General features: G+C 53.7%; 43 protein-coding genes (1 of these 43 running past the window's edge). 24 read left to right on the top strand and 19 right to left on the bottom strand.

The annotated features are described in order from the left end of the window. From GSQ82_RS04480 to GSQ82_RS04495, 4 genes are all read left to right on the top strand, one after another. A protein-coding gene (locus tag GSQ82_RS04480) for a glycosyltransferase (RefSeq protein WP_158790807.1) crosses the window boundary here: on the top strand, nucleotides 1-1210 show its 3' portion. The gene continues 47 nt to the left of window position 1, outside the view; only the last 1210 of its 1257 coding nucleotides appear in the window; the start codon falls outside the window, past its left edge; it ends in the stop codon at nucleotides 1208-1210. 812 nt (nucleotides 1211-2022) lie between these two features. Next, entirely contained in the window at nucleotides 2023-3828 is a 1806-nt protein-coding gene (locus GSQ82_RS04485) for a lipopolysaccharide assembly protein LapB (protein ID WP_158790808.1), read from the top strand. Next, entirely contained in the window at nucleotides 3825-4313 is a 489-nt protein-coding gene (locus tag GSQ82_RS04490) for a protein-disulfide reductase DsbD domain-containing protein (RefSeq protein WP_158790809.1), read from the top strand. The genes GSQ82_RS04485 and GSQ82_RS04490 overlap by 4 nt, the downstream gene beginning before the upstream one ends. Nucleotides 4314-4440: 127 nt before the next feature. Next, nucleotides 4441-5490, top strand: coding sequence for a methyltransferase (locus GSQ82_RS04495; RefSeq protein WP_216847015.1), 1050 nt, complete (start codon nucleotides 4441-4443; stop codon nucleotides 5488-5490). Between the two features lie 906 nt (nucleotides 5491-6396). Here the strand turns inward: GSQ82_RS04495 and GSQ82_RS04505 are convergent. Beyond that, entirely contained in the window at nucleotides 6397-7449 is a 1053-nt protein-coding gene (locus GSQ82_RS04505) for an AraC family transcriptional regulator (RefSeq protein WP_158790811.1), read from the bottom strand. A 1005-nt stretch (nucleotides 7450-8454) separates the two neighbouring features. Here GSQ82_RS04505 and GSQ82_RS04510 point away from each other — a divergent pair. From GSQ82_RS04510 to GSQ82_RS04525, 4 genes are all read left to right on the top strand, one after another. Further along, nucleotides 8455-10119, top strand: coding sequence for a GMC family oxidoreductase (locus GSQ82_RS04510; RefSeq protein WP_158790812.1), 1665 nt, complete (start codon nucleotides 8455-8457; stop codon nucleotides 10117-10119). A 78-nt stretch (nucleotides 10120-10197) separates the two neighbouring features. Next, nucleotides 10198-11634: an aldehyde dehydrogenase family protein gene (locus GSQ82_RS04515; protein ID WP_254061459.1), complete on the top strand. Its 1437-nt coding sequence runs from the start codon at nucleotides 10198-10200 to the stop codon at nucleotides 11632-11634. 130 nt (nucleotides 11635-11764) lie between these two features. Then, on the top strand, nucleotides 11765-13276 hold the full coding sequence (locus GSQ82_RS04520) for an amidohydrolase family protein (protein ID WP_158790814.1): 1512 nt from the start codon (nucleotides 11765-11767) through the stop codon (nucleotides 13274-13276). A 159-nt stretch (nucleotides 13277-13435) separates the two neighbouring features. Next, nucleotides 13436-13750, top strand: coding sequence for a helix-turn-helix domain-containing protein (locus tag GSQ82_RS04525; RefSeq protein WP_158790815.1), 315 nt, complete (start codon nucleotides 13436-13438; stop codon nucleotides 13748-13750). A gap of 367 nt (nucleotides 13751-14117) precedes the next feature. Here the strand turns inward: GSQ82_RS04525 and GSQ82_RS04530 are convergent, their stop codons facing one another. From GSQ82_RS04530 to GSQ82_RS04560, 7 genes are all read right to left on the bottom strand, one after another. After that, entirely contained in the window at nucleotides 14118-15641 is a 1524-nt protein-coding gene (locus tag GSQ82_RS04530; protein ID WP_254061420.1) for a hypothetical protein, read from the bottom strand. A 365-nt stretch (nucleotides 15642-16006) separates the two neighbouring features. After that, entirely contained in the window at nucleotides 16007-17434 is a 1428-nt protein-coding gene (locus GSQ82_RS04535; RefSeq protein ID WP_158790817.1) for a TolC family protein, read from the bottom strand. 4 nt (nucleotides 17435-17438) lie between these two features. Continuing rightward, nucleotides 17439-19031 carry an MFS transporter gene (locus GSQ82_RS04540; protein WP_254061421.1) on the bottom strand — a complete coding sequence of 531 codons (1593 nt, stop codon included), beginning with the start codon at nucleotides 19029-19031 and terminating at the stop codon, nucleotides 17439-17441. 31 nt (nucleotides 19032-19062) lie between these two features. Continuing rightward, nucleotides 19063-20193, bottom strand: coding sequence for an HlyD family secretion protein (locus GSQ82_RS04545; protein ID WP_158790819.1), 1131 nt, complete (start codon nucleotides 20191-20193; stop codon nucleotides 19063-19065). A 175-nt stretch (nucleotides 20194-20368) separates the two neighbouring features. After that, entirely contained in the window at nucleotides 20369-20749 is a 381-nt protein-coding gene (locus GSQ82_RS04550) for a response regulator (RefSeq protein ID WP_158790820.1), read from the bottom strand. A gap of 62 nt (nucleotides 20750-20811) precedes the next feature. Beyond that, nucleotides 20812-21450 (bottom strand): response regulator transcription factor, encoded by a 639-nt coding sequence (locus GSQ82_RS04555; RefSeq protein ID WP_158790821.1) that lies wholly within the window; start codon nucleotides 21448-21450, stop codon nucleotides 20812-20814. Continuing rightward, the gene (locus GSQ82_RS04560) at nucleotides 21451-24831 is read right to left on the bottom strand and encodes a PAS domain-containing protein (protein ID WP_158790822.1); all 3381 of its coding nucleotides are present in this window, start codon (nucleotides 24829-24831) and stop codon (nucleotides 21451-21453) included. Between the two features lie 392 nt (nucleotides 24832-25223). Between GSQ82_RS04560 and GSQ82_RS04565 the strand changes: the two genes are divergently transcribed. The 5 genes from GSQ82_RS04565 to alsS all read left to right on the top strand — a co-directional run bounded on the left by GSQ82_RS04565 (nucleotide 25224) and on the right by alsS (nucleotide 33089). Next, nucleotides 25224-28175 carry an FAD-binding and (Fe-S)-binding domain-containing protein gene (locus tag GSQ82_RS04565; RefSeq protein WP_158790823.1) on the top strand — a complete coding sequence of 984 codons (2952 nt, stop codon included), beginning with the start codon at nucleotides 25224-25226 and terminating at the stop codon, nucleotides 28173-28175. Between the two features lie 16 nt (nucleotides 28176-28191). After that, nucleotides 28192-29520, top strand: a complete 1329-nt coding sequence (locus GSQ82_RS04570) for a cytochrome ubiquinol oxidase subunit I (RefSeq protein ID WP_158790824.1) — start codon at nucleotides 28192-28194, stop codon at nucleotides 29518-29520. After that, entirely contained in the window at nucleotides 29517-30542 is a 1026-nt protein-coding gene (locus tag GSQ82_RS04575) for a cytochrome d ubiquinol oxidase subunit II (RefSeq protein WP_158790825.1), read from the top strand. The genes GSQ82_RS04570 and GSQ82_RS04575 overlap by 4 nt, the downstream gene beginning before the upstream one ends. A 148-nt stretch (nucleotides 30543-30690) precedes the next feature. Next, on the top strand, nucleotides 30691-31410 hold the full coding sequence (gene budA, locus GSQ82_RS04580) for an acetolactate decarboxylase (RefSeq protein WP_254061422.1): 720 nt from the start codon (nucleotides 30691-30693) through the stop codon (nucleotides 31408-31410). Next, on the top strand, nucleotides 31410-33089 hold the full coding sequence (alsS, locus tag GSQ82_RS04585) for an acetolactate synthase AlsS (protein ID WP_158790827.1): 1680 nt from the start codon (nucleotides 31410-31412) through the stop codon (nucleotides 33087-33089). The genes budA and alsS overlap by 1 nt, the downstream gene beginning before the upstream one ends. Nucleotides 33090-33251: 162 nt before the next feature. Here alsS and GSQ82_RS04590 read toward each other — a convergent pair whose 3' ends face one another. Continuing rightward, nucleotides 33252-33680 (bottom strand): cupin domain-containing protein, encoded by a 429-nt coding sequence (locus GSQ82_RS04590; RefSeq protein WP_158790828.1) that lies wholly within the window; start codon nucleotides 33678-33680, stop codon nucleotides 33252-33254. Between the two features lie 398 nt (nucleotides 33681-34078). Between GSQ82_RS04590 and GSQ82_RS04595 the strand changes: the two genes are divergently transcribed. The 3 genes from GSQ82_RS04595 to GSQ82_RS04605 all read left to right on the top strand — a co-directional run bounded on the left by GSQ82_RS04595 (nucleotide 34079) and on the right by GSQ82_RS04605 (nucleotide 38755). Further along, the gene (locus GSQ82_RS04595) at nucleotides 34079-34672 is read left to right on the top strand and encodes a TetR/AcrR family transcriptional regulator (protein ID WP_158790829.1); all 594 of its coding nucleotides are present in this window, start codon (nucleotides 34079-34081) and stop codon (nucleotides 34670-34672) included. Between the two features lie 180 nt (nucleotides 34673-34852). Beyond that, nucleotides 34853-35587: an SDR family oxidoreductase gene (locus GSQ82_RS04600; RefSeq protein WP_158791301.1), complete on the top strand. Its 735-nt coding sequence runs from the start codon at nucleotides 34853-34855 to the stop codon at nucleotides 35585-35587. Between the two features lie 2547 nt (nucleotides 35588-38134). Beyond that, nucleotides 38135-38755 carry a LuxR C-terminal-related transcriptional regulator gene (locus tag GSQ82_RS04605; RefSeq protein ID WP_158790830.1) on the top strand — a complete coding sequence of 207 codons (621 nt, stop codon included), beginning with the start codon at nucleotides 38135-38137 and terminating at the stop codon, nucleotides 38753-38755. A gap of 38 nt (nucleotides 38756-38793) precedes the next feature. Here GSQ82_RS04605 and GSQ82_RS04610 read toward each other — a convergent pair whose 3' ends face one another. Then, nucleotides 38794-39063, bottom strand: coding sequence for a helix-turn-helix domain-containing protein (locus tag GSQ82_RS04610; protein ID WP_158790831.1), 270 nt, complete (start codon nucleotides 39061-39063; stop codon nucleotides 38794-38796). Nucleotides 39064-39425: 362 nt separating this feature from the next. Here GSQ82_RS04610 and GSQ82_RS04615 point away from each other — a divergent pair, with 362 nt between their 5' ends. Further along, nucleotides 39426-40091 carry a response regulator transcription factor gene (locus GSQ82_RS04615; RefSeq protein WP_158790832.1) on the top strand — a complete coding sequence of 222 codons (666 nt, stop codon included), beginning with the start codon at nucleotides 39426-39428 and terminating at the stop codon, nucleotides 40089-40091. A gap of 240 nt (nucleotides 40092-40331) precedes the next feature. Here GSQ82_RS04615 and GSQ82_RS04620 read toward each other — a convergent pair whose 3' ends face one another. Beyond that, nucleotides 40332-40478: a hypothetical protein gene (locus GSQ82_RS04620; protein WP_158790833.1), complete on the bottom strand. Its 147-nt coding sequence runs from the start codon at nucleotides 40476-40478 to the stop codon at nucleotides 40332-40334. 45 nt (nucleotides 40479-40523) lie between these two features. On the opposite strand from GSQ82_RS04620, the gene GSQ82_RS04625 reads away from it, so the two are divergent. Next, complete coding sequence (locus GSQ82_RS04625) at nucleotides 40524-41066, top strand: RNA polymerase sigma factor (RefSeq protein WP_158790834.1); 543 nt, start codon at nucleotides 40524-40526, stop codon at nucleotides 41064-41066. Nucleotides 41067-41085: 19 nt separating this feature from the next. On the opposite strand, the gene GSQ82_RS04630 is transcribed toward GSQ82_RS04625, so the two are convergent. Then, nucleotides 41086-41292, bottom strand: a complete 207-nt coding sequence (locus GSQ82_RS04630; protein ID WP_158790835.1) for a hypothetical protein — start codon at nucleotides 41290-41292, stop codon at nucleotides 41086-41088. Between the two features lie 570 nt (nucleotides 41293-41862). Here GSQ82_RS04630 and GSQ82_RS04635 point away from each other — a divergent pair. The 6 genes from GSQ82_RS04635 to GSQ82_RS04655 all read left to right on the top strand — a co-directional run bounded on the left by GSQ82_RS04635 (nucleotide 41863) and on the right by GSQ82_RS04655 (nucleotide 49942). Continuing rightward, nucleotides 41863-42555 (top strand): hypothetical protein, encoded by a 693-nt coding sequence (locus tag GSQ82_RS04635; RefSeq protein WP_158790836.1) that lies wholly within the window; start codon nucleotides 41863-41865, stop codon nucleotides 42553-42555. Nucleotides 42556-42828: 273 nt separating this feature from the next. After that, the gene (locus GSQ82_RS04640) at nucleotides 42829-43272 is read left to right on the top strand and encodes a TlpA disulfide reductase family protein (RefSeq protein WP_158790837.1); all 444 of its coding nucleotides are present in this window, start codon (nucleotides 42829-42831) and stop codon (nucleotides 43270-43272) included. Between the two features lie 33 nt (nucleotides 43273-43305). Further along, complete coding sequence (locus GSQ82_RS24935; RefSeq protein ID WP_254061424.1) at nucleotides 43306-43821, top strand: metallophosphoesterase; 516 nt, start codon at nucleotides 43306-43308, stop codon at nucleotides 43819-43821. Beyond that, on the top strand, nucleotides 43818-44354 hold the full coding sequence (locus GSQ82_RS24940; RefSeq protein ID WP_254061425.1) for a metallophosphoesterase: 537 nt from the start codon (nucleotides 43818-43820) through the stop codon (nucleotides 44352-44354). The genes GSQ82_RS24935 and GSQ82_RS24940 overlap by 4 nt, the downstream gene beginning before the upstream one ends. Before the next feature lie 218 nt (nucleotides 44355-44572). Further along, nucleotides 44573-46666 (top strand): sialidase family protein, encoded by a 2094-nt coding sequence (locus tag GSQ82_RS04650; protein ID WP_158790838.1) that lies wholly within the window; start codon nucleotides 44573-44575, stop codon nucleotides 46664-46666. A gap of 90 nt (nucleotides 46667-46756) precedes the next feature. Next, nucleotides 46757-49942 (top strand): TonB-dependent receptor, encoded by a 3186-nt coding sequence (locus tag GSQ82_RS04655; RefSeq protein WP_216847016.1) that lies wholly within the window; start codon nucleotides 46757-46759, stop codon nucleotides 49940-49942. Between the two features lie 77 nt (nucleotides 49943-50019). Here GSQ82_RS04655 and GSQ82_RS04660 read toward each other — a convergent pair whose 3' ends face one another. The 7 genes from GSQ82_RS04660 to GSQ82_RS04690 form a co-directional block, all read right to left on the bottom strand. Next, nucleotides 50020-50169, bottom strand: a complete 150-nt coding sequence (locus tag GSQ82_RS04660) for a hypothetical protein (RefSeq protein WP_158790840.1) — start codon at nucleotides 50167-50169, stop codon at nucleotides 50020-50022. Between the two features lie 85 nt (nucleotides 50170-50254). Continuing rightward, nucleotides 50255-50398: a hypothetical protein gene (locus GSQ82_RS04665; protein ID WP_158790841.1), complete on the bottom strand. Its 144-nt coding sequence runs from the start codon at nucleotides 50396-50398 to the stop codon at nucleotides 50255-50257. A 163-nt stretch (nucleotides 50399-50561) separates the two neighbouring features. Then, nucleotides 50562-52526 (bottom strand): asparagine synthetase B, encoded by a 1965-nt coding sequence (locus GSQ82_RS04670; RefSeq protein ID WP_158790842.1) that lies wholly within the window; start codon nucleotides 52524-52526, stop codon nucleotides 50562-50564. 9 nt (nucleotides 52527-52535) lie between these two features. After that, the gene (locus GSQ82_RS25570) at nucleotides 52536-52910 is read right to left on the bottom strand and encodes a lasso peptide biosynthesis B2 protein (RefSeq protein WP_158790843.1); all 375 of its coding nucleotides are present in this window, start codon (nucleotides 52908-52910) and stop codon (nucleotides 52536-52538) included. Next, nucleotides 52903-54966, bottom strand: coding sequence for a prolyl oligopeptidase family serine peptidase (locus GSQ82_RS04680; RefSeq protein WP_158790844.1), 2064 nt, complete (start codon nucleotides 54964-54966; stop codon nucleotides 52903-52905). Before GSQ82_RS04680 ends, GSQ82_RS25570 begins: the two co-directional genes overlap by 8 nt. Continuing rightward, nucleotides 54963-56357 carry a phosphotransferase gene (locus tag GSQ82_RS04685; RefSeq protein ID WP_158790845.1) on the bottom strand — a complete coding sequence of 465 codons (1395 nt, stop codon included), beginning with the start codon at nucleotides 56355-56357 and terminating at the stop codon, nucleotides 54963-54965. Before GSQ82_RS04685 ends, GSQ82_RS04680 begins: the two co-directional genes overlap by 4 nt. A gap of 16 nt (nucleotides 56358-56373) precedes the next feature. Next, the gene (locus GSQ82_RS04690; protein WP_158790846.1) at nucleotides 56374-57543 is read right to left on the bottom strand and encodes a hypothetical protein; all 1170 of its coding nucleotides are present in this window, start codon (nucleotides 57541-57543) and stop codon (nucleotides 56374-56376) included. Nucleotides 57544-57671: the final 128 nt, after the last annotated feature.

Below are 57671 nucleotides of genomic sequence, written 5' to 3' on the forward strand. Positions count from 1 at the left end.
CATGACAGCTCTAGCACGGAAACTTCGATCTCGCGGCCACGAAGTAACCATGCTCGCTATACCCGACGCAGTAGAGGCCATTCAAGCGACAGGTCTCGAATGTCTTCCTTTCTCGGAGAAAGATTTTCCGGTGGGATGGTCAATAGGCTTGTTTCGTACACTCAGTCAGCTCCAAGGGGAGGATGCTGTTAGGTATAGTTTCGAGACTTTAAGTCAATATCTAAGCAGTGCGCTCAAGCATTTACCCGCGACCATCGCGAAGGCGGGCGTAGATGCCATAGTTCTGGACACCACACAGTACTATCTTGGTCTGCTGCCCATGCAACTCCAGATACCATATGTACACGTGTCTCCTGGGCTCCCCTTGGATCTATCGGGAGCCACGCCACCTCGCTTCTTTGGCTGGCCTTTTGAGGCCACCGCTGCAGCGATTAAAAAAAATCGCATTGGAGTATCGAGAGTTCTTCAATTCCTGGAGCCTTGCATCGATGTGGCGAAAGCGTATTCGAAGCGCATGGGCATGGATATTGATTGGAAAGATCCTGATCCCACTATTTCGAAGTTGGCTTGGATTGCGCAAATGCCCAGGGAGTTCGATTTCCCTGGTGACCATTGGCCACCTCAATTTCACTATACTGGTCCATTTCATGATGGCGAAGGCCGCGAGGAAGTCCCGTTCTCGTGGGAAAATCTTACGGGGGAGCCACTCATTTATGCTTCCATGGGAACCCTGCAGAACGGCCATAAGCAAGTTTTTCAGGTGATTGTCGACGCAGCTGAAAAGCTATCCGGATTTCAACTCGTTCTTTCCATCGGCAATAATCTTAACACTGACGAGATAAGAACCTCGCTCTCCAAGACGATCGTCGTTAACAAGGCACCTCAGCTTCAACTCTTACAGCGGGCCTGGCTCTGTGTAACGCATGCCGGAATGAATACCGCGTTGGAAGCTCTCACGCAGGGCGTACCCATGGTAGCGCTACCGGTCACAAATGATCAGCCCGCCGTCGCAGCGAGGATTATCTATCATCACGTCGGGGAAGTTCTTTCTCTGAGCAATCTAACCGCTTCCGATCTCAATGCCACGATGAACCTCGTAATGAGCGATCCCTCTTATAGACAGAACTCAAGGTTTTTCCAGAAGGCGATCGCTGAATCACGGGGATTGGAGAAAGCGTCCCAGATTATTGAAACATCATTTGGTTACTGATCCGTTATATCCCTGTGCGCATGGTCCAAGTTTTCAGCGCTCAAGGAGATTTTATGGCCACGCCAGCATTCGTTCCGCCATACACGCGTTCTCGGTATGTAGTAAGAGCCTCCTGGCATGTCTGGTGCGGCGCACCCGCCGTGACCTCGGCATCGATAGGACCAAGTCGCAGGCGGCGGGGATGTACTTGATCTGTCACTTTGGGCCGCCTCCGATTGCTTGCGATCGTCGATACCCCAAGGTAATCCATATCAGCGCACGATTTGCCCGGGGATAGGCGACCGCGACAAGAGACAGATGATATCGCGGGGCAAGGAAGTATCAAGCCAAGATGGGTAGTCGCGAAAGATCTATGTATAGGCGCGCGAGGTATCGTCCTTTCATTGGTGTCACGATGCAGGAGACATCATGGCGATGCAGGCAATAAACATAGTCCATTTGGACAACTAACCATTCATCAAAAGTCATAAAGTTGGCTTAGGATCCATGGGTGAGCACTTTTGCAAGGAAAATAAGAAAAGAATAATGAAAAACCTTTTATCGGCTCGACGCCCCTCGCGTACGACATGCTTGGAATCGAATGTCCATCGCTATTGAAGTCTCCTCGTTCCGTTTTCGCCTCGTCAGAAACTACAAAGATCCAAGATGAAGACAGTAATCGCCACTCCCTAATCCCGAAACACATTAATGCGATCGCGATCCGAACTCCAGCTCAAAGAGGCTAATTACAACTTGCCATTTCCTCATATGCGTACTCGCATACAAGATTTTGAAAACCCATCACCCTCCAGTTCAAAAGGACCCCAACGTCTATGCTTCATCGGATCGACGCGAAATTAACAACGACATTTTGCCTGGCTGCTCTGATTGCTGTACCCGTTAGCCATTCCCAGGACAGGTCCAAGATTCAACTCCCCGCAGACCAGCGAGCACTCGCGGCAGCTCGTGCCATTCCTGACCAGGAGCAACGCCTCGCTGCCATGATGCAAGCCATCGAAGCAAATCCGAGGAGCCCAAGTGCCTTTTTTGCACGAAAGTATGTCTTCGACACCCTCGTTCAGTACTTCCCGGATAGGACTTCAGTGATTGAGACTCAGACGCGCCTCATCCTTAAAAATGATGATGGATATCTGCCTATACCCTTTCTCGAAGTCTACATGGCGAGCCGACTGGCCGAGGCGAAAGGAATCGGCATCAACCTTCCCCTCGCCGAGGAGATGGCTAAAGACGCCATCGCCAGCTACAGTAACGAAGACGACTTCATCAAAGACGCCGTCGAGAACGCAAGAAAAATTAACGAGCCGTCACCCATCACATCTTTGCTTCACTCTGACTTCGCGGCAGATCGGGCAGGCGCTTTGTCGACCCTTGCTCAGATATATATCGATCAGCACCTGCTCAAGTCGGCAGCCGTTCAAATCTACGAAGCTTATAGCCTCGCTCCTACGATGAGCGAAGTGAACGTCGTTTACGCAGAACTGGCTCTGAAGCAACATAAAAACAGAGAAGCCCTCAAATATTTCGAACGTGCTGAACTTAGCGGCGAAGTGAAGTCTCCGTGGCACGAAAAGATGATGGAGCTATACCGCAACTCTCATGGAGGCAGCGATCAGAACTTCGTTGCTGACATGGACGTGCGATACAAGCAGCTCTTTCCTGAACCTTTTACTCCGCACCCGCATAAGCCGCTTGATACTCACCGCACCGCATTACTCGAGCTTTTCACCGGCTCAGCTTGCAAGCCATGCGTCGCCGCCGATCTTGCTCTCGATGCTCTGCTTGAAACCTATTCTCGTAACGACCTTGTTGTTCTCGCCTTCGACCTGCACATTCCCGACCCTGATCCTTTAGCCAACTCCGACTCTGTCGCTCGCGCGACGTACTACGGCATTCACCACACACCTTCATTCGTGCTAAACGGAAGGCCGTTTTTGGACGAGGGAGGCTCACGCGACTATACCGAAAAGTCATACAACAACGCCGTTAAACGAATCGACGCCGAATCGGTCAAGCCTAGTGGCCTAGGATTACAGCTCACCGCAAATCGCAGTTCCGACGGCATCATTCATGCCAATGCCACCCTATCGGTCGATGACCCGGAGCAGTTGCGGCAAAGCTTGGCGCCAGAGGCGGCGGTTGAACCCGCCGGTGATGAATCACCCACAGCACCTGGGCCACAACGACCCACAACAGTAACGTCCAACACGGAGCCGCATCTAGTAACTAGGATGGCTTTGGTCGAGGATGAAGTTCGCTATAGCGGTGAAAGCGGCATCCGCTTTCACCGGATGGTGGTCCGAGCTCTTGCTCACTCCTCAAGCGAATCGATCGCACCAGGAAAGACGTGGGAGGTTGTCTTCGATCCTTCTACAATTAGCAGGGAACTCAAAGACTACCTCGACAACTTCGAAGAGAAAAACGATACTTTCGGCAAAGTGAAGTTTCTCTCCAAAGAGGCAACTCTCGACCGCAATCATCTAGCTATCGCTGCCTGGGTCGAGGACGCTACGACCCATCGCGTTCTACAAGCAGCGTTCAGCTCTCTTACTCCTGTAGCCAATCCACAATCACGGTCCCTCGAAGTTCACTCGCCCCAGAAGACTGGAGCGACAAGATGACAAAGACATCAGCTAGCTGCGTCCTTTCCGCAGCGTTGGCTCTACTCGTACCCGCAACTGCCCGCGCGGCAAAGCCAATCGTCGCTTGGCACATTAAGAATCCACCCGCTAAAGCACTCAAACCGGGAGACAGGTTCAACTTGGTGCTCTCAGGTCAAATTGAAGCAGGCTGGCATCTCTATGCGCTGGAAGAGCCTCCCGAAGCTGCAGTGGCTACGATTATCGGACTCACTGAAGGCGACCCCGCCGATCTGCTTCACGTAGAAGAAGGCAAACCCAAAATTTCTCTCGATCCTCTCTTCAACGTGCATACCGGCTTCTTCACAGACACTACGGATTTCACCCTAAACCTTAAGCTTGCGAAGAACGCTCCTATCGGCTCAGCGCTGCTTCATGTTTTGGTGCGTTATCAGTCTTGCAATGACCACCTCTGCCTCCCATCCCACACCGACACGATCGAAGTTCAACTCGCCACTGTCAAGTAACCCCGCGTCCGAGGTCTCGATATGAATGTAAGGAAACAGGATCCGTTCATTGCAAACACCCTCCGATCCGAGGGGCTCAGTAGATGGAATAGACCGGCGATAGACCCAAGAAAGGGATAACGCAATCATGGACAATATGGATGACCTCTGTCCCGATACCTCCAGCATCTTTGATGAACGGAACGAGTTCTCCCGAATGTTCCGTATGATCATGGGATTCAGTGGGTCTCAGATTGTTCACGCTGCGGCGACATTCTCGCTGGCAGAACACCTGGCGGAAGGGGTAGTAACAGCGGCTGAGATCGCCGAACTTGAATCCACAAACGTCGACGCAATGTTTCGATTGATGCGAGCGTGTGCGTCGCTTGGTTTGTTGAGATATGACGGGAAGGGGAGATTTGCTACTACCGATTTGCTCAATACCCTACATAGGGACGATCCGCATACCTTACGTGGTGCAGCGTTGTCTCAGCCAGCTCCTCTTCACTGGATGTCGTGGGGGCATCTAAGCAATGCGATCAGAACCGGAGAGCCTCAGGCAACTTCCGCACTGGGATGTCCCCCGTGGGAGTATCTCGCTAAGATGCCCGCAGAATCCGATGCATTTACGATGTCGATGCACCGCTTCTCCGCCGAAGTATCTTACGATGCGGCGATACTCTTAGACACACAGATGGTCGACTTGGCTGTTGACATTGGCGGAGCGAGCGGAACGTTGCTGCACGCGCTCATGAGGAAAAATCGGACTCTGCGAGGAGTCGTCTATGATCTTCCCCACGTGGCATCAATTGCGAGCGAGGCGGCCTATGCACTTGGGCTGAGCGACCGACTCTCGGTGGAGGCGGGTGACTTCTTCGCGTCTGTTCCGACTGGCGACCTCTACCTGCTGAAGTCGGTTCTCCACGATTGGAATGACGATGCGTGTGTCTCGATCCTAAGTTGCTGTAGACGCGCCATCAACCCCGAAGGACGTTTGGTTGTTGTCGACATGTTGGTTGATGAGATCGGCGCGCGAGGCATCGCCCCTATCATTGATCTCACTATGCTTGTATTGCTCGGCGGTAGACAGCGAAGCCTGGATGAATACAAAGTCTTGTTTTCGGCGGCAGGTTTTCGCTTTGTCAGAGCGACGCCTACGACAACACCCTCGACCCTGATCGAAGCTATTCCCATCTGACGGGAGCGCGGGCCGAAGTAGCGTGAATCTCCGGCAATCGGGCTGAATGATGGAAGACGCGCTCGAATCTCTTCACCACACTGATTGGAGAGAAATAATATCCCGTACGGCTGGCTCATTTGATTTTCGGCAGAGACAATAGAGCGCCGCTCTTTTCTTGTCATGACAATTGTTTCGGCGCTTGTAGCCATCGCCGGATTCAGCAGGACCTACTACCAGCACGGCTATTCGGTAGGCCGGAGCTATCCAATCTCCTTGTCGTGCATGGATTTGTATTTGAGCTCCGGATGTTATAGTTCATCGCTCAGAGCTGTTGTCGTCTACGAGCACGATCCTTAGTTCGCCGTCGAACTGCTGCGAGAGCAGTGATCTCAAAGTGCGTAAGATATGCTCGGCCTCATCCCGAGCCGGATCACAGCAGTAACCCTGAGAGGACGGGTAGAGTGTGCGGCTCCTAGGACTGGTCCGGACCTCCAGAAAGCCCCATGCCCAACCAGTAGCCACGCCCAGATTACGACGCTGAGCAGAACAGCAAGAAAGATCATAAGCCATCATCCAATCATCGATCGAGATATCAGGGTGCCACAGTGGATGTGACGTGGTGGGGTAGTCTCAATCCCGGGGCAATCTGACCTACTGAACCTGGCCGGTTCTAAGTGTGGGACTCACGGCAGGGTTTGTTTCACCAGAAGATGGCTTCTTTCGCCAAATTTCTCTGGGTCGAAGCTCTTGCCGAACCGCTCTCGCATCTCGCGGAAGCGCATCCAGTTCCAGTCATGGGTCCTACATGAGACTGGAGTTGCCTGGCGATCTTGTCTGACATGCTCAGCCCACGGTAAACGTGCTGATAATGTATTGTCGTAAACCTCCCGGATCACTCGTCTTTATGAAAATGTTTAGGGCCACCTATGAAAGGGGCATGTTTCCGAAATGTTGTCCTCTGTGACGGCCTGACAGATTACCGCGGTTCTGGCTTTGTAGTTCTCTAGATCGTTGGCGATAACCGCCAGGTGTCGTGCCGTAGCGATCGCGAAACCTTCGGCTGAAATGTGCTGCACTCGAAAAACCGCACTGCCAGGCGATCTCTTCTATCTGCATCGCCGCCGCCCTTGGTGAGGCGAGTAGTCGCGCGCTTTTCTCGAGGCGCAACGTCCACAAATAATTCATCATCGACTCCTCATCGCTCCGGAATAAATGGTTAAGATAACTGATAGAGAGTCTTGTGGCGGAAGCAATGGACGCTGCGTCCATTCCGGCTTCACTGAGCCGGCTCTTGATAATACCTTTGACACGCGACAGGGTGAGATCGCCGCCTCGACACCTGTTGCCCCCACCGCGCGAATCGAGAACGATATCCATCATGTCGACGATCTGGTTGCTGACGCGGTAGCTCAAGTCCTGGTCGATCTCTCGAGACGCTCGTATCGCCCATAGCAATTGGTCTCGAATCATCGAAAGGTTTGGAAGATACAGGTTTGGCTTTATCCAAGTATGCAGGTCACACTTGATACCACGTGATCTGAGTGCGCTCTTCGGTAATATGAGAACAGCGAACTTCGCATCTTTTATGGTCTCTTTTATCGTTTCTTTGAAGCTAGAGGAAGATGGATCCAGCACCAGCATGTCACCGGGTCCCAGAGTGACTGAGTCGCGCGGGCCTTGAAGCTCTGCTTGGCCATCCAGTAAAAGCTTGATAAGAATGGAGTCCTGCCACTGCGGCATCAAACGTCGTCGGTCCAGGATCAACGTCTGCTCTGAGACACGCGCTTTAATCGCACACAGGTCGCCGATCCGCCAATCAGCCCTAACGCCTCGAAAGCGATCTTTTGATCGAAATGTGCTATCCAACCCGTATTTGGCAGAGAGAAGCTCTCTCCATTGGGATGATGTGTAAGATTGTCCAAACTCCTCGGATTGAACCTTCGCCTGGAGGACATCGTGTTGGCTGGCACCGCTCATTGTCGATCTCAGAATAATCCGCCCGTTGTTCTGCTCAGAAGTACAGGCCTACTTGTCGTTGGTCGCTTCATTATCAAGAAGAGAATGATCTGGCTTTTTGGGCTGGCTACCCAGCGCAACCCTCTCTGGATTTTAGGCTTGAGCGACAAAATATGCCGTCATAAACGCGCCATGTAAAGCCGCACCGCAAGTTTGGGGACTGACCAAGATGCTTGCGGCCACATAGAGCACTTAGGCAAGCGATGTAATCGTTTCAGGCAACCCTGATCGCATTAGGCAAAGTAGGCTCAAACGTAATACCCCTGCGGCTCCTGCGGGTCGCGAGAAAGTCCGGTAATTCGGGCTTCAACAAGTGCGTCAATTCGCTTCGGAAAGAGATGCATGGAATTTCTAGCAAAACAGCGTGTTCCGTTGACTTATGAACACACAAAGGCTGACATGCCCGCTAATACCCTAGTCCTTGGGTGCGGCTGCGATCATGGGTCGCTGGCGACGCTGCCGAATCTTTTTAGTGAAAATTATCGGGTTGTGTCTGTGGATCTTCTCGGACGCGGTCTGAGTGATGCGCCGCGGGCAGGATTTCAGCATGTCAGCCTATGCGGACCATCTGGGCTGGCTCTGTACAGAGCTTGCCCTTTCTAGTCATGTGATGGTGGGCCACGGCATGTGGAGGTCTCCGCATATTATCCATTGCTCCTGTCATCGGTCATGGTGATCGACTTCTGCATGTTTCCACCGAAGTCGGCGTTGGATAGTTTTCTGCCTCTCTCCTATTGAAGTTTCGGTCTGATAAAAGCGACGATCGCCCGGTTTATCAGCGTTTGTTGCGGTACAGGTGGGATGAAGGGGTGATGGGTTGGTCGTTCTGCTTGGTTTGAGGGTGTGTGCCCCTTGTTTTGTAAGCCCCATGGGAAACCTAGGCAGTCAGCACCGCCGGGATGAGAGCGATGAATCTTTCATGCGACCTATCTCTGAAACCGGACGGTCTGGCGGAACAGTGAACTTATGACAAAGACGATTTACAGAGCAATCCATGGATCAAACGAGAATCAAGAGGCTTCCGGGCGTGGCGTTGGCAGTGAGTTTGACTTGCAAGTGTCGCTGAATCAAGCATGCCTTTCTGCTCATCTCAAAGCGGACTACGACTTCATAGTCTGCGGGTCTGGATCCTCTGGCTCCGTTGTAGCTCGCAGGCTCGCTGAAAATCCAGACGTCAACGTATTGTTACTCGAGGCAGGCGGCGATGATGCGGTGCCCTCTATAGCGGATCCTGCCCTCTGGGTGCAGAACATCGGAAGCGAGCGCGACTGGGGCTTTCAATCCGAACCGAACCCCCACCTCAAAGGCCGCGCTCTGTCCTTGTCCATGGGAAAGGTGCTTGGAGGGGGCTCTAGTATCAATGTGATGATGTGGTCTCATGGTCATAAGGCCGATTGGGAATACTTCGCATCGGAAGCAGGAGATCCCGGATGGAACTATGAATCTGTAAAGCGCCTCTATCGTCGAATCGAAGACTGGCATGGCCCTGAGGACGCGGAGTATCGCGGTACCGGAGGGCCGGTGTTCGTGCAACCTGCTCCTAATTCGAACGCAACCCAACCAGTCTTGGTTGAAGGCGCCGCCTCAGTTGGATTTCCAATCTTCGAGAGTTCGAATGGACGCATGATGGAAGCAGAGGCTGGTGTATCCACGACGGACGTCATCATACGCGACGGCAAGCGACAATCTGTGTTCCGCTCCTACGTTTACCCTTACATGGACCGCCCGAATCTGACCGTACTTACAAAAGCTTGCGTAGTAAGGGTGACGATCGTTGGTAATCGGGCAACAGGAGTTGAAGTCCTGCATAACGGTATGAGACGCCTATTTGGTGCCAGTCGAGAGATCATACTATCTCTGGGCGCGATCAATACCCCCAAGCTTCTCATGCAATCCGGGATTGGTGACGAGGCTGAGCTGAAGCAATTTGGAATCCCGATAGTCCAGCATCTTTCCGGCGTCGGAAAGAACTTCCAAGATCACTTCCTTATCTTTGGCTGCATCTGGGAATATCGACGACAAGAGACGCTCCCGAATGCCGCTCGTGCGGTTCTTTTCTCGAAGAGCGATCCTCATATGGCCGCTCCAGACCTGCAGATCATTCAAAGCAACGGAGGCGGGATCAAGGCAGAGATGTCAAGGCGTGGCCTCTCCGACGATTCCTGGTGGTCGCTCGCGCCGGGAGTTGTGCGGACCCATAGCCGTGGTGAAATCCATTTGACTGGGCCGAGCCCACTTGATCCAGTCAGGATCGAGAGCAATGCTTTATCCCATGTCGATGATTTGAAGGCGGCTGTTGCGTCCGTAGAGCTTTGCCGCGAGATCGCGAACTCTGCTGCTCTTCGCCCCTTCGTAAAGCGGGAACTGGTGCCTGGACCTACGACGCTAGATCAGCTAAAAGACTTCATCCGGGAGGGCGCCGTCACCTATTGGCACCAAACTTGTACCGCAAAGATGGGGCGAGATGACATGTCAGTAGTTGATGGAAACCTAAAAGTCTACGGGGTTGAGAATCTTCGCATTGCTGATGGATCGATAATGCCTCGAGTGACGACAGGCAACACGATGGGGCCTTGTGTCGTTATCGGCGAACGCGCCGCAGAGGTTCTGAGACGAGAACACAATTGCTAGAGAGGGGAAATATCTACAATGACAAGGCAAACACCTTCAACGCAGATTTTAATGGCCCCTTTGGTCTGGGACGGGAAGATGTTTGTAGGCGGGTGGAGAGGAAGCCGAGTCGGTGTATCAGATGTTACCGATAAAGCATCGGGCGAGATACTTGCGACCGTAGCTCTTGCCACTTCTCTGGACGTCAGCGAAGCGTGTCAAGTGGCGGTCCGCTCGGGGGCCGGTTGGGCGTCGGTTAGCGCGGAGCAGCGTGCCGCGCTCCTCCGCAGAGCCATTCAGCTTTTGGAAACACATAAAGATGAGGTCATCTACTGGCTGGTCCGCGAATCGGGATCGACCAAAGCCAAAGCAAACGAAGAACTGCTAGGTGCAAAAGCACACCTGGCTCATTCAGCCGATGTTGCGACCAAACCTTCAAGGCAGATATTGAAGGATGATGCAGAGATGTTGAGCTACTGCGAGCGCGTTCCACTCGGAGTGGTGGGGGTTATCGGACCTTTCAACTATCCTCTTATCCTTTCGCTTCGGTTTGTCGCGGCTGCGCTTGCCATGGGGAACGCTGTGGTCCTCAAGCCCAGCCTTAATACAGCGGTATCCGGCGGTATTTTGATCGCCAGGCTCTTCGAGGAGGCTGGTCTTCCTAAAGGCGTCTTACAGGTTATTCCCGGTGAAGCTGAGGTCGGCTCCGCACTAGTCGAAGATCCCAACGTCACAATGATCGCTTTCACAGGTTCTACATCTGTTGGCAAGAAGATTGGGGCTAAGGCTGGAGCAGCATTGAAACGCATGACGCTAGAGCTCGGTGGGAAGAGCCCGTTTGTTGTGCTCGGTGATGCTGATCTGGACCTTGCTGCACGTGCTGGAGCGTTCAGTACGTTCTTTCATCAGGGCCAAGTGTGTATGGCGCCTGGTCTGCACATCGTGCATCAATCCATTTTCAATGCCTACTCAGAACGCGTCGCGGAGCTCGCTAAGGCAATCAGAGTCGGCGACCCATACAGGGAGAACGTTGGTTTGGGCCCAATCATCAATGAGAAGCAGCGTGATCGAGTTCATTCGATCATCGAAGAAGCAGTCGCAGCCGGCGCTCAGATTCTCGAGGGTGGGACATTTCGCCGCCTCTTTTACCGTCCTACGGTTCTCATAAACGTTCCACATCATACCAGAGCCTTTACGGAAGAGATATTTGGCCCCGTTGCTGTGATTGTTCCCTTCGACGATGAGCTTGATGCCCTACGGTTGGCAAACGGCACTGGATATGGATTAGCGGCCAGCGTTTTCGGGGAGCTTGAACACGCCAAAAGATTTGGCAAGCAAATCCAGACGGGGATGCTTCATATTAACGATCGTTCGACAATTGCGAATGCGAAGGCTCCGGTTGGGGGAACGAAAGCATCCGGAAACGTCAGCCGGGTTGGACACGACGCAAACATTGAAGATTTCACAACTTGGCTTTGGGTAACGGAAACGCGACGCCTTATTGGTTATGAGATCAATCCTAACCTCGACAAGTAGTGACAAAGGATTCTTTGGATCCTAAGCCGCAGGCAATAGGCGGCTAAAGCGCGAATCGTTCTAACTTGGAGCTGGGCAGACCACAGTCGATATCGTTCGCTCCCTCAACCTCAGAATAACTATTGGATATATGCTCAAACATAAATACTTACTTGGTTTTTCCTTATATGGCGCACTGCTCTCGGCACACGTGTGCTTCCCCCAGCAACAAGATCCGTCGCCGCCTCTTTTTCCTGAGTCGAAAGATCGCATAAATGGCCCCTTGCGCGCGGATACCATGGTGCGAGAGCACGGTCCCAAAATCGCATTGGAGCACGTTACCGTATTCGATGGTAGTGGATCACCGCCAAAGCTCGACCAAACTGTGATCATCGATCACGAAAAAATAGTCGCAGTTGGACCGAGCCGATACGTGACTCCGTCGAGTGACACCAAGGTTCTCGACGAAACGGGGAAGACTCTGCTCCCCGGCTTGATAGGTATGCACGAACATTTGTTTTACCCCACCGCAGGAGGCTTTCGCGGGCAGATCGGAATGTACTCCGAACAAGGCAATTCAGGCCCCATGCTGTACCTTGCGGTCGGAATTACCACCGCTCGCACTGCGGGCTCGATCAATCCATATCTGGATCTCAATCTTCGAAAAGCGATCGAATCGGGGCGCGAGGCTGGGCCGGACCTCGACGTCACCGGCCCGTATCTTGAGGGACCGCCTGCGATACAGATTCCCGTACACGAATTGACTGGGCCGGAAGACGCGCGAAGGACAGTGGACTATTGGCATGAGGAAGGTGCTACCTCCTTCAAGACCTATTTGCATATCACTCCTGCAGAGCTCCAGGCATCGATTGACGCGGCGCACAGGTATGGTTCAAAGATTACAGGCCACCTCTGTTCAATTGGTTTCACCGAAGCCGCGGAGATGGGAATTGATAATTTAGAGCATGGAATCATTATCGATACAGAGTTCTATTCGAAGAAGCAGCCGGGTATCTGCCCGGAGGCAGACGCATGGACGCGTGAAATGGAGCAATCTCTTGAGATAAAGGATCCGCGCGTTCAGAAGATGATCCAGACTCTTATAGAGCATCATGTAGCCGTTACTTCTACGTTGGACATCTTCGAAATGGGCATTTCAGGCGAACCTCCAATCGATACGCTTAAGACAACTCACGACGCCATGGCGGCCGCATCCTGGGATACCTATATGAAGTATCGGGACGTTCAGGTAAACCGTAAAGACAATCCGCATACCGAACGGCTTCTGCGCAAAGAAATGGAGTTCGAACGAGAGTTCGTCCAGCGAGGAGGACTGTTGATGGCTGGTTGTGATCCTACAGGTTTTGGTGGTATCCTGCCCGGTTTCGGGGACCAACGTGAAATGGAACTATTGGTTCAAGCGGGTTTCTCCCCTTCGGAAGCAGTCCGCATATATACCAGCAACGCTGCCAAGTTTCTCGGGCGGCAAAATACGATCGGGAAGATCGCAATTGGAATGCAGGCAGACCTCGTGCTGCTGGATGGAGATTTTGAACACGATGCTTCTGTGATACGGAAGCCTGAGTTGGTTTTCAAGAAAGGCCTAGGTTACGATTCGAGTCGACTGTTTGCGGCAGTCAGGGGAGAGGCTGGCCTGAGATAGTGACAAGTACAGATCAGGTGCTGCTCATGTAACAGAAACATGTGATTGTCAGTTCAGGGAGGTGTCCATAGGATAAGTGCTTCAAGTCAGGAAAGGATTGTTGAGTCAGCGTCACTGATGAAGATATCCTCCCCGAGCATTGAGCATCTGAGCGCTGCTATGTCCGCCTTGATTGATCGCATCGACGCAAAGCCATCAATGCAGCTAAGTCTTGACAAGCTTGCAAACTTAGCTGGTTGCAGCAAACGTCATTTCCTGCGCCGTTTCCATGCCGAAACGGGGACATCTCCTCACCAATATATTTTGAACAAAAGACTTGAATCCGCATATGCTCAAATTTTGGATTCTTCGGATCCATTAACGGAAATTGCTTTACGGTGTGGCTTCTCCAGCGACAGCCATATGGCGTCTCTATTTCGAAGGCGCTTTCACATCTCGCCCGGTGAATTACGTAGGCGCAATGATCTCAGATAGGCTACATCTAGGGCTACTACTTACGATCCAATTTGTAATTCGGCTCGGAGTTGAGTCTCGCGGTAGTTTGCAATCACCCATGAGCCCACTCTTTCTGGAGGTCAACCCTTCGCAGGGAGAACTTGAATCTGCGCCACACTATCAGTTGGGCGGTTCTCGAAGCCGCGATTGCGCTTGCCACCGCGATGAAGTCGCATAGCGGTTCCCTCGCTGGATTTGGTTTTGACTCCCTTATTGAGGTCGTGTCCGGCGCTGCGGTGATGTGGAGGATATCGCACGAGATGGATCATCACCGCAACCATTTTGGTAGTGCGCGATCGCAACTGGCTCAGGCACTACGACAAATTCATAACAGACGATCAGGCAATTATGCGTCGTGCTTACTCGCACTCATCTGCAGAAAAGCACGCGCATAGGCCACCTCTGGCCTCTTGGTATGCACACCGTCGTTCGTTACCTTCAGGAGCTGTTTGTAATAACCCGCAGCCTCAGTCGGCTGACCTGCAGCCTCAGCCGCGCGTCCTGCATTGTAAAGCCCGTTGAAACGGTTCGGGCTGAGCTTCAACGCAATGCGGTACTGCACCAGAGCATCAGCCGGACGATTGTCAATCATCAACATATCGGCGTACATCTCGCGCGCCGGTATATCCACCTCGGCCTGTCCAACCCGATCCTGAATATCCGCCGCTGCGCTGATCTCCCGCAACGCCTGCTCATCGTTCTTATGCGCAAAACTCTGCCAGGCCTTGATCGTCCCTTGCGTCGTGGCGATCTCCGCGCCAATAGGACTCCCCTCCTTCGCAGTAGCATTCGCAATCAACCCAGCTGCTTCAGCCGCCTTATCGGCAGTCGCTGCATCGCGCAGATGTCCAGCAGCAATGGCTTGGAGCCAGTCACGCATGTACTTCGTCGAGACGATAGAGTTCGCAGGCTCCGCAATGTCCAGCACAGACTTCCAGTCATGCATCTCCAGCCCATAGATACCGGGAAACTCGACCTCGACATAGCTGATGAATGGAGCCATGCCATCGTTGGCAAGATCGGGCTGCGCACGCAGATGCGCCGCCATAGGCTCCGTATAATCCAGCACTCGCTTGGTGTTGGCATCATCCGCCTGTTGCAGATAGGCATATAGCAGGAACTCGTACGCATGCAACTCATGCGTCACGCCACTCTGGTGATTCTTCGCAGCTTGCTCCGAAGCGAGCACCGAAGCCTCATCAGAATCGATGTCCTCCTGCCACATACCAAGCCGCGCAAAGATGTGTCCCGGCATATGCAGCGCATGGGCCGAAGAGGGCGCAATCGCAGCATACTTCTCTGCTGCAGGCAGACCCTCACGGGCAAGCTGCGGAGAGTCGCACGTATGGATGATGTAGTGCGCAAACCCAGGATGATCCGGATGCGCCGCAAACCCAGGCTCGAGCACTGCAAGCGCCTTACGTGCATCGCCCACCGGATCCTGCGTTCCAATGCTCGCCGCAAGCGCAAGCCCATAGAACGCCGTCGCCTCCACATCATCTGGATAAGCTGTATGCAAAGCGTTCATTGCGTCGTCATACACATGCAACGCCTTTTCATTCTGTGCAGCATCAGCATGCAGATACCCGCTCAACGCTGCAATATATCTGCGCTCGCGGTCAGTCTTCGCATTCAAAGCCGTAGCTTTATTGATCTCAACAATTCCAGCCTTGCGCCGTTCATCGGGCATTCCATCCCAGAATGGACGCCACTCCGTCATCGCTAGTCCCCACTGCGCCATGGCGCACTGCGGATCGGCAGCAGCAACAGCCTGAAACTGCTTCTGTGCCTCTTCATACCAGAACGAGTGCATCAGCGCGATCCCGCGCTCGAAAGGAGCTTCAACCGTAGCCGCGCAGGAAATAGGCATATGCACCGACCCAAAATTTTCCATGGCCGGGTTCGCGTCGCCACCATCTACGCCGTGATGATGATGTTGTGCAAAGAGACTTAAAGACGAAACAAGAAGGGAGAAAATACAAAGCGTACGAGAAAACTTCATGATTTAACCATGGCAGATTGCCACCCTTTCAGCAACTCACATGAGACCAGAATGCCGAGCAATCAATGCTCAAGGAGACGCGGCAGAATCTAGCTACATCGCCCAACTTATGCGAGCACTTGAACCCTGATATGGACTCTAATCTCCTGAATTAAAGGCATCCTTTGTAAAGATAACGATGAATCAGTATTGATGCAGTGATACATCTCGAACGCCGGAGCGCCTGAGCCTAATCAGGGACGTTGCCCCAGCATCTGCTGAATGTTGTTCTGCGCAAGGAACAGGCCCAGTCTGGCTTCCAGAAGAGATGCCTTTGTGTCGTACACAGCGGCATCCTGTTTTGCGGCAGTCGATTCAAGATCGGCGTTTTGGGTTACACGTTGAGCGCTTACCCGGGCCGCTTCGATTCGCGCTTTGAGAGCTTCGTTCACAACCCCTATAAGCTGCTGTAGCTGTTCGGTCTTGTCATAGGCCGCAGAGATCTCTATCGCAGAGTTGGCTTCGGTCTGCAGCAGCTGAGTCTCTGCCATCTGAAGCTCGATCCTGGCTTGTTTGAGCTTTGCCTCTCGAGCGCCGCCATCGAAGAGGTCGTAGCTGAACACGCCGCCGAATGTGCCGAAGTTGTGTACGAGAAATGGAACACCGCTTTGGTAGCTGTATCTCGCGAGTCCGCTGATGTCCGGAATATACGCATCGCGCGCAGCCGCCACACCAGCCTTCGCCTTCTCTACTGTCTGTCTGGCCGCGAGCACTTTGGGATTGCCTGCTGTCACGGCGGCAATCGCTTCGGATCGAGACGGGAGGGTTGGGGGTGCTCCCAGAGAATCACTGTCGAGAATCAGACGAGTGCCGAGCGGCAGTCCGAGCACATCGTCGAACTGGAGCGTCGCATCGTCGATCGCGAGTTGTTGCGTGAGCACGGATTGTTGCTGATCGAGATAGGCTGCGTGCGCCTGCAAGGCTGCGACATCCAGAGATCTGCCTTCTGCCACTGCACGAGTATTTTCCGATTCGTTTACGGATGCTGCCGATGCAGCTCGTTTTGTGGCCTCCAGGTGCGCCTGCGCTGTGAGGATATTGAAGTACATCTGGTGGACGAGCAGAGAGATCGAATTTTCCGCATCGGTTTCATCGATCTGTGCGCTTCGGACGTCTGCGGTCGCGGCTTTGTCACCGGCGTGAATCCTGAACATCTGAGTGAGGGGCTGAACCAGCCCTGTGCCACTGGTGTATGTATTCACCGCTCCCTGACCGATCCGCAGAGAGCTGCTGGGGATGAGTCCGGTTGCAGCGGGGTTTCCGAAGGCACCGGCGGGAATGTCTATGCCTTCAAGCTCGGTGACGTGCAGAACCGTTGACTCGTTTTTGATGTGGGGGTAGTAGTTTGCTCGCGCGACCGTCCGCTTCGTTTCGTTGTCTTCCACAGAGAGACGGGCGAGTTTGAGGCGACGATTGTTTTGCATCGCCAGCTCAACCGCTCTGGAAAGAGTAAGCGATCGCGTGGGTCGTCCATTGTCCGTCGATGCCTGGCTGTCTGCCTGCGCGGCCGCATGATGAACGGTGAAGAAGGAAGCAATCAATAGAGCGAGGATCAGATATCTACGTGGCGGACTGCCGGAGATCCTGTGTTCCACTTTTATCTGTTCGTATGCTTTCCTCATAGCACTATGTCCTCTGAGCCTTTAAGGCAGCGATCATTTGTTTGTATTGGGTCTTTGCCGGTTCCATCGAGGCGATCACAATCAGGCAGGCAATGGATGCACAGCCAAGCAGAAGGAAACAGTCCGTGACCGCTAAGGTGAACGCCTGCTTTCGCACGGTCAGGGCAAGCAGGGTCGATGCGCGGCCCATAGCGACATCCGAAGTGGTTGCCTGGGCCTGCATGCCGGCCGTGAGAGCAGAGATGCGTTCATTCGTAGCGAGCGAACCCGATTGAACGTTGAGACCCAGGATATTCGAGTGATACTCCTCACGGATTTGAAGGAAGTGCCCCATGAAGGCCGCACCAATTTCGCCGCCAAAGAGGCGAATCGTCTGGAAGAACCCAGAGAACGTGAGCAGATCGATGCCGCGGCTCATTGCTCCCGAGTTCAGTATGTCCAGAACAATCGAACCGACCAGCCCGTTGAACGCGATGCCTTCTCCCAACGCCAGGACCAGTTGGCTGGCCATAAAGTTTGTTCCCGACCAGTCGGACGAGAGGTTGGCATTCATCAGACATCCCAGTCCCATCAGGCCGAAACCTGCCGCGAGGATGATGCGATTGTCGACTCGGCCCAGCAGATAAACCGCGAGCAGACCGGCGAGAACCTGCGGAATGGCCAGCCACAACAGGACAGGACCGACTTCAACGTTGCTGTAGCCCTGAACGCTTGTCAGATAACTCGGAATAACGACCACGGCGGAGAGCAGAAGAAACCGAAAGAAGATAAGAACGAATGCCAGCAGTATGGGAGTGCTGCGCCGGAGAAAGGGAAAGTTGATCAGTGGATTGGGCTGCGTGAAATGCCGAACCGCCGAACAAATGACAAGGAACGTGCCACTGACTACCAGCGCAACGAAAGTGCCGGAGCGCCACCAATCCAGTCGCTGTCCCTGATCGAGGGCGCCATAGAGCATTGCCGCTCCGGCGCTGGCATACAGGAACCCGCGCCAGGACGGTTTCGGCTGACCAGGCTTTGGCTGAGGCAAAGGTTGTGGCGGAATGCCGAGGTAAACGAAGAGCATCATCAGCGGAGACAGCAATGCGTCTGTCCAGAAGATCCATCGCCATGAAAGTGCATGGATGAGCCAGCCTTCATACGAATGGGCGATATGCGTCGATACAACGATGTCTACCGCATATACGGAGATTCCATAGAGCGCGTAGCGCTGCGGTATGTTGCGAAGGATAAAGGACAGGCTTAGCGGATAGAACGTACCCGCCGTCAGTCCGCCCGCCACCAGAAGAGCGATGAGCATGGAGAAGTGAGTGGCGAAAGGCATGACAAGACAAAATATCGAAAAGCTTCCCGCACAGGCCAACAGCACTCGACGTGGGCCGAGCAGACCGCCCAGATAGACAGAGAATGGTCCGACGAACATCATCCCCATGTTGTAAGAAGTTCCTATCCATGAGGCCTCATCGAAATCAAGATGCAGTGCGCCGCGCAGATCGGCTATGCCTACGCTGAGCAACCGACCCAGAAAGGTTGCAAGCGCAGCGCCGAGCAACACTCCTGCAATTCCAAATGCAGGATGGTAGGTTCGCGCGTGCACGTTTTCTTGTGGCAACTCTGGCATCGAAGGATTACCTCGCAGTGAAGTTGCCGGATGGGCGAATCGCAACCTCTGCGGAGAATCCTGGACGCAACACTGCGACATCAGAAGCCTGATCGAGAACGATTTTGACCGGGATGCGTTGCACAACTTTGGTGTAGTTGCCCGTTGCATTATCCGGCGGCAGCAGAGCAAACTGCGAACCGCTTGCCGGCGCTATCTCAAGAACATGACCATGGAAAGATGAGGATGGAAGAGCATCGATATGTACATCGGCGCTGTCTCCCTGGCGCACGCGTCCGAGTTGAGTCTCCCTGTAATTGGCCTGAATCCAGATTCCGCTTTGCACCAGATTGACCACCTGAACGCCGGCTCCGACAAGTTGCCCAGGATGGACGCGAAACTCTCCAACCGAACCGTCGGCGGGAGCGAAGATTTTGGTGTAGCTCAGGTTGACCTGGGCTACGACGATCGCGGCTTTTTTCGCATCAATCTGAGCGAGCAGGCCTGCGTCTTTGGAGTTCAATGCCAATCGCTGCTGCTTCGCACCAGCCAGCGCGGCCTGAGCGCCGCTTGCAGCGGCCTGAGCCTTTGCCAGATCGGCCTGATGTGCCAGCAGGCCAGCCACAACGCTCAGCTTTGCAGCCTCTGCCGTCTCGAACTGCTGTTTTGTGGCTGCTCTATTGCTCAGCAGTGCCTGCTGACGCGTGAATTCGGATTCGGCCTGACTCACATTGGCTTGTGTCGCACTAATTCCTGCGTCTGCCGCAGCTACCGCAGCCTGCGCCTGCTCTATGCCTGACTCGGCAGCGGTTATGCTCGCATCGGCCGCTCGCTTTGCATCCTGATTTCCGGCGTATTCTGCCTTCGCGCCCTCGAGTGCTGCTTCCGCCTCTTTGAGCATCGCCTGATAGTCCGCATCATCGAGTTCCACCAGCAGTTGCCCTGCCTTTACGGCTTGGTAATCCCCTACCGTAACGCGTCGTACCGTCCCGCTGATGCGTGTACTCAGAGGGGTTTGATTTGCGCGCACATAGGCATCATCGGTCCTCTGCACTGCTGCTCCGGACTCATTGCTGGTCCAATGGCCCCGAATGATAAGAAAAAGTCCCACAGCTATACCGAGGACAACGATTGGGACAATGACCGCACGTTTTGTCATGCTCAGAGCATCTCTCCATCGGGCGGTATGGCTAAGTTCCCGACTCAGAATGTCAATGGTAAGCACAGCATGCAGAGCTGGCTATCATATGTTTCTATTAGAAGCTGTACTGTGGGTGCTCCTGGCTCAACGGTCCTTCCGAATGTCGGGCAGAGTCTAGAGATCCACAATTGGTCTAACTGAGTTCCAATAGAGCAGCCGAGACGGCGGACAATAGCTTTTTTCCGTCAAACGGCTTCTTGAAAAAATAGCGGGGCACCGGTTCCGCTGGAGATCGGGCATTCATCAGTTCCTCACGACCCGTGATGAGGATGACAGGCAGATCCGGGCGATCGAGGTGCGCAATCCTTAAGAGGCCAAAGCCGTCAATTCCAGGCATGCTGATATCGGAGATCAGGCAGTCTACCTTAGAGAGAACCCCGGATTCCAGAAAGGCCTCCCCTGATGGAAACAGGCGGACGAAATGGCCGGCCGATTCGAGCAGGCTCTCCAGAGACTCGAGAATCCGATAATCATCATCCACGACCGCTATGGTTCGTTTAATTTCATCAGTCATTTCGGTTCGCTTTACGGATAGATTCAATGGTACGGAGTTTGCACCCTATGTCTATAACGGTTTTATAAGGGGGTCGATTCAGAGGACGGAATGGCGATCTCTAACTTCCCGGCCATCCTCACCAACTCTGCCAATGAATTCGCCGCCATCTTCCGCATGATTTGGCCGCGATGAATCTGTAAGGTGGTCTCGCTTATGCCAAGTTGCGATGCGGCTTGTTTGTTGAGAAGACCAGCCACAACCAAAGGCAGCACATCTCGCTCGCGCGGAGTCAGATGAGAGAAGCGTTCCTTCAAGCGATTTACCTGGTCTCGATCCAGACGAGACCTCGTGTCCCGTGCTAGCGCCTCCTCGACCGCCCTCAACAGCTGTTCCCGTCCGAATGGTTTCGGAAGGAAATCAACTGCCCCCGCCTTCATCGCCCGCACTGTTGATGGAATGTCGCCGTATCCGGTGATAAAGACGATCGGAGGATGGACTCGATCAGCTATTTGTCTTTGAAGATCCAAGCCATTGACATCAGGTAGTCGTACATCGAGAATCAGGCAGGTCGGAAGATCTGGCTTGGGAAACTCGATATATTCTGTCGCCGATCCGAACACCATCACACGAAAATCTAATGACGAGAGCAGTTCCAACAGTGCCTCGCCTACACGAGGGTCGTCATCCACAACAAACACCATATGGTCTTTTGCATTCATTCAAGCCTTCTCCGCCAGAACAGGAAGTCTAAAACTGAAGGTCGCTCCCTGATCCTTGTTTCGAGTGACCCAAATACTGCCCCCATGTGCTTCGATGATCGAACGGCATATGGACAGGCCCATCCCCATCCCCTTTTCTTTTGTTGTGAAAAATGGTTCGAAGACTCTCTCCACATCCACGAGCCCGCTTCCATAATCGCAAACTTCAATCAGTATTGAGTTCAGGTCGTCGCTTCTGGAACGTAGAATGAGTTGCTTTGTACCATAGGCCACCCCGTCCATAGCTTCAATCCCATTGTTTACCAGATTGATCATCAGTTGCTGCATCTGGACGCGATCGGCCAGAGTCATGGGTACCTCTAGACTCAGTTCCATTCGAACGTTGACCCGTTTTCTCTGAACTTCGTTCGACACTAAACGGAGCACTTCGTGGATCACTTCGTTCATGTCGAGCGGTGCTTTATTTGCGATCTCCTGCTTGAAAAGCGCTCGGATCCGCTGGATCACTGCCGCAGACGCATTTCCATCCCGGACAATTCTCTGCACGGCCAGTCTTGCGCGTTCCAAATTCGGCGGGTCGATCGATAGCCACATCTCGCAAGCTTCGCCGTTCGCCACGACAGCCGCAAGAGGCTGATTGATCTCGTGGGCAATAGAAGCCGACAATTCGGCCACGGTCGCGATTTGGGTTGCACGTGTCAGTCTTGCCTGAGTGGCGCGTAACATCTCCGCCATCCTCCTGCTCTCATCTATCTCGATATTGAGACCGTACCATTGCGTGATTCGGTTCTCTCTGTCGCGCAGGGGCTCAGCGAGTGTTTGAATCCAACGATAGACGCCGTCAGCACGTCGCATTCGATGTGTGATTTCAAGGGGCTCTCCCGTTTCGAGGACGTGACGCCACGACCCTATTGTCGTTTCGACGTCGTCGGGATGGACCAGGGTGACCCACTTAAACTCCAGAAGTTCTTCCAATGTTCTGCCCGTGTAATTGCAAAAGCGCTGATTTGCGTAGACCACTTTCCCGTCGCCGGGCATTGCACACCATACGAAAGCGGGAATTGTCTCGATTATCAATCGAAGCTGGTGTTCACTTCCTCGCAACGCCTCTTCTACCTTCCAGCGTTCGGTAATGTCCATCGCAGTCCCGATAAATTCGATAAGATCTCCCGACTCGCTAAACATAGGGTGGCCAACGACATGGATGTGTTTGAGTATTCCGCACGGAAGAATAATCCGGTAGGTCACTTCGTAGCCTGATTTTTCCCTTATGGCTCGATCTATTTTCTCCTGCCATTTGGCCTGATCCGCCGGGTGAATACGCTGAAGCCTGTCTTCCCAGGTCGGCATGCCTCTTTCAGGATCGAAGCCAAAGATACGCAAACATTCCTTGGAGAGATAGGTAGGATTCTTTCCCGGGACGCTCCAGCCGAAACTTCCTGTATGTGTGAGTCTCTGTCCCTCCAGCAGATAGCTTTCGCTCCGACGCAGTGCTTCGTGTGCTCGCCTTGTCTCGGTAATGTCGGTCACGGCTCCAAGAAATTTCGAGGTGCCTGCCTCATCTCTTTCAGTATGTGCCACAAGGCGGAGATGCTTCACAGATTCATCTGGCAATAACAACCGATATTCGAGGTCGCAATCCTCTATATCGCGCATTGCCCGATCGACGTACGCTTGGAATCGGGCCTTGTCCCCGGGATGTACCCGGTGCAGGATATGTTGAATGGTTGGCCTGATGTTACGGTCATACGCGAAGATCCGAAAGGTCTCGTCTGACCAAATCATCTCCCCCGTGGAAATCTTGCACCCAAAACTTCCGGTCTGGCTCAAACGTTGGGCCGTAAGCAGATAAGCTTCGCTTCGCTTCAAACTCTCTTCGCTTGCACGCAAGGCGTCCTCCATGCGTCTGCGGTCTTCCACGTCAGTATTAATTCCGATCCATTTGACGATGCTGCCTTCGCTGCCTCGCACGGGACTTCCACGGAAAAGAAACCTGCGATATTCGCCATCGTAACGACGGATGCGGCATTCTGACTCGAAGAAGTCGCCAATCTTCAGGGCTCTCTGCACGTCTTCCATCATGCGGGGTATATCGTCAGGGTGAATCGTGACCAGAAAGCCCCAACCGATTGCCTCGTCAATGGATAGCCCCGAGTACTCGAGCCATTGCCGGTTGAAGAAGTCAGCCGAGCCATCTGGCCCCGAAGTCCAGCTCAAGCCAGGGGTCGTATCAATCACAAGCCGCAATTGGTTAGCTACCTCAATCTCTTTTTGCCGTAATTCCTCCTCTGTTCGTTTGCGGTCCTCGATATCCGTGCTTGATGCGTACCACTTGACGACGCTGCCACCCTTGTTACAAAGGGGAGCAACCTGGAAGAGGAACCGACGATACAACCCATCAAAGCGTCGTACCCTCGCTTCGAACTCGCCGGGCTTACAGGATCCGATAATCAGATTCCATTTATCGGTAAATAAAGGGAGATCCTCTGGATGGATCGTAGAAATCAGGTTCCATGCCCACGTTCTCGGATCGACATGCATGGTTGAGCCTTGAAGTTCTCGATCCAGTGCACTTTCCAAAGAGAGCCCTAAATAGTCCAGCCAACGCTGATTAAGGTAATCTACCGAACCATCCGGTCGGGCGCTGTGGATGAATGCGGGAGTCGTGTCCACGACCAAACGAAGCCGTTCATCCTCTCTCTTTAGTTCCTCAATATCGGTTGCGGTACAGAGCCAACGCGAGATTTCGCCATCCGCGCCAATTAATGGCTTGTAACGGAAGAGAAACCACCGGTATTCTCCGTCTTTGCCAAGAGCGCGCCTTTCAATCTCGAAAGGTAGACCCGCGGATAGATTGCGTTGCCGTTCACCTCTTGCCTTCGCGATGTCATCTGGATGAATATCTAGACGAATTCGCTCGACTGTCTCAATATTTTTCATCTGGTCCAGGGTGCGTCCAGTGTAGTCAAGCACCATCTGGTTTGCTTCGAGGAGGCGGCCGCCGGGATCCAGGACAAGAACGTGGTGAGGAATGAAGTCGATGAGCTCGCGAAGCTCTTTTGCGTGACCCCTAATCTTTTCTTCCCTTGATCGGATGAGATAGCGAATGGCGAACGCTGCGGCTATGAACGCGACAAATCGGGGATAGGCAGTTGAGGCAATTGAGAAGTGGTGTCGCGGCGTAAGAAAAAAGAAGTCGAACGCAAGCACTGAGAGTCCGGCTCCCACAAGGCTCGGATAATGGCCGCCATATAGAGAGCTGACCATGACTCCAAGGAGTAGGCAAGTAGCCTCTGCGCCAGAGATCCAGCCCACGAAGACGGCGATCGAGCATGCCGCAATCACTAGGCCATAACGATAAACATTAGAGTAGGACTTCATTTGTCGGTTCCTGCTTCGGTAGCTCAACGCCTAATAGAAACATGTGATATGCAGTTCCGGAGTGCGTCCGTAAGATTACAACTCGAGCATGGTTATAACCATTTTCCCTCGATTCTTCGGCTCCTCGCAGGCCTTCGATTGGCCTGAGAGGACAAATGTCGTGCATGAGTGTGACGCAAAACGTCCTGATTTCACACCGCGCACAAGGCATTGTTACAGCAAGGACCTCCAAGAGATCCACGAGACTCACGCATGGTTGTCATTGCCGCCCGTCTCAGGATTGTCTCCTTTGCCAAATTGTGAGAATCGGACAAGTCGCTGAAGTTTATCCCGGCACACACGAGAGTTAAGTCGCAACAGAGCAGGCCTACAACCATCCATGGAGAACCCCAATGCTGACGCTATTAGAACCAGATGCAGCAAAAATCACCCCCACTGAGCATGCTCCAACCCACGATCGTGCCCCAGAAGAGTTGGCGCTGGGTACCCCACTGTGGCTGCGTGATGACCTTGTTGAAATCCTGGGCGACGCACAGGTGCATTCGCGAGTCATCGATCTCGTCAAGTACGCGACTGATGCGAGTCCCTACCGGATGTTCCCAAAGGTGGTGGTAACGCCGCGAACCGTCGAAGAGATCGCCAGGATCTTCGCTTACGCGCAGGAGAAGAAGCTTCCCGTAACCATTCGCTCTGCCGGTTCGAGCCTCAGTGGCCAGTCGCAAGGCGACGGCATTCTGATCGATGGTCGAAAGCATTGGGCCGGGATGACGGTCGAGGACGGCGGCAAGCGTCTTAGAGTGCGGCCAGGAACGGTCATGTTCCGAGCAAACCTCGCATTACATCCCTACGGCTACCGACTAGGACCCGACCCGGCAAGTTCTGGCGTGGCGACCGTGGGAGGTGTAATTGCAAACAACGCCAGCGGAATGTGTTGCGGAACCGTCGAGAATTCTTACAAGACACTCGAATCGGTGTCGTTTCTGCTTCCCTCGGGCACACATATTAATACTGCGGATCCAGACGCTGAAAATCAGTTCAGTGTTGCGGAACCCGATCTGGCCGCTGGGCTGATGGAGATCAGGGAAGAGATCCACAAAGACACGAAGCTCGTTGAACGGCTCAAGAAGAAGTACAGCATCAAGAACACGACGGGCTACCATATGGGGGCCTTCCTTGATGAATCGACGCCGCTCGGAATCTTCCGCAAGCTGCTCGTGGGCTCGGAAGGCACATTGGCCTTCATCTCAGAAGGTGTCTTCGAGACGGTGCCTGACGATAAGTACCGACTGACAGCTTTCCTCGTCTTCCCCGACATGCACTCCGCATGTGCTGCCGTAGCTCCCTTTATTGCTCATGGTGCAGCTGCCGCAGAACTCTCCGATCGTGGATGTTTACACGCTGTAGAGGGTAAGCCTGGCGTACCTGACCGCTGGAAGACTTTGCCAAGTGAAGCAACCGCGCTGCTGGTGGAGTTTCGCGAACCAACTCCCGAGAAGCTCAGAGAGGCAGGCGCTGCGGCTCAATCGGTACTCGAAGGACTTCAGTTGCTTGAAAAGGCGGAGTTCACTCAAGACCCACATCTTGCGGCGCAATACTGGACCATCCGCAGCGGACTACTACCATCTATTGGTGGGGCTCGCCCCAGCGGTACATCGTTGATCCTCGAAGACGTTTGCTTTCCTCCGGACAAGCTTGCGGACGGTGCGCTCGATTTGCAAAAGCTTTTCCCTAAGCATGGTTATGATGGAGTGGTCTTTGGCCACGCTTCTGCAGGCAATCTCCACTTTCTGATTACACCCTCATTGAATACGGAAGCGGATGTCGAGCGGTTCGACGGATTTCTGCAGGATGTAGTGAAGCTCGTCGTTGACAAGTACGACGGCTCACTGAAGGCCGAGCACGGAACAGGCCGTAACATCGCTCCCTTCGTTGAGCACGAGTGGGGTCTGAAGCTCACCGACATGATGTGGCGGCTGAAGCGTCTTGCCGATCCAAATCTCATGCTGGCTCCGGACGTAATGCTGACCAGGGATACGAAAGCGCATCTTCGTCATCTGCACACGGTGCCCACGGTCGAGCAGGAGGTCGATCGCTGTATTGAATGTGGCTACTGCGAATCCGTGTGTCCGAGCCGTCACATCACCACAACGCCGCGGCAGCGCATTGTTATAAGACGCGAGATGCTGCGCCAACCGACTGGTTCTATCGTCACCGAGGCACTCCTAAAGCAGTACGAGTACGACGCGATCGAGACCTGCGCCGGCGATGGCAGTTGCGCGCTGGCCTGCCCGGTAGGCATCAACACTGGCATGTTGATGAAGCGATTCCGTCATGAGGAACACAACACCACTCAGGAGCACGTCGCCGAGAAGATTGCGGAGAACTGGGGCGCTGCCGAGATAGGAGCACGAGCGGCTCTCACGCTGAATCATATTGCTACCAGTATGTATGGTGGATCTCTCGTAGCCGAGAGCGCTCTGAAGGTAGTCCGCTCGGTTGTGAGCAAGGACCTTGTGCCGGGATGGCTTCCGGTGATCCCGCCGGCTGCCACTCCCAAGGTTCCAGATACATCGCGTGAGGCCGCAGCCGCAGTCTATTTCCACGCATGTGTCAACCGGATGTTTGGGAACTCAGAGGAATCGAAGGGGCCAGGCATCGCCGATGCGATGGTCGCGGTGTCGGCTCGAGCAGGAATGCCGCTCTGGATCCCTGACGACCTATCTGGAACCTGTTGCGCAACAGTCTGGCACTCCAAGGGCTACGCCGATGGCAATAAATACATGGCCAACAAGATCGTCGAGAAGATGTGGGAGTGGAGCAATGGCGGAAAGATTCCGGTCGTCTGCGATGCCAGTTCCTGCACATTCGGAATCACGACCGAGATTCTCGGTTATCTGACGCTGCAGAATTCGGAACGACACAAGCAGTTGAAACTGATTGACTCCGTGGGATGGGCGTATGACTACCTCTTGCCGAAGCTCAAGGTAGAACGTCAGATCGAGTCTGCTGTGATCCATCCAGTCTGTGCCATTCATCATCTTGGATTGGTCGAGAAGATGCAGTTGCTCGGCGAGGCTCTGGCAAAGAAGGCCGTAACGCCGATCTACGCTACCTGCTGCGCCTTCGCTGGTGACCGGGGCTTTCTACATCCAGAGTTGACTCAGTCCGCTACTTCGGAAGAGGTGAACGAGATCGGAGATCAGGAGTTTGAAAAGTACCTGTGCAGCAACCGGACGTGCGAGTTGGGCATGAATCTCGCAACTGGGAAGGACTATCAATCGGTGATCTTCCTGCTTGAGGAACTGACACGACCCCAAGCGCAAGACGCCCCATCCGTCGCGTAAGGGAGAGACGTTGCAAATGGATAACTTTCTTGCAGCTCGCTCTCAGATGGGGATGTCCCTTGCCTTCCACATCGTCTTCGCGGTGATTGGTGTCTCGCTGCCATTGATGATGACCATCGCCGAATGGCGGTGGAGATCGACAGGCGATCCGGCCTATCTCCTGCTTGCAAAACGCTGGGCGAAGGGGACAACCATCCTCTTCGCCGTCGGCGCGATCTCAGGGACTGTTTTGTCATTCGAGCTTGGTTTGCTTTGGCCGAGGTTCATGCAGTATGCCGGAGCTGTGATCGGAATGCCATTTTCTCTGGAAGGATTCGCGTTCTTCACGGAAGCCATCTTCCTCGGCATTTATTTATATGGGTGGAACCGTGTGCCCGGTTGGTTCCATCTCTTCTCAGGCATCATCGTGTCTTTGAGTGGATTGCTGTCCGCCATCTTCGTTACGCTAGTCAACGGGTGGATGAACACACCGACTGGCTTCGACATCGTCGATGGCAAGTTCCAGAACATCCACCCCTTCGCCGCAATGCTAAACCCGGCGGGCATTCCGGAGGCGGTACACATGGTACTTGCCGCCTACACTGCCGCGGGATTTGCGACGGCTGGAATCCATAGCTGGCTTCTGTTGCGTCGAGGCAGAAATCGCTTCGATGAAGTCGCCATCGGAATTGCACTGTGTGTCGGTGGAGCAGCTGTTTTGATTCAGGGTGTAAGTGGGGATGCTCTCGCCCGTATGGTTGCAGTGAAGCAGCCAATGAAGCTGGCGAGCCTCGAGGGACAGTTCAAAACAGAAGTGGGGGCTCCGCTAAGCATCGGCGGTCTTCCTTTTCCAGACGAGCGGGTAACGAAGTACGCCATCAAAATACCGCATGGTCTGAGCCTTCTCGCCTTCCACACTCCGAACGCTCTGATCAAGGGACTCGATCAGGAACCTTCGAAGGACTGGCCGAATGTGCGAATGGTGCATATCTGTTTTCAGATCATGGTGGGCTGCGGAAGCCTGTTATCGTTCTTCGCCCTCATCGCAGCTGGGCTCTCCTGGAAACGTGGCCCTTTGAGTAAACAGAAGTTGTTTCTCAAGGCAGCTGTCCTGGTTAGTCCGCTTGGGTTCGTCGCCCTGGAGGCCGGATGGATGGTGACTGAGTTGGGCCGTCAGCCCTGGATTGTCTACCATCTGATGCGCACAAGAGATGCAGTGACTACCATGCCGAACATCACAATTACGTTTCTGATGATGACCTTCGTCTATCTTGTTCTTGGAATCATCGTCGTCTGGTTGCTGAGCAAGCATGTGATCGCACCAGCCGAGAGAAAGCAACTTGACGGCCCCGGGGTGCTGGTATGAATCCAGCAATGATTCTGGCAGGCATCATGCTTGGCGCACTCGTGATCTACTCTCTGCTCGCCGGGGCCGACTATGGCGCGGGCTTCTGGGACCTTATGTGTTCCGGACCCCGCCAGGAGAAACAGCGGGAGCTGATCGCGCAAGCGATTGAACCGGTATGGGAGACAAACCATGTGTGGCTCATTCTGGTGGTTGTTCTCATGTTTGCAGGCTTCGCGCCCGCGTTCGGTGCAATCAGCATAGCCCTTGGTGTCCCAGTCTTTCTCATCCTTCTGGGCGTCGTACTGCGAGGCTCATCCTATGTCTTCCGTACCTATTTCGCAGGAAGCATCAGGACGCAGCTCTACTGGGGTAAGGTTTTTTCGGTATCGAGCAGCATGACGCCGCTCTTTCTCGGAATCGTGATCGGGGCTATCTCAAGCGATACGGTCGTCGTGAGAGATGGCATCAGCGAAAATGGCTTTCTCGGAACGTGGTTTCATCCATTCTCGGTAATTGTCGGCGTTCTCTCGCTCTCGCTGTTCGCCTATCTGTCGGCGTGTTATCTAACCGTAGAAACCGATGACCCTGCACTTCAGGATGATTTCAGAAGCCGGGCTCTCTTCTCCGGTTTTATCTCTCTTATGGCAGCGTTTGCGACATACGTTGTCGCAGGTGACAACGCGCGGGAGATACGGGATGGTCTTTCGGGCGCTCCCTATGTGTTGTTGGTCGAATCCTGCGCTGCGATCGCAGCATTCGTCGCATTTCAGGCACTTTGGTCGAGACACTATCTTCGTGCCAGAATCGCAGCCGCGGCCCAGGTCGGTCTGATCATCATCGGATGGGGCGCAGCGCAGTATCCGTACCTCGTTAGGCCAGGCTTGACTATCTTCAATAGTTCAGCACCTTCCAACGTCCTTGTAGAGATTGAGATCGCGTGTGCCTTTGGAGGAGCTATTCTGTTTCCCTCGCTGTTCCTTCTTTATCGAATATTCAAGGCACATCGCAAAGCTGTCCTTGCCGACACCACACCTGTTTAGGCTTATCCCCGGAGAACTGCCCATGCCCATGCTCGATTGTGAAATACCACAGCAGCTCGAAATCGCTCTGAAAGAACGCTCCAGGACGACCGGCGAATCGATCGCTCGGATTGTTACATCAGCCCTTTCCCGGGCTCTGGAGATACCGGTGCATACGCTGTTTCAGGTCTCCACATCAGGAGCTCTTGTTCAAGGCATCTACGAAAGGGCCGTTTCCAGCTCCTTTCTGCTCAACTACGGCGATTTTGGGCTCGGCACCTTCGACAATCTCGACGGAGAGATGGTCGTGTTGGATGGAAGCATCTATCAGGTGCGCAGCGATGGCACGGTTAGCAAGATTGTCGATGACACAGGAACACCCTTCGCCGTGGTTGTACATTTTCTTGCCGACCAGGACCAAACCATCGAGAACGCTCCGACCTTCGAGGAACTCACAAAGCTCTGTGATCAGTATCGGGACTCCGAAAATCTCTTCTATGCCTTCCGCATTGATGGCCACTTCGAGCAGGTTCGCACTCGCGCCATGAAAGCCACGCTGGACGGACTTCCTCTGGCGAAGGCTGCCGCTATCCAACCGGAATTTGACTTCAGGGACATCGACGGAACCCTCGTCGGACTGTGGTCCCCGCAGTTCTCGAGCGCGCTCAACGTTGCAGGCTACCACTTCCATTTCCTCTCTGAGGACCGAACCAAGGGAGGACATCTGCTTCAGTGCAATGGAAGAGACCTGCGGATACGAGTAGAGAGGCTCAACGACTTCCACCTCTCTCTTCCAGAGTCAGAAGAGTTTCTGCGAGCCGACCTGACAAAAGATACTGCGAAAGAACTTGCCTACGCGGAACAAGCTCACAAAAAGGAAAATCTCTAATGTCCAGTGAACAGAAGCCAAACGATCAGCTTACGGGCGCGGATATTGTCGTCAAGACGCTCGAACAGCAGGACGTGAAATGGGTCTTCGGGGTGCCGGGGGCCAAGATCGACAAGGTCTTTAACACCCTGGTTGACTCTTCCATTCAAACCGTCGTCTGCCGTCACGAACAGAACGCCGCCTTCATCGCGGGAGGTATCGGAAGAATGACCGGCAAAGCCGGTGTGGCAATCGCGACCTCTGGTCCTGGTGTCTCCAATCTAGTCACCGGATTGGCCACGGCAAATACCGAAGGTGACCCGGTGATTGCGCTTGGTGGCGCCGTACCGCTCGCCGACAGATTGAAGAAAATTCATCAGTCGATGGACTCGGTGAATCTCATGCGGGCCGTGACGAAGTACAGCGCAGAGGTTGACTCATCGGAATCGGTCTCAGAGGTAATGGCAGCCGCATTTCGAAGCGCTGAGTCCGACCGGCCGGGAGCGGCCTTTGTGAGTCTGCCCATGGACATCATGGTCGCACCCGCGAAGTGCGAAGTTCTGACCTTGCCGACACACTCCACCCCCGGCCCCGCAGACTCCGAAGCAGTCAAAGAAGCTGCACGTCTGATCAATCAAGCGAAAAGGCCGGTGGTATTGCTTGGTCTGCTGGCGAGTAAGCCGGAGAACGCAGCCGCAGTTCATGCACTGATAGAGATTGGAAAACTGGCGGTGGTAGGGACATTTCAAGCCGCCGGTGCGGTCTCGGCGAATCTTTTCGGCAACTTCGGTGGGAGAGTTGGCCAAATCAACAATCAACCAGCGGATGAGATTCTTGCCTCGGGAGATTTAGTAGTCACGATAGGATACGATCCTGTCGAGTACTGGCCTTCCATCTGGAACAAAGGCAACAAGCGCCCCATTGTGCATCTGGACTCTCTTCCGGCAGACATAGACAACTCTTACAGCCCGACAGTCGAGTTGATTGGAGACATCGCTGGGACGATCCGTCTGTTGACGCCCTTGGTTTCCCACTCCACTCTCGATCCGGCCATCAGGCGATTGCTGGACAAGATAACTGAAGGCCGGGAGGAGTTGGTGCGTTCATCTGCCGCAATGAATGGCGCTCCAGTCCATCCGCTCAGGCTCGTCTCTGAACTACAGAACATCCTCACGCCTGACACGACGCTCTGCCTGGACATGGGTTCTTTCCACCTCTGGATGGCACGACACCTCTATAGCTTCCGAGCGAGACAGATACTGATCAGCAACGGACAGCAGACCTTGGGAGTCGCACTCCCGTGGGCAATTGCAGCTACACTCGTCCGACCAGCAGAAAAGGTCCTGTCGATCTCCGGCGATGGTGGTTTTCTCTTTTCGGGAATGGAACTTGAGACTGCTGTGCGGCTGCAATCCCATCTCATCCACATGATCTGGATCGATGGTACTTACAACATGGTTGCTGTCCAGGAAGAGCAGAAGTATGGCCGCTCTTCTGGCACCACGTTTGGCCCGCTTGATCCTGTGAAGTACGCCGAGGCGTTCGGTGCACGAGGGTTCATGATCCATTCTCCTGATCAAATTAGCTCAGTGCTCAAACAAGCCTTCGACGCCTCTGGCCCCGTTCTGATCGGCGTGCACGTCGACTATCGCGACAATCACAGGCTCTTTGAGCAGGTGAATGAGCGGGCGATGCACTAATTTTCGGCCGAAGTTCTCACTGACAGGCAACAGTGCATATTTCAATCAATGCGCCAGCGGGTTTTGAGAACAGCACAGTCTGACAGGCCACAAGAGAACAGCCGGGCGCGTCACACCATCAAAATGCCATTCGGTGATACTGCCTACACAATCTGCTTGACGTCAGGCGGGATGAATCCCGTCAAGCTCGGGCAGCAACACTACGCTCTCCTGTTCACGGGGGTCGGTCCGCGCGATCACAGCGACGACCGGATCGGTGGCGCTGGGGTTGTAGGGCAGATGCGGAACATCGGCGGGGATGTAAAAGAAGCTTCCGGGCTCTACGATGGAATGGTGCTCGAGGCGTTCTCCATGCCAGACGCCGGAGGTGCCGCTGAGTGCATAGATGGCGGTTTCATGTGTGCTGTGCTTGTGCGCCCGAGCACGGCCTCCGGGCGGAATGGTGACGAGCTGCATGTGGATTGCCTGCGCGCCAACGGTTTCCGCTGATATAGCCACAGCGTACTCGAGGCCCTGTTTGCCGATGTACGACTCGCTTGGATGCAGGACACGGCACAGAGGAAGCGCTGTGGTTTGCGGGGAAGCACTCATTCGTTGGGGTCCTTTATTTTGGGGGAAATCGCAGATATCACTGCAGCCAATTTTATCACTCGGGTTAAGCGCTATTTCAGGAAGAACCCAACTTGCTCTATGTCCTCAATCTCGTTGTTCGAAGCGAATGGTGCCACGGGCCTGACGCGAGACCCAGTAATGTGGACTTCGTACTTGGGAGATATTTCGCACATCGCGGTAGCTGTCCCAATTGTTCGTCTGGTGGGTTCAAGAGCGCTTAGTTCAACGCACACTTCCGGTTGTGAAGAAATCCTCCACGACAGGCAGCGTGGACAGAGTCTCGGCCGGGTCGTCAACCTCCCGCACTGCCAGACGATAACCTATCCAGGTTCTAAACTAAGCTTGGGTAGAACCCTGAAACGAGAAGGAGGCTTGCCGTGACCAAGACGAGAATGGGGCGCCCGCGTGAATTCGACGAGGAAACCGTATTGGACGCCGCTATGAGGGTGTTCTGGGATAAGGGTTACGAAGGAACATCGATGGCTGACCTGGCGAATGTGATGAAGCTTAGCCCGTCCAGCATATACGCGGCCTTCGGTGATAAGAAAGCGCTCTTCCAACGTGCAGCAGACAAGTACGCGAAAGATGCGACCGACTTTTATCAAGGATCACTAGCACAGCCTACCTTCCGCGCCGTGATCCAGGATCTACTCGCCAAAACAGTAGATTATTTAACGACGCCCGGTCACCCCAGGACCTGCTTTACCTTGGGAGCAATGCCGTTTAGCTCGGATACAGAGCCCATTCGCCTCATGCTGCTAAAGGTAAGAAAGCGAGGGCAGGCGGCTTTGAAAGCTCGTCTGGAGATTGCACGAAAGAGCGGCGATCTCTCTAGCGATACAGATGCTGCCGATTTGGCTCGCTTCATTTCCGTTGTCATCGGAGGGCTCGTCATCCAGGCCGAGGGCGGGGCGTCCAAGGCTGAGATGAGACGAACGGCAAGTTTAACCTTGCGTTACCTGGGCTTTTGAGTTTTCACGTACCTCCTGACCGCTAACAGCTTTACGCCTTGTCCGACTGGACTAAGCTTCCTCGCATTAGGTTAGCGAAGCTATTTATGGAATATTGATTCCATAACGACTTATGTTATGTATATTCCATATATGCGCCACGATTTTGGTGGGATAGTCATTCGCAGCAAAGGAGAGCAAATGTCAGAAGTTCTTAAGGGGAAAGTCGCCCTTATCACAGGAGGAAGCAGTGGCATCGGATTGGCCACTGCTGTGCGCTTCGTAAATGAGGGTGCTTACGTATTCATCACTGGGCGACGTCAAACGGAGTTGGACAACGCCAAAACTCTGATTGGTAGAAATGTCACTACGGTGCAGGGAGACGTGACCAAGCTCGCCGACCTCGACGCACTTTACGAGACGATCACGAGAGAAAAGGGTCACCTTGACGTAATCTTTGCGAACGCAGGGGGCGGAGGGTTTGAGCCGTTTGAGGCAGTCACGCCAGAATCGTTCGATGCGACCTTCAATCTCAATATCCGTGGGACCTTCTTCACGATCCAGAAGGGCCTGCCACTTCTGAACGATGGCGCATCCATCATCATGACTGGTTCTATCGCAGCGGTGAAGGTGGTGCCATACCTGGGCACCTATGGAGCGGCGAAAGCGGCTCTTCGGTCGCTAGCACGAACATTGACCGTCGAGCTTAAGGACCGGAAAATCCGGACGAACCTGCTTAGTCCTGGCCCAGTCGATACACCGCCGATGGCGGGATTTCCAAAAGAGGTGCTTGGGGCCATGGTGGCTTCTATTCCATTGGGGCGTATGGCCTCTTCGGAAGAACTGGCCGCCGCCGCCTTATTTCTTGCGTCGAGTGAATCGAGCTTTATAACCGGAATTGAGCTCTTTGCAGACGGAGGTGCAGCTCAAATCTAAGGAATCAAAACGAAGGTGCGTGGAGGCTCTATCCGATCCTCCGGGCACCTTTGTTCTTGCTTTCCGAAACTACGAACGGACGAATCGGGTTAAGGCAGCCACAGATGTTGTCTGCCACGCAGAGCTAGCTGCGATCTTAAACAGAAGGCACACGGTCTCCGCGCTCGAAATATAACCCAATCCAATCGCAGTTGCACTGACTGTAACGACCAGGGCCATAAGGATACAAATTGGAGGGGGGCATTCGTCAGTTCATTTCTGTTGGGCTTGCACTTACTCTGCCGATCAAATCTCGCGCCTGTGGGGCCTCAGCTCACCCGGTCAACGACACAGTGTGGCCGTGCGCTCTGCGCAATGCGGAGGTGTGATGCCATTCCACAGGCGAAACGCATACTTTGAAAGCGCGGAGACCCGAGATCGGCTGATGCGGCTGTGGAAGGTTTCCAAGCGAGAGCTTGGGCTCGGACGCGGCAACAAGTTTTATCTGCCCACTCTGGCGAATCTGGCACGATTCGCTCGGACGTTACATCTGGATACCGGCGGAGCTCTTCGGGCGTTCGGGATCGATCCGAATGTGATTCGGGATACTACCTGGCGTTGGCGTTCCGAACGCACTCGGCCTATCAGCTCGTATGAATTTGATCGCGGAGGGATGATCACGGTTCCTCTTGCATATTCAACGGACGCGTCAGTATGGGAGAGAAATGCTTTTCTCAGCGAATTGGTTCCTCGCTTTCAAAGTGTACCGAGACGGGCGCTTGCGAATGAGTTGTGGCAGAACGCGCAATGCTACTATGCGCGGTTGGGATTGGGAGACTTTAGCTGTCTACCCCTAATACCGCCAGGAGCCTCGCTACAGATCGGGCGAGTCAGTGCGGGCGAGAGGGCGAACCCGGACCCGAAGACGCTTTACTTTATGAAGCTGCCATATGGTTATGGCTGTGGTTACTGTCGTTTATTGCCCGAGGCATTGGAAGTCCATGAGGTTGGCGAAAGATTCCCGCCCAAGCGTTTCCGGTACCTGGGGCCTGCGCTGAGTGAGGACGTCGCCGCGGAACCGGACCCTGGACGCCGAGCGAAACTTGAGGCCGAACGGCTGATACGAATCTGTGAGAATCGGGTCCGGATCTTGGGGAAAATAGTTGCCTTCTATGTTGACTTTGAAGAGCCATGGGCCGAGGCGAACAGGCGGTGTGATGAGCCAAGCGACGTCCCGGCTAGACTGATCGCTGAAATGGGGTCGTTAGCGGAGCTGGTTGAACTGGAGAGAAGACGTTGGAGATGGACACAACATGAGCTGGACGCCTTCTCAGAGCAGATTCACTCCGCAATCGGCTTTACCGTGAGCGGTCGCAGAATCCAGGGAATCGTCAGGAGCGAGACACCTCGCCTGAGCACAGCGGTTGCTCTGAGTGTGTTGTATTGTCATCGCCTGGAGGATGTTCTTGCGAAATGCGGACTACTCCTTCCAGACTCGACGCGCTACGACCTTCAAACGCTCCTGGCTGCGACTTCGGTTGATGACCTACCAACACTTGAGGATTTGGACAGCCGGGTAGGTTCGCCTCCTGAGCCTTTCAGCCGGCATACCGACCTGCTTCGAGAATGGATACAGTTTCCCTCGGTGTTGCCGTCGTTGGAGCCGTCTCTTTCCCTGCGGAGCACGCGAAAGATTTTGCGCCTCAATCAGACTTCACTCTATAAGGGACTTGACCCGCTTTTGCCAACTGGCTCTCTGCTGATAGCAGAGACGCAGTTCCGGAGTCGTTCAATGCTCCGAGAGGAAGAGATGAATCTACCAAAATGGAGACGACCTATCTATGTGTTTGAGACCCGTCGCTTAGGATTGATCTGTAGCCACGCTGCTCGGAACGAAACTGGGGAAATAGTCACTTTGCTCCCTTGCTCCGGCTCAGAACAAGCGCCTCAGATCTTCCGGTCGCAGGATATTGATCTGATCTCCGTGGTGGTTGGTGCCGCTTCGCGCTTTTAGGCAACATATCTCTGATTCCAAAATGAAGAAAAGCACACAAATTTCTAATAGATAATTGGGCTACATGTTGCTAAACCTTTAGAAAGAAATGAATAAGCGTTGAGGCTGCCATCGCTAAACCGATTCACCCCGGACATATTGCAACTGGCAGTAAAATGATTCGACGAACTGGTCCAACCGGTCGTCGCTCCAGATAGAGAGCATTTGGAACAGGTGGTCGCAGTGCGACCGGGTCTTAGGTGTAGTGCCGAGCGATCATGTGCTTTTCCCAGGCTTGTCGAGTTGTGAGTGTTGAATTGTTCGTGACTGTGGAGGCTCAGATCCTTTGATGCGTCGTCAGAGATTCAAGTTTTCAGACTCCCGTATGTCAGCGATCCCCGCGAAATCTGACAATTCAACTCAAAACTTGTTAGCCCATTCCATCGAGGCGCGGAGGGCTAAGGGAAATAGCTATTGCCCCGAGAGCTTGTGGAGAACGTCCTGTGAAGAAGCCTCTTTCCGGCCCCAGACGTGAGGCGCTAGATCGGCTAAAGCGGAAGCCAACGGAGGTCCCCGTGGTAACCGGTCAAGAGAGTGTATCTGGACATTCGCAGACAACGCGATTGCTTTTCTGTGGGGTTCAAAACGATGAGGATCTTAGAAAGTTCAAGGACGCGTTGGGCGAGGTCGATTTTGTTTCCGTCCACTCGACAGAACCGGATGAGGTCTTGCCGTATTGGCGACACTTCATGCCGCACTACACGATTCTCGGTAGCCAGGATGAAGAATCGATCAAGGCCGCTCTGGAGGTTCTGCGTGATGTGGCCGGCAAGGAAGACGATTGTGCCGTGCTGGCGGCCACGATTACGGAGCAGCTCAAACTTGACCGGACGCTAAGCGAGAGACAGGCAGAGATCGTCCGCTATCTCGCGAACGGTTGTAGCAACAAGCAGATCGCCGAGTTCATGGAGGTCCAACCGAGAACCGTCAAGGAATGGCTGACGGAACTGTTCCGTATCTTCTATGTAGGGAACAGGACGGAGCTGGTAGGGCGCTTGAACGAGATCAACTGGGCCGAGTCGGCTGCGTTGTTGAAGATTGATGTCCACAAGAACGAAAAGCTCGAACTGGTGCAACGACCAGATTCCGACGATTGCGACCTCGAAGCGGACGGGACAAGGGGCCGAAAGAAATGACCAAACTACACACGGGAGCTTTGCTCAGAAGCTAATTCCTACTTACGTCTTTTGGGCCGTTTCGGATGGACGTCGTCCGCTTCATTTTCAATGTCGATAAAGAGACTGCTGACGTGAACCTCAAGCCCATTTGCAATTCTTTCGGCCATACCCACAGTGATGTCGGTCTTTCCTCGCTCGATCACCGAAATGTAATTCTGATTTTCTTCGGGGACCATGGCGACGGCCAGATCCAATTGCTTCCATCCTCGTTCTTTGCGCAGTCTTCTGATTCTGCGACCTAAGAGGATGCGAATACTGGTTGCCATCCCTTTAGGATCACGGTATTCTCAAAATCAAATAGCCGGTATACCGGCTATTTGGGGTTGAATAATCTCGACCTAAATCGAGACTTCATGCCCCCTGCTGTATCGTAGCGTTACTGATAACTGTGTCTTTAGAGGATTGGCATTTCGTGGCACCGTGGCCATTTTCTATTCGGCTGAGTAGAGAGATTGCAGGTGTCCGCTTTGGGTTGTTGGCGAAAGGGCAGGGTCAGTAACCCCATCTAGGCGTTTTTGGAGAGCTCCTCAAGATGAAGCGGCGCAGGGTCCTTTTGGTAGATGACGATGATGAGAGTTCGCGAAAAACAGAAAGAGCACTCCGATTTCGCGAATGGGATGTTCTCCGCGTGAGGAAGCTGGACGACGGTCTCTGTGCGCTCAACGAGGGGACCTTCGATACGGTGCTGGTAGATCTCTGCGGCGAAGAGGGACTTCTAGCCGCGCTTTCATTGAAGGGGCATTTGCGGGAGATCGGGAGCCTGGCGTCCGTGCTCATGATTTCGGCAGGCGGACACCTTGAAGAACTGTCCGCTCTCGAGGCTGGGGTAGACGACTGGATCGCGAAGCCAAGCACGCCGGCAGTTGTTGAAGCACGGCTGCGGATTCGGCTTCTCCGTCGTTCGGAGATGCGATCGTTGTCTGCTGGTGCCTTTGAGATTGATCTCGACAGTCACGTCGGGAAGCTGGGGGGGCGGGAGATCTGTTTCACCGAAACCGAGACGAAAGTGCTCGAAGTTCTGCTGGAGCACCCCGGACGCATCGTCAGTAAGATGGCGCTCATTGAGCGGGTATATGGTCTCGGCTATCCAGGAACAGATCATGGTTTACAGAGTGCGGTGAAACGCATTCGTCTGAAGATCGAGGCAAACCCAAAAGAACCTGTCTGTCTCCTCAATGTGCATGGTCAAGGCTACCGATTTGATCCGCCCAAAATTGTGATGTCGATCTCTGAGGCTCCAAAGCGGACTCGATCAGACGAGCGTCCTGCTCCTGAACTCGTAGCGAGTCGTTGATCTGAGCGTACCCTCACGCCAAAGGATCTTTATAGCCAATTGGCTATACCGTGCCGGTAAATAGCGGGTACTGCGACGGATATCCCCGCGCCAAACCTTCTACCATGACATCAAAAAGCGTCTCCGATTAGAAGGGCGCATCAGCGTTGGCTGGGCGCGTGGAGGTCCTATGTCTTCCACGATCCTGCAAACGCTGGACCAGATAAAGATGCTTTTCTTCCAAGTCCCAGAGTTACCAATTCAGCGGTGTCGCCGGGCGAGCATGTTGATTGGAGCAACAGATGGTGGCATCCCAATTCGCTGTTCTACCCACGTCGGCTCGACGGGGCGCGTCCGCAGGTCCTGCTCCTCGCCGCTCAGTCTCTGATTGGCGACCGGACGATTCATCCCAATCCACATATGTCGGCTTACGTCCTTCCGAGGAGAAGCCCTATGTCTAAGAGCGAAGCCTCCCAACGGTCCTGGCGTGATGTCTTTGCAGTGTACGAGAGCAGTTGGCATTCGGTTTACCGTCGTGCGCGATCAATCGCGAGGAACCATCAGGACGCCGAGGATGCAACTCAAGAGGCTTTTCTTCGGCTATACGAGCAAACGGAGTCTGATGAGAGACGGTTTGCGAGTCCGGTGGCATGGGTCAACACCGTGGCAAAAAACCTCATTTTGGAAGGGTTTCGGCGAGCGAAGCGTGAGGATACGATAGACGCTGATGATGCGACCTTGTTTGAGGAGCTTGCCTATCAAGGGGAAACCCCGGAGGAGTCGGCGGTCGCCGGCCAGGAGACCGAGCGATTGCGGTCTGTCCTGTTAGGATTGCCAGCTATAGAACAGCAATGCCTTAGTCTTATGGCAATGGGATGGAACTTCAGGCAGATCGCGAATGCGACAGGGTTGTCGTACCACGCAACGATTGACAAGACGCGCAGAGCACTGAGAAAAGTAGGAAACGGAATTGGGGACGACAGAGCAAATCCATAGCATGTCGAAAAGATCCCATCTAAGCGACGACGTTTTGCTCCTCATCACGATGAGGGAACTTCCGAAGACCGCCAGGCAAGAGGCCGCCGACCATCTTCGTCAGTGTGCGAGCTGCCGCCAAAGGCTGCGCGGATTTTTCGATGTCCGCCGCAACATGCAGCAACTCGGGGATCAGGAGTTGCGCGCCTTCGCTTCGGGAGTCTCCGAGACGGAAGTCAGTAACCATCCGTCTGCGGGAAGAGTTTTCGGCTTCGTTGGGACCTCACTGGCGGCGGTGTTCCTTGTGGTCGCTGGTTACCTTGCGTTAGTGAAACCACGCACAGTCAGCGCAGATGAACTTCTGTCGCGCGCCACTTCGCATGAAACCAACCTCGCTGAGCCCAGACGCTACAGTCTGCGGATGGGCAAAACGAATTGCGTCGATGGCGTACCGGGTCCGAAGGGGGTCTCAGTTGGAAAGCCAAGCCCTTGTGAAAGTATTCGTCGAACGCTGGTGAAAGGGAAATGGGACGTAGCTCACCCGCTGGCTGCCGCTTCCTTTCAGAGTTGGCGACACTCACTCTCGAGGCCCCATGATGTCGTTACTCAAGATGAGAAGACCTGGAAGCTCCGGACTGAAACGGATAGTGGTGAGCTCCGGGCGGCCAGCATCAGTGTTCGCAAATCTGATTACGCACCCCAAGTGATCACGCTTGAATACGCTGGTCTCGAACCGATCTTCATCGAAGAGGCTTCGATTCCCGAGTTTCCAGTCCCAGAAAGAAGCCTGGAGACGGCTTCCTCCGGAGTCAACAAAATGCCTTTAGAAGCGGAGCCTGATCCGCTCGACGTTCGCGAAGTTCGCGCATGGGTGACGTTACATAAGGTAGGCGCGGATTCTGGATGGGAAGCAACGGTGATCCGCCAGCCTGATCGAGTGATTGTGGGTGGCTTAGTAGGCGACGCGACAAGACAGAAGGAGATCGAGTCGGCAATGGCTCAAGTCGATCCGCAGATTGAGATCGAACTTCACACAACGGCATCGGCGACGGCATCGGACCGTTCATTGTTTCCAGAGCGGCAGTTGGGAGCTTCAGCTCCTCCCCTTGCAGAGGACTGGCTGGAGCAGCACTTTCCGGCACCAAATGAGCGAAGTGCCTACTCCAGCCATGTGTCTGAACTGTCGCGGTCGTTGTTGGGTCAGATTTTCTTGTACAGCAAGTTAAACTCGCGCTATCAGGTCCTTCACGCCTGTCCCTGCGCGAAGGATCTTGAGCCTGACCTCTCGTCCCAGCGTGAACGCATCGCTTCTCTCCAGCAGGAGTTGGCATCCATCCTTGCTCCTGTCATCGGTGACCAGGCAGTCCACAAGCCGGTAAGGCCGCTGACATATCCCCAAGTGGTAGAGCTCGACAGACTGGTGCGGAATACATTTACTGCTCAGTCAGAATCCTCAACGACACTCTCCGAAGCCTTGGACGGACTGCGGTCGGGTCTTTCGAAGCCTTAGCAGCGTTCGGTTGCATCCCTTCCGATGAGCGCTAGTGATCTCGGACCGCAATAACTCGTGTGAATTTATTTACATTCCATTAACGAATACCCGACCTGCCAATCATCATGCGAGTACACCTAAGCAATCTTGGTTCGGGGTATCCATTCAGTGAGTCTCTCTTTTCTGCGAATGTCCGCACGATCTCTTTCGTCCTTGTCTTCGGTAACAATCATTGCTTTCGTCCTCGGAACGTCCGTAGTAGCCCTTGGCGCTCAGCCCGATCAACCCACCATGGGTGCGGTTACGGTTGGCAAATCAGCTCCTGCCTTCAGTGTTGTCACATTGGATGGCAAAGAGGTTTCGCTTTCAAACTATAGGGGGAAAGCCCTGATCGTGAATTTTTGGGCGACTTGGTGCGGAGCTTGCAAACTGGAAATGCCCTGGCTGGCGCAGCTCCGCGATGAGTACGCCAACCGAGGGTTTGAGGTAGTGAGCATAGTCACTGACGGTGCCAGTGAAGAAGCTGTAAGGCGGATTGCCGACAAGTACGGTGTGAAGTATACGGTCGCTCGTTGCAATCATAAAACCGCTCAAGCATACGGCGGCCTCCCATATTTGCCGGAATCCTTCTACATCGGCAGGGATGGGAAGGTGATCCTCGCATCTGCCGATGCAGGCTCCAAAGAGGAGATTGAAGCAAACATTCGTAGACTGCTAGGACTTAGCCCCAAATAGTCGGAACGCGGCATTAATAAAGGTGTGGGTCTTATGGATGCTCTTATTTCTTCCTCTACAGTCAGCCGACGTCGATTTCTGCGACAAAGCTTCGGATTTAGCGCACTAGCTACGCTGGGATTTTGGCCGGATACGGTTTTTTCTTTGCCGTCTGACCCTGCCGCTGCGGAACTGCTCATGGTCGGAGACTGGGGATACGACGACGACGACCATGCCGGGCAGTCCTGTGTGGCTGCTGGGATGCGCGAGTATGCGAAGCAACACGAGCTCAAGACGCAGGCTTTACTGATGCTTGGAGACAACTGGTATGGCGACCTTACTGGAGGCGTCCACTCTCCCCGCTGGCAGACACAGTTTGAAGAGATGTATCCGGCCGATGTGTTCGCCTGCCCTGCCTACGCTATACCAGGGAACCACGACTATCAACGTTGGCCCGAGAGCAAGGTAGCTGCCGAGCTGGAATACGCCCGCGTTGGCATGAACGGTGCAAGTCGGACTCGCTGGACCATGCCCTCCCTTTGGCACCGGTTTGGGTTTCGTTTACTGTGAAGAATCCCCTTATCACTTTAATCGCGCTCGATAGCAATATGCCCTTCGATGACGGGAGCCTTGGCAAAGGGCGGAACTTTACGCTGACACCACAGCAACAGGCGGAGCAGCTTGCATGGCTGGAAACGGAACTCGCCCGGCCGCGAACCACGAAATTTCTGGTCGTTATGGGACATCATCCTGTCTACTCGGACGGAATGCATGGCGACCATCCCGTGCTGGTTCGTGATTGGGACCCGCTGTTTCGCAAACACAAGGTCGATCTCTATTTGGCAGGTCATGACCATGACCTGCAACATCTGGAGTTCGAGGGCCATCCGACCAGTTTCTTTCTCTCGGGTGGCGGTGGGGCCGATTTATACGACCTCAAGAACGATCCTTTGCCGCGGAGGAAGTACGCCCAGAAGGTGTATGGCTTCAGTCATCTTTCCGTGACGCCAAAGCAGATGATCCTGCGCCATCTTGATAGTAATGGGCGGCCCCTTCATGCATTCTCCAAGACTCCCCGTGGCAAAATAACGATCTCCACTTAGTGGAAAAGGAGAGCGAGAAGTGAACTCGACTCTTCATTCGGCACACATTTTTGACTAACTGAAGTTCTATAAGCGCCATGCGTATAGTCCAGCGTGACCAAGACGAGTCCGTTGAAGTGTACCGACGCAACTTTATTCGTTCCCTATTAACAAACTCCAACTCCGCCAATCATTACATCAGCACGCAACTGAGACCTTGATTCGGAGTGCCCATTCCTATGAGCCTTTCTTCCTCTGGCGGCAAGCCTGAGCAACTCGTCCGTTCATACGTTTTCCTATTTCTCGTTATCGTATTGCTGTGTGGTCAGAGTGGCTTCGGCCAGCAGATACGGATACTCAATGAGGCGGTTGTTAGCCCTCCACAAGGCGGCCAACACAGCTGGTATGACATTGAGGCTGATCCTAACAACTCCAAGAATCTCATTGTTTGTGGGATGCGATGGGACGCGAAAGACAACGCTGAGCGTGGCTTTGTGTACTCATCGCAAGATGGAGGTGTGACGTGGCATCTCGCACTTGAGGACAAACACTCTAGCTGGGTTTCTGAGGAATCGTGTGCTTATGGGGTGCATGGTATCGCATATTTTATAGCTGGCGCTTCCAAGATCGACGATGCGGGAGGGTTACACCATGACCAAGGTATAACGAGAATATATGTCTCTCGCGATGGGGGAAAGAGCTGGACTCTTGGAACCGAGACTGGATGGACGGATTTCTCAGCTTCCGTAGTCGACATAAATAAAGGTGAAAACGAGAACCGGTTATATATCTTTTTCAACAATCTGTGGACCTACTATTCTTCAGTTCATGACCAAGGTAAACCGACTAATTTACCTAAGTTCAGCGATAAGGTAAGTGAGTTCGATACGACGGGGAATACGACAGGCCTAATCAGTTATAAGTATGGGGATGTTCATCCTGCTGGTCCGTTCTATAACGATGCCATGTACAAGCTGCGACTCCATGGCTCGTATCCGGCACAAAATCTTTTATTAAAAGACGGTTCCTTATTAAGCCTTTTCTGGTCGAAGAGAAGGACATTTGGTGCTGATGGCAGGCAAGATGGTAGAGAATTTATCCTTGCTGCTCAGCATACTGATCCCCAACGCCGGGTATTGTCTGAACCGGTTGTCTTACAGCAATCGACAGAGGTCCGGCAACAACAACCAATGGCGTGTAATTCATACCTCTCTGCGCCAGCTGCATATGACAAAGTGGCAAATAAGATCTATACAGTCTACCTCGGGAGCCAAGGGACCCATTGCACGTTGGTGTTAGCGACATCCACAGACAACGGAGCCACTTGGTCTTCGCATCCGTGGGTTGAGAAATCGGGTGCTCTCTCGGACTCCACAAAGATTCCGGAGCGTCGATATAAATCGCTGGCACTAGCAAGGAACAACGATGGCTCTTTAGCTCTTTTGTGGCGCGATACAAACGACAGTGACTGCTGGAATTTTGCTGCATCCACAGATGACGGATTAACGTTTTCGCATCCCAAGCAGCTTTCGGGTTGCCAGCTTGAATCTGGATCAAAATACAGACTCAGCAGTGCCACGCTGGACTTTTTCGTTGCGCAGGCTGACCCCTCCGATCCCCAAGATTATGCAAGTTTGCGCATCGAAAACCACGATAACTTTGCCCGTAGTCATACCACTGGTATTGCCGTTTCTAGCGATGGCGTCTTTCATCCGACATGGGTCACCTTTGGAAAAGGTGAGGGCCAATTGCATACTGCTGCAATTGCGATTCAAGCGCATCCCGATAGCAAAGTGCAAAGGGTTGAACTTCCGCAAGATTGGAAAGAAATCACGGGCAGGGTCCAGTTTCTGTACGGCGGAGACCAACAATACGATCCTGCATCTGGGTTGCTTACCGTCAAGACAATCATACGCAATAGCGGTAAGCAGATCCTTCAGGCACCCCTCAGGTTAGAAATCACTGCATATTCTGACGTCGGCACCGTCTACCCGATAAACGTGCAGTCCGAAGGTGCGAACCAGTATTGGGATGTTGGCGGATACCTGCCTAGTGGTGGTCTGGAGCCAGGAGGTGTAAGTCAGCCTATACCGCTGATTCTCCACTTTGTCCCTGATGCTGATGCGGAGCCTTCCGATTCCCTTGCTTCGTTGTCGATGCATCTGCTTTCGATGAATGCATCTGTTAGTCCTTTGGATTCTCGCACAAAAGGAAAAGATCAAGCACCGCTGTTGTCCCCTCCTCATATCGCTCCGAACTCCTCTGCTCGATCACAGGGGTTGGGCTCCAACCTTGATACCGATCCGCAAAAGCCACAGAACGACATTCCCTAGTGAACGTTAGGCGCAATGGCGCAATTCGGTACATATCCTCGTTTTCTTAGTTATGAAGAATTTGTGATCTCTCATTCTCAGGAGAAATTTGTGTTCATAAAAAAGTGTTCATTTGTCTTCTTGCTGTCGATTGCTTCAGCAGCTTCAGCTCAAAACGCACAGTTAACCGGGTTGGTAAAAGACCCCAGCGGTGCATGTATCGCTCGAGCCACTGTAACACTCGCAAACCAGGATACGGGGGCCGTATCAACAGCCAAAACGAACGCTGTTGGGTTCTATAACTTTTCATCCGTTATTGCTGGAAGATACGCTGTTAAAGCCGAGGCAAAAAGTTTTGCAAAAACAATGGTCGATGGTTTACGGGTCGAAACATCTGGGGATCAGAGGCTCGATATTGAACTTAGCGTTCCGCGTGGAAGCGAAACCATAACGGTGCAAGCTGGCTCCGTCAATATGAATACTGAAGATGCTTCGGTCAGCACCGTTGTCAACCAAGCCCTCATTGGCGAACTACCATTGAACGGACGTAGTCTTGACACTCTCTTCTTACTTACCCCTGGCGTGGTTCCATCGGGGACGCAGAATGGTGGCGGTCAATACTCGGTCAACGGCCAGCGATCTTCCGGCAACCAACTAACCGTGGACGGTGCCTCCGGAAATGTGTTCCTGAGTTCGACGTTCGCTGGCAGTCCTGTGACGGGGTCTGGTCAGACTGGTGTAGCCGGATCGACGTATGCCACCTCGGCCTCCGGGGGTACTAATGGCCTGTTGCCGGTAGATGCAATTGAAGAGTATCGGATGGAGACATCCACCTATTCGGCAGAGTATGGGCGTTCGCCCGGTGGTCAAATCCAAATGCGGACGCGGGGAGGAACAAACACATTTCATGGGTCTGTCTTTGAATATTTTCGCAATCAGGTGATGGATGCGACCGACTGGTTCGTAAAGTACAACGGCCTGAAACAGTCGCCACTTAGAATGAATGACTTCGGAGGCACCGTAGGTGGCACCATTTTCAAAAACAAACTATTCTTCTTCGTTGCGCACGAGACCCTTGATCTTGATCAGCCAAACAGTACTAAGGCAAGCGTTCCAAGTGCCTTCGCACTGCAATCGGCCAGTGCGACCTTTGCACCGCTTATAGCAGCATTCCCCAAGGGAAATGGTGGAACCGCCGCTACCAGTAAGAATCCACAATACACCGATATTTACAATGCTGCCTATGCGACGAAGATAATCGATCACTCAACGTCCGCCCGGTTTGACGCTAATCTGCCAGGGGGATACAAAGCATTCTTCCGCTTCAACCTTGCTCCGTCGTCTTCGACGAATACACTTTGGGACTCAAGCAACTCCTCGCTTGGGTTGAATACTTATACGGGTGGCGTCACTAAATCGTTCACGTCGTCGTTGCTCAACGAATTGACGGCTAATTACAGTACGAACCATACAGCATTTAGTTATAAGTTGCTTCCCATAGATGGAGGCGATCCGAGCGGCCTCAATCAATTCTGTTCCACTGAGGCATATAGTCCCGGTGGTAGTTCTTCGCGTTGTACGTTTACTGGTGTGCGAGGCTGGACAGGGATCAATTTAGGTGTGCCACAGGCAGGCGATGTGAGCCAGTGGAATGTAATTGACAAACTCCATTGGACGATGGGCCGACATTCCCTTACTTTTGGCACTGATTTTCGGCGCCTGTTGACCAGTTTTGCGCCCTATACGAACGACACTGTTTATCTTGGCTTTTTCAATAGTCCTACTGTTATCTCGGGTACTGCCTTTGATGAAGCAGCGACCCAAACAGCAACATTCAACAAACTCTCATTTCCAGTGGATAATCTGTCTCTATTCGCTCAAGACGCCTGGCATATTACAAGCCGCCTCACAGTGAATTATGGTTTACGGTGGGAATATAATCCGCCAGTGTCCGATGGGAACGGCGGACCCCTTGCTCTCATCGGAAGTTCAACCAATCTTTCAAGCCTAGTACCTGCGCCAACCGGTACTCCACTTTATAGGGCGGAACATGGTGCTTTTGCTCCTCGGCTGGGATTTGCCTACCAGCTTCAGAATCGTCAAGGCTTTGCTACTGTGTTGCGCGCAGGGGCTGGAATATTCTACGACACGGGGCAGGCTGCCACTACATTGGGCAGCGTCAGCAATAGTTACCCCTACGTCATTACTGCTTCAGCAAGCAATGTTCCCTTCAGTCAGATCAACTTCAAATCGCTTCAGCAAAGCGCTCCGGCGCAGACTTTGCCCCAGGACACTCTCTATGCTGTCGATCCGCATCTGACACTCCCTTATACGGGACAATGGAACCTCGCCGTTGAGCAGCAGCTCTTTGGCAACACTTCGGTAAGCGCAACGTACTTGGGCGCCGATGGAGAGAAGCTTGGATCGACTATAGCTGCACAGGGCCTCACTCCGTCGCTTGTTACGCCAACAGACGGAGAGCTATTTTTGTTGACCAATCGCGGTAGATCGAACTATCAGGCGCTGCAGCTCCAGGCGACGGTTCGCGCGGCCTCTGGAATCGATGCTCTCGTGGCTTATACGTACTCGCACAATCTGGACAATGGAACGTCCGATTTTTCAGGTCCGAGTGCCAATGTGACGGACTACTGGGGAAATGCAGACAACGATATCCGTCATGTCTTTTCGGCTGGAATGAGTCTGAGGCCTAAAGGCATGTCTGAAAGTAAGCTGCTCAAAGTGGTGTCAACGGGTTGGGTAGTGAACACATTTATACGGCTGCAAACCGCAACGCCTCTATCCGTATTTGCCACCATTTATACGGTAGACAACAGCAACCAAGGCTTCGCCGATCGCGTTCCGGGAGTTCCGGTATACAAACATGGTCCTAGTACGGGAGTATGCGCGGTTACCGAGAGCTGCATCCCTGGTGGCGTTCAGCTAAACCCAGCAGCATTTGCCGATCCTCCGAGAGATCCCGTGACCTTGGCACTGCTTAGAGACGGCGATAGTGGCCGGAACGCCTATAGGCTATTTGGACTACATGAGTTCGACCTATCTACGGGAAGAAAGTTCGCTGTTACGGAGCGTGTGGGTTTCGAGTTCAAAGCGGAGGCCTTCAACATACTGAATACCCCGACATTCGCGAATGTGCAGACAGGACTAGATTTCAACACAAACTTCGGACAAGCCCAAAACACCTATTCGGCTTTTACTGGGGGAAACGGGGGGCAAAATTCGACTTTTCAGCTTGGTGGCGCAAGAAACATACAACTTACGGGCAGACTAACGTTCTGAAAACGTTGCAAATACCTTATCATCTCAGCATTGTTGAGAAGTTAGGGGGGGTAGTCCCCCCCCCGACTGACCATCACCTATTCATCTACTTCATAGGCGCCGTTTGTGCCATTGCTTGGATCGCTTGAATCGCTGCAGAGGTTGTTGGGTTTTCCCGCGCCGCCACCGCTTTCGACGAGGTGAATAGCCCTACCGAGGGGTTGCATTGTTGGTACTTGATATTTCATATCCTTCTCCTTAGACATTGGTGATGTTGAGTTGATCTGGCATGGGTTCGTAGATCTAGTGCTCCATGTCTTCCGGGAGCAAGCCCTATTCGTCTACTTCGTATGCTCCTGCGGATTTCGCATCACCACCATCTGGGCAATGATGTGTGTTTTTGTTGCCGCCGTTTGTGTGGGTGATCAATTTGGAGGCAAGCTCCAGTGGACTGAGCGTAGGCTGTTGGTAACGCATGATAGTTCTCCTTTCAGATTCATGGCCGGCTTTGGCGGTCGGCCACGCTTGCTGTCACTGTTCACCGACGGTGACGATTTCTATTCATCGACCTCATATGCGCCATCGCTATAACAAGGGCCGCTGGTGTCTTGACACTGTGTCGCACATTTGTCGTAGTTAGCTATCCGATTGAGGGGATGTGCGGGGGATGTGAATGGGCGCGTGTATTGCATTGTGTGTCTTCCTTTTCAGAAACTGGCGTCGTATTGACGCCGCGTAAGTTGGCCAATTGCATCGGCATGTTGCGCTGCATAAGCCAGTAACAAGCTCCTAGAACACCGTGGAGCAGCACAACTGGTGCCTCCTTACCCTGACGCAGCCTTTCTATGTCCTTAAGCACTTGGGTCACGTCAATGTAGCGTTCCCCGATGGCTGACTTAGGCAGCAGTGATTCGAGGGCCGCCGCGGAGTCGATCAGCTCTAAGGCTATTTCCCGTTTCCCCAACCACTTCGTCTTGCGGAAAAGTACAACATCTGGCACGATGCCCTTCAGCGCCCGTCGCATCAACGATCGCCGCTGTTTCGCACGGAGAAGCTGTTCTTCAGGAATAGCAAAGAGAAAAGCGACGAGGTCGCGGTCGTAATAAGGAAGCGTCAACCGCCCATCTACCCCTGTAATACTCAATGGCCTGTTCTGAAGAGTCGAAGCGAGCGTGAGATAAGCGGAATTGGGAGAATTTGGGCCGGGCAGGTAATCCTGCCATGTTCGAACAGCGCTGAGGCTTCGTTCACGGGCGTCATAGCGCTTGGCGAACTCGGGTTGTAGCCAGGTCGACACTTCCGCGGTTGCATCCAGTTTTGCCCGCACGGTCAAAGGCATGAGCTCAAGGACAGAGCGGCCCAGCAGTGTCCAGATAGGAACCTTTCGCTGCAAACTCCAAGCCTGAATTTGCTCCCAGTATGTTGGTAGGTGCAAAGTCCAGAGCGATGTTGCAAGTTGCGGTACAGGATTCTGGACTCCACCAAGGAGCTCATCTCCGCCAAGACCTGCGAGATGAACCCGGTTGGACTGTGCTGCTGTCGCGTCAGATACTCGGAGTTCATGCTGTAATGTGCTGTTGAAGGAGCCAGGTAGTGGAGAAAAGCGTTCAGCAGGCAATGGGACGAGCCCAAGCCTGGACTTGGACATTTGCAAGTGGGTTCCCGTCTTGCCGATATGTGCCTCAATTGCCTCGTAGTACGGACGTTCGTCACCACCAGGCTCGTCCAACGAATAATACGAGAGGGTATTGATAAGAGCATTGGCTTCGCCTCGATTGATCAGGTCGTAAGCAATACACACAATCGAACTGGAGTCGAGCCCTCCGCTCAAATCTGCTTGGATGGGGTAGTTGGTTCGCATACGGTGACGCAGTGACTGTCGCAGAAAGTAGCGGAAATGCTCTTCGTATTCAGCATCCGACTTGTAGCGGATGGGCCGTTGATGAGCGAAGCTCCAGTAACGCTGAATGCGAAGTCGATGAGTGTCGACCTCAACATATGATCCCGGTGGCACCGCTTGAATCTCAGCATAAGGAGTGAGCTGCGGCTCAGGATGGGAAACAAAGTAGCCAGCGAAGTATTCGTCGCATAGCGCAAACTCCTCGCCACTGTGCAGAACGAGAGTCGTAAGGTTCGTCGACCAGAACAGGCTCTTAGGGGTTCGCAGATAATAGAGCTTACGAATGCCGATGTAGTCCCTTGCAAGAATGAGGCGCCGCCGTCTCCGATCCCAGACCGTCATTGCCCAATCGCCAATAAGACGTCGGAAGCAATCTGTACCCCAATGATCGAAAGCCGCAGCAGCAAGTTCCGCATCGGTGGGAAGATCGACCGATCTGCTGTCCAGAGCGAGAAGCAGTTCCTCCTGATTATCCAGTCGGCCGTCCCATAGCACTCGATTCCCGTCCCGACTGTGAATCGGCTGTACTTCCAACGAGTCCTCTGCGGTGACGTAATAGGCGCGATATAGAAGTGTGAGGCCATCTTCTGCATGCTCCCCGCGGCCGTCAGGTCCATGTTGAGCAAGTGACTGCTCAAACGCCAGTATCTGGGACGGGTCTACAGGGGCGTGATCGAAATGCCAGATGCCTGCTTGCATACTCATGCAGTTCTCCTAGCAGCGGTCCAGGATTAAATACTCTGCCTGTACTTCAGGCTTGTCGTTTACAACGCGTCCATCGACTTCGACCCAGGCATGCGATTTGAGTGGCAGCCGTTGTGCTCCTATAGTGAGTTCTGCGGCTATTCCATGTTGTCGAAGCAGCACAGTCGCCACGGTGGACCGCTGCAGGCATAGTGCGTGCTTGGGGTACCACATGCATGCATGAGCTACTGCCGTACAGATTGTCTCTATGTCGTTTGGACTTGGGGTGTGTCTCGCGACGGGGATGTTCCGAACCTGTTTATACAGAGCGAAAAAGTCATGCTTCCGAAGGAAGAAATCATACCGCAGCAGTTCAATCAGGGAACGAAGGATCAATCTACGCATGGGGTACCTCGATCTCGAGTTGCCGGCACAGAAAGGCAACTCGATGAACTAATGCATCGATTCGCGTGGATAAGGGAAGAGTGGCGAAATGACCACGCAGAGGATTCCAGTCGAGAAGGACCGGGTTCGCATCGCGTTCTTCCACCGGAAGCGCACTCATTGCGGCCTGGAGACGCGCGATGTATTTGAGCGCGTGCATGGGGTCACAACGAGTGTCTGCGCCTCCCGAAACCATGAGCAGAGCGGGGTATGAAACCCCGTCTTTGATGTTGTGATACGGCGAGTAGTCCAGGAGTATCGGGAAATCATATGGATCTTCAGAAGAGCCGAACTGGGAGAGGTAGAACTGAGTATTGTCAAAGCGGTGGTAACGGAGCATGTCGAGGAATGGAGCGACGCAAAGCACGGCTCGGATAAGATCTGGCCGTTGTGTCATGGCGACCCCCATGAGCAAACCTGAATTGGAGCCACCAGCAACTGCGAGTTTCCTGGGGTGGGTGAACCCCTTCCCAGTCAGATAGTCGGCCGCCGCAATGAAATCAGAGTGAACGGTCGGGCGATTTCTGCGAATACCAGCCTGGTGCCAGGCTTCTCCGAACTCGCCTCCGCCTCGCACATTGGCTATGGCAAAGTGACCGCCGATTTCGACGAAGTAACTCGCCAGGGGGGAATATCGTGGTGTGAGGCTAATGCCTGCAGCGCCATAGGCGGTCAGCACTGTAGGAACCGATCCACGTTTGAACGTTTCGGGTTTACCCAGAATCGTTATGGGGATCTGCGTACCGTCCGGTGCGGCGTAGGTGGAGCGCCGAGCATCGAAGGAAAGCCTGGCGAGACGCTCTTCCGAAAATGGCTCGTTCGATTGTGTCTGGAAAAGATAGCGATATACCGAAGGGGGCTGACAGTAGGATTCGAAGCTGTAGAAGAACTCCGTTGTGTCGCCACCGATGATACTGATGCTGCCAGATTCCGGCGTCGTGAGCGTGCTGACCAAGCTGCCGTCGAGCGTGTAAATCCGAACTGTGCTGGCCAGATCCTCCACAGTGGCGACAACTAAGTAGTCGCTGAAGATTCGCCAACTCTGAATGCGCTGCGGTCCTTCCTCGAGTACAAGTTCCGCCGCTTCAATATCAGGAGCTGCGAGTGAGGTCTTAAGGATGCGAAGGTTTGGAGCCTGGACGTTTGTAGCGAAGAACAGTGACTCTCCCGCAATCCTGAAGTCGTACTGGTCTGTCGTGTCCTCAAGTAAGGCGAGAATTGGATTGCCACAGGTGCCCAGGTTCTGAAGGTAGTAGCTTTGAAAGACTTCATCAGGCTTGGCCTTGATAGTGACATGCATCGCGATACCTGACTCGCGGTCCAGACCGCTGACCAAACGAAGCTTCTCGGATCGGCCGCCATAGAACACAGTTTTGTCTTGAGCGAGTTCCGTGCCGAGTTGGTGAATCTTAACGCTCTTGGGTTGGGTCGGGTTACCCACCTCTTCGGTCACATAGAGGAATCCCTTTCCATTCTTGAGGAACGAGAAGCCGCGCAGTGCCCCTTTGGGCAATTCATCTGGTAGAGTGGCTCCCGTCGTCACGTCGAGAATGCGAACGCGTCGGGCACCTTGCCCACCTGTACGGACCCCATAGGCCAGCAGGCCCCCATCTGCAGAAACGTCGACGATGGTGACCGAAGCATCCTTCCCCTCTCCAAGGGATTCCGGATCAAGCAATCGACGGTCTTCTCCATTGAAGCTTTCTCTCAGATAAATGCTGGACTGTTCTTCGCCGCGGTTACGCTTCGAAAAGAAGTAGCGATCCGCTACCTTCCTCACCTCACCGATACTTCCTATATCAAACAGCTCTGCGAGACGTTGCCGCATGAGATCGCTGTCTGGAAGGCCCGCAAAGTAGCTTTGGGTGTAAAGCGTCTGCTCATTGGTCCAGGCTTGCGTTTGTTTCGATTGATGGTCTTCGAGCCAGCGGTATGGATCGACAACGGACACACCGTGGTATATGTCTGTGACCGGCTTCGGAACGGAGTAGGGGGCGAGTATTTGCGTGACGCTCATAGCACACCTACCGGTTGTAAGAGTTCAAGTTCTCGTTGCAACCGTCGCAGGAGGCTTCTGTTCACCTTGTCGAGCATGGGGCTCGTATCCTGGTTTGCGGGATTGGCTTGTCCTTGAAGAGCGTGGATCAATACTGCCACCGCGGGCGAGAGACGCAGGCCTGCGTCGACACGACTACGCCCCAGGAGTGAGGTCCAACTGCGATAGGCATAGTTGCGGTGCATGCGTTCTCGCCACTCTGCATGGCTGGGGTGGTCTTTGATCGTGCGGTTCCAGAAAAACTCCCAGGATATAAAGGGGAAGGCCACGTAAGCTTCCGCCCAGTCGATAAGGATCGGCCACCCATTCTTGACGATGACGTTATGAGGACTGAAGTCGCCGTGGGCGATGCTGTACGGAATGTCGACGTCTTCGACCTGATGGCAGAGGTCGCGGCAGCCTTGGGCAATATCCCGCAACTCTGCCCTGCTGAGCATCGCCGGCGGAGAGCTTGGTTGCCTCGCTGCGACCTCGATCATGGATTCGAAAAAGGGATCGATGGATTCCAGAATCCTGGGAATGCGCCAGTCTGCGCAGCCGAGGTCCAGAAGCTTGTCCTCACAATTCGTAAACACGGTCTGCACCTTGGCCAGAATGCGGGCTGTCAAAGCCCAGGGCCTTCCATCCGGCTCTACGTCCAGTTCGTGCCCGTTGACCTCTTCTGCCAGCCATCCATTGACCTCCGGCTTGGTTGCTACTACCTTGGAGAACCACCAGGGGCATTGCGCAGTCAGCAATTGCGTTATAGCGAACTCGCGCACATTGGGTTCACCCACCGCTTTGAACCAGAGGGCGGCCGGGGTTTCAGGGGTAGCCTCGCCAATTGGCTCTACCCCGATTCGGAAGAGTGCAAACCATGGGTCGCCATTCCACTGCTTGAAGCTGACCTCCCGCAGACCGAGAGTTGAAAGCTGAGATGTATACCAATCGCGGAGCTCATCAAGCCCCCTATAACGACCGAAGCTGCTCGGCCTTTCCCCAGAGTCGTAAGACTCGAATTCATGGAGACCTTCGACCAGAACTTGTCGATCTTCGATGCTAAGCTGTGCTCTCGCCTGTTCTGGCGTAACCCAGTTGAATGACGCGGGAGCGTCCAGGCTGTCATTCTGGAAGCGACATATCGCCGTCAGAGCCCCGGTTCGACCTTCTCCTTCGACACGAGCGGAGAGAATCAGAAACAGATCAATCCCATACTTGTCGCGGGCGACATCGGTTACTGAATGTGCGAGTCGAGTGAACCGCGGAATCTCAACGGTGGGAAGGCTTTCAGAGGCCCCGCAGCGATTTACGAGGACCTGTTTATGTCTGTCGAGAACAACCAGATAGACGAGTTGGTGCGCTTCCTCTGACATCGATTTTCTCCTCACATCATGCGTACATGACCGACCTTGTGGTTTGCAGTTCTTTGAGCTGATGGTGCAGCAACCTCGCTAAGGATCGGAGGTAGCTGTCGTAGGGACTTGGGCCATGGCACTCGCGCTCGTGATAGAACATTGCTACCGCGAGAACTGCAAACGTCGGCAAGAGGCGAGCCCCCACCTCAACAGACGACTTCCCGTATGAGTCGGCCCAGGGTTCTAAATAGGTGCGGCGGAGCGTATTTTGCCAGGGTTTGCGTTCTGGCGCTTCGACGGCCATGCGATTCCACAGATACTCGCCGGCGATCAGGGGTAGGCTCACGCACGCTTCTGCCCAGTCGATGTAGATCGGTTTCTGTTGATGGATGAGTGTGTTGTGCGGGCTGAAATCTGCGTTCGCCAGCCCCTCTGAGAAGGGCAGGTCTGCAGCCGCTAGACACAATTCTTCTACCCCTCGTTCCAATAAAGAGAGATCGGTCGCTCTCAGTATGGCTGGTGTCAGCGTCTGCTGCCGCTCCATAGCCGATGCGATGTGTGTAAGAAACCCTGGCAGCCTCTCGACAAGGGCGGAAGGGCGAAGATCGGCTGCACCGGAGGCCAGCAGTATCTCGGAATTGCCCATCCAATCTACCTGAATCTCCGCGAGGGATCTGGCTACTTTCTTCCACGTATCAAGGTTCTCTATCGCATGCAGCTCTGTGCCTTCAATGTGCTGCAAGAGAAAGGCATTCCATCGCGCCTCGGAGGCAACAACCCGCGGGAAGTATTGTGGATGGCGATCCGCAAGTAACCTTGAGATCCAAAATTCACGAACGTTGAAGTCGGTCACTGATTTGAACCAGAAGGTAGGACCGTTTGTGAAGACTTGAAGCAGGACGCCCCCGACCCGGCCATTCCATTGTTCGAGACGGTGAACCGAGTAGCCCATGCTTTGCAAGGTGTTGATTATCCATTCAGTTGTCTCGGTGTACCAGGCGTACCCCCCGAACTCCGGGTTTGTAGTATCGACGGAAGAAAGAACAGACGCAAACTCTTGTCCCGCTAGATCGCCGGCGTCGCTCCAGGTGAGACCAGAGGGAAGACCGTTCTCAGGTCTGTGCAACCGCACGACATGAAGCCGTGTTTCGGGATTGTTTGGCAGCACAAGAGAGAAGATATCGAGGTGTAATTGTTCGCGCACAGCTCGCGACAACATAATGCCAACTCGACCGGGCGATACATCGACTTCAGGCAGCGACCAGCCAGCGGGGGACCTCCGAACGGCCACTCGGCCAAATTCATTGAGAATCAATAGGGTAGCTTTGTATG

Origin of the sequence: Granulicella sp. L60 (assembly GCF_009765825.1) — a bacterium.
Taxonomy (GTDB): Bacteria; Acidobacteriota; Terriglobia; order Terriglobales; family Acidobacteriaceae; genus Edaphobacter.

Excerpts from the sequence above, each read along its gene's own strand:
- GSQ82_RS04485 (WP_158790808.1), top strand. The coding sequence starts at position 2,023 with ATGCTTCATCGGATCGACGCGAAATTAACAACGACATTTTGCCTGGCT.
- GSQ82_RS04490 (WP_158790809.1), top strand. The coding sequence starts at position 3,825 with ATGACAAAGACATCAGCTAGCTGCGTCCTTTCCGCAGCGTTGGCTCTA.
- GSQ82_RS04495 (WP_216847015.1), top strand. The coding sequence starts at position 4,441 with ATGGACAATATGGATGACCTCTGTCCCGATACCTCCAGCATCTTTGAT.
- GSQ82_RS04505 (WP_158790811.1), bottom strand. The coding sequence starts at position 7,449 with ATGAGCGGTGCCAGCCAACACGATGTCCTCCAGGCGAAGGTTCAATCC.
- GSQ82_RS04510 (WP_158790812.1), top strand. The coding sequence starts at position 8,455 with ATGACAAAGACGATTTACAGAGCAATCCATGGATCAAACGAGAATCAA.
- GSQ82_RS04515 (WP_254061459.1), top strand. The coding sequence starts at position 10,198 with ATGTTTGTAGGCGGGTGGAGAGGAAGCCGAGTCGGTGTATCAGATGTT.
- GSQ82_RS04520 (WP_158790814.1), top strand. The coding sequence starts at position 11,765 with ATGCTCAAACATAAATACTTACTTGGTTTTTCCTTATATGGCGCACTG.
- GSQ82_RS04525 (WP_158790815.1), top strand. The coding sequence starts at position 13,436 with ATGTCCGCCTTGATTGATCGCATCGACGCAAAGCCATCAATGCAGCTA.
- GSQ82_RS04530 (WP_254061420.1), bottom strand. The coding sequence starts at position 15,641 with ATGCCTATTTCCTGCGCGGCTACGGTTGAAGCTCCTTTCGAGCGCGGG.
- GSQ82_RS04535 (WP_158790817.1), bottom strand. The coding sequence starts at position 17,434 with ATGAGGAAAGCATACGAACAGATAAAAGTGGAACACAGGATCTCCGGC.
- GSQ82_RS04545 (WP_158790819.1), bottom strand. The coding sequence starts at position 20,193 with ATGACAAAACGTGCGGTCATTGTCCCAATCGTTGTCCTCGGTATAGCT.
- GSQ82_RS04550 (WP_158790820.1), bottom strand. The coding sequence starts at position 20,749 with ATGACTGATGAAATTAAACGAACCATAGCGGTCGTGGATGATGATTAT.
- GSQ82_RS04555 (WP_158790821.1), bottom strand. The coding sequence starts at position 21,450 with ATGAATGCAAAAGACCATATGGTGTTTGTTGTGGATGACGACCCTCGT.
- GSQ82_RS04560 (WP_158790822.1), bottom strand. The coding sequence starts at position 24,831 with ATGAAGTCCTACTCTAATGTTTATCGTTATGGCCTAGTGATTGCGGCA.
- GSQ82_RS04565 (WP_158790823.1), top strand. The coding sequence starts at position 25,224 with ATGCTGACGCTATTAGAACCAGATGCAGCAAAAATCACCCCCACTGAG.
- GSQ82_RS04570 (WP_158790824.1), top strand. The coding sequence starts at position 28,192 with ATGGATAACTTTCTTGCAGCTCGCTCTCAGATGGGGATGTCCCTTGCC.
- GSQ82_RS04575 (WP_158790825.1), top strand. The coding sequence starts at position 29,517 with ATGAATCCAGCAATGATTCTGGCAGGCATCATGCTTGGCGCACTCGTG.
- alsS (WP_158790827.1), top strand. The coding sequence starts at position 31,410 with ATGTCCAGTGAACAGAAGCCAAACGATCAGCTTACGGGCGCGGATATT.
- GSQ82_RS04590 (WP_158790828.1), bottom strand. The coding sequence starts at position 33,680 with ATGAGTGCTTCCCCGCAAACCACAGCGCTTCCTCTGTGCCGTGTCCTG.
- GSQ82_RS04600 (WP_158791301.1), top strand. The coding sequence starts at position 34,853 with ATGTCAGAAGTTCTTAAGGGGAAAGTCGCCCTTATCACAGGAGGAAGC.
- GSQ82_RS04610 (WP_158790831.1), bottom strand. The coding sequence starts at position 39,063 with ATGGCAACCAGTATTCGCATCCTCTTAGGTCGCAGAATCAGAAGACTG.
- GSQ82_RS04620 (WP_158790833.1), bottom strand. The coding sequence starts at position 40,478 with ATGAATCGTCCGGTCGCCAATCAGAGACTGAGCGGCGAGGAGCAGGAC.
- GSQ82_RS04625 (WP_158790834.1), top strand. The coding sequence starts at position 40,524 with ATGTCTAAGAGCGAAGCCTCCCAACGGTCCTGGCGTGATGTCTTTGCA.
- GSQ82_RS04630 (WP_158790835.1), bottom strand. The coding sequence starts at position 41,292 with ATGGTTACTGACTTCCGTCTCGGAGACTCCCGAAGCGAAGGCGCGCAA.
- GSQ82_RS04635 (WP_158790836.1), top strand. The coding sequence starts at position 41,863 with ATGCCTTTAGAAGCGGAGCCTGATCCGCTCGACGTTCGCGAAGTTCGC.
- GSQ82_RS04640 (WP_158790837.1), top strand. The coding sequence starts at position 42,829 with ATGGGTGCGGTTACGGTTGGCAAATCAGCTCCTGCCTTCAGTGTTGTC.
- GSQ82_RS24935 (WP_254061424.1), top strand. The coding sequence starts at position 43,306 with ATGGATGCTCTTATTTCTTCCTCTACAGTCAGCCGACGTCGATTTCTG.
- GSQ82_RS04650 (WP_158790838.1), top strand. The coding sequence starts at position 44,573 with ATGAGCCTTTCTTCCTCTGGCGGCAAGCCTGAGCAACTCGTCCGTTCA.
- GSQ82_RS04660 (WP_158790840.1), bottom strand. The coding sequence starts at position 50,169 with ATGAAATATCAAGTACCAACAATGCAACCCCTCGGTAGGGCTATTCAC.
- GSQ82_RS04665 (WP_158790841.1), bottom strand. The coding sequence starts at position 50,398 with ATGCGTTACCAACAGCCTACGCTCAGTCCACTGGAGCTTGCCTCCAAA.
- GSQ82_RS04670 (WP_158790842.1), bottom strand. The coding sequence starts at position 52,526 with ATGAGTATGCAAGCAGGCATCTGGCATTTCGATCACGCCCCTGTAGAC.
- GSQ82_RS25570 (WP_158790843.1), bottom strand. The coding sequence starts at position 52,910 with ATGCGTAGATTGATCCTTCGTTCCCTGATTGAACTGCTGCGGTATGAT.
- GSQ82_RS04680 (WP_158790844.1), bottom strand. The coding sequence starts at position 54,966 with ATGAGCGTCACGCAAATACTCGCCCCCTACTCCGTTCCGAAGCCGGTC.
- GSQ82_RS04685 (WP_158790845.1), bottom strand. The coding sequence starts at position 56,357 with ATGTCAGAGGAAGCGCACCAACTCGTCTATCTGGTTGTTCTCGACAGA.